Genomic DNA, 57,671 nt, shown 5'->3' with positions numbered 1-57,671 from the left:
TCCTTCTCTCCCCAAAGGCCTTCCGTTTTTCGGAAGGCCTTTTTTTTCGGATGTACAAAGTCGAGTTATAAATGCTTGTTTTTCGTATCAATCCGGCGTAATTTTATAGGGAAGTATGAATACCACCTTTTACGAAAAGGGATTACGATTTACCTGCACTCGTTGTTCTCGTTGTTGCAGGCATGAACCCGGCTTTGTTTTTCTGTCATACGAAGATCTTGATCGCTTGATTCTGCATTTCCGTATGCCGGTTTCATTGTTTCTTGATCGGTTTTGCAGAACTGTTGATCTCGGACTTGTCAAGCGACTTAGTTTACAGGAAAAAGATAATTACGACTGTATCCTCTGGGGAGAGGACGGCTGTATCGCCTACGAGGCAAGACCCTTGCAATGCCGCAGTTATCCCTTTTGGGCTCCCCATCTTGAGTCAATCGATACGTGGAGAGCTTTGACTGCCGACTGCCCTGGGATTGACAGGGGAGAACTTCACTCACGAGAAATAATCGAACAATGGCTTTTCCAGCGGCGGAAGGAACGTTTTATCGATATGGATAAAGACGATCTTTCCTGGCTCCGTGGGGTCGGCAGTGATGACGAAGAGGGACGCTGATTATGAAAATTCGCTTCTGGGGGGTCCGAGGTTCGCTTCCGCGGCCGCTGACGTCCGAACAAGTACGAACCAAAATTGCTGCGGTGCTCCAAAGGGCGCGGCCGGAAGATCTTAACTCTCAGCTAAGTAGAGAACGCTTTCTTGGAAGGCTTCCTGCATCGCTTTTTGGAACCGTTGGCGGGAACACGACCTGCGTTGAAGTCAGAACATCTGGGAATGATGTCATACTCTTCGATGCAGGCTCCGGTATGCAACAATTTTCTTCCATGCTGCTGAAAGAACAGGAGCATATCGATACATTTCATATCTTTTTTTCTCATTTTCACTGGGATCACCTTCAAGGGCTTCCTTTTTTTTCCAAGCTCTATGACAGGCGTGCTGTTCTCCATTTTTACAGCCCTCGGGAGGACCTTCGCGAGATTATTGAAGGACAGATGCGTGATCCCTATTTTCCCATAGGCTTGGATGCGGCTGCAGCAGAGCTCCATTTCCATACAATCGATAATACCCCCTTGCGTATCGGTGATGCGTCTGTACGCTGGAAAAAGATGCGTCATCCCGGTGAATCAGTCAGTTATCGCGTCGAAGAGAGGGGGAAAAAAGCAATTTTCTCGACCGATACCGAGCTCTCCGAGGCCGATTTTCAGAAAAACGATGCAAATCGTGCCTATTTTGAAGGTGCCGATCTTGTGATCATGGATAGCCAATACACTTTGGGTGAGGCTATCGAAAAATATAATTGGGGACACTCTTCTTATAGCCTTGCCGTCGACTTCGCTTCGGCTTGGAAGATCCGACACTTGGTGTTATTTCATCACGAACCTGAATATGACGACCGAAAGCTCTATGCCATGCAGCAGTCGGCGGATTGGTATCGCTCTCATCTGAAGAACAAAAAGATCAAAATTGATCTTGCAACGGAAGATTTGGTGGTTGAGCTATGATTGCCTTGCATGGAAATGAGCTTATTGGGGTCTATTTGCTTCTGAAACATCACGAACCGGAGGGAGACGAGCCTCTGGCGGATTTGATGCAGCGGATCGAGACATACCTGTATCAGCGCTTATCGATCGAAGAAATGGAGCAGATAGAGTATCTTTATGAGAAAAATATTGATGTTCTTTCGTCAAAGGGGTAATTTTTCCGTATGAAAAGGATAGGTATCGTGAAAAAAAAGATAATATTACTCTTCTTATTTGTCGCAGTTTCCGTCAGTCTCTGGGCAGAGAGCCCGGACAAAAGTGAAGAATTGTATTCACCAGAATATGCGGCCTTGGGGAGTTTTGTAACCTCGTATACTTCTCCTCAAGCCGATGCGGTCAATCCCGCGGCTTCGGCGTTGACACAACGAGTAACCCTTGACCTTAGTTACCTTGCAATTGCCGGCTCCGACGATGGAGTTTCCGGCCTTCAGGGAAATGCTGTCAATCTCGGGGCCACCCTGCCGACGAAGTTGGGTGTCTTCTCATTTTCATCACACTTCCTTGATAGTGATTTTCCCGGCTATAAAGCCGACACCGATCTTACGTTGAAGGGCTCCTTCGCCAAGGAGTTGTATCCCGGGATTTCCACTGGAATCGGCCTCGGATTCGGCTTGAGCGGATCGGGAGGCTTTTCCACGGTTATGGATCTCGGATTGATCCAGGAACTTGGCAGCCGCGGTTTTATCAAAGACCTTCGCTGGGGAGGGGCACTGAAAAACATCGGATACACCAGTATCGACGATGATAGTTACCCCGATCCCTTTACTCCTCTCGTCGGAGCAAGGGCGCTGTTATATCAGGGCGACTCTTTCGGATTTGCACTTAATACGGAACTGGGCTTTCCCGGTTTTTCCAATACGAGGTTGGCCCTCGGCGGTGAATTCAACATTGGCCAGGTGCTTACCATACATGCAGGGACCCGGATGGATTTCAATCAGCTATCCGACGGTGATACCGCCCAGATGATCCCCTCTGTCGGCATTGTGTTCAATTTTACCACCGACTTTTCCGACAAAACTGATTTTCTTGGTTTGTCCGAACGAGGTTGGGATCAAAGTGAGGTTAGGCCCTCCTTTACCGTCGCTCCGGTTATAGAAGATGTCTGGGCCATCGGCGGCGGCGTCAATATCCCCCTTGGAGTGATCGATAAAAAACCTCCCGAGATTGATATCGATATCGACGGTATTGTCCAGGACGGAAGCAGTAATGAGGGTCAGGCGACAGACTCCAATCCGGATGAAGATAAAATCATTCCGAAGGATGGTGGTAAATCCCCGAAGGAAAGCGGTAATGTTGCTACGCCCCTTGTTAAGGGCAAGGTAAAAGCCAGCGGAAAATATCAGTCCGTTCCTCGGTCGGTTCAACAAGATGATGCTTCTAAGCAGTCTCCCAAAGAGAGTGAAAAACATCTTGATGCGATAGAAGATGTTGTTGCCTATCTAAGTCCCAATAACGATGGTGTAAAAGATGACATTTCGGTTCCTGTGAAGATCACGGATAGTCGTTATGTCATGCGCTATCAATTTGTAATTGAGGACGAAGCCGGTTCTGTGGTACGCATGATCGAAAACAAAGAAAAGCGTATTGAGAACCAGGGATTTCGTGGTTTTTTTGATCGGCTTCTTTCCGTAAAGTCTGGAATCAATATTCCGGACAGGATTCGCTGGGACGGAACCGACAAAAACGGGGCCGTTGTTTCCGACGGCCTTTACTCCTTTTATATACAGGCCTACGATGATAATGGAAACATGAGCAGAACCGATGCCTATCGAATCGTAGTCGATAATACCCCGCCTGAGATACATCTTGACCAGCCGAGCGGAGACAATCTCATCTTCAGTCCAAATGACGACGGCAACAAAGATACCATTATGTTTGAACAGACAGGCTCCTATGAAGAGGTGTGGAACGCAGAAATCCTGGACGCCTCCTCAACGGTAAGACGCCAGGTACACTGGCCATGGAGCAGCCCTGAAAGCTTTGTTTGGGACGGTACCGATGACGAGGGAATTCTCCTTCCCGACGGAGTCTACAGCTATCGGATATCCGCAACGGATCGTGCCGGTAACAGTAGTGAAGCCAGAATATCCAATATTATCATAAATACGGAGCCGACACCCATATCACTTTCGATTGAACGTTCCCATTTTTCTCCGAATGGCGATGGCGTCTATGACACCCTTCTCCTTACTCCGGAGATCCCCGTGGTACGGGGCATTGAGCATTGGAGTTTGACCGTAGCGGAGCAAAACGGGGCCGCCGTTCGCACGTACAAGGGGGTGGAGTCTGCTCCAGGAGTAATCGCCTTCGACGGAAAAGACGATACCGGCTTTATTCTCGAGGAAGGATCCTATAAAGCGGAACTTCAAGTGCTCTATAGAAATGGAAATTTTCCATCCGCCATCTCTCCCGTCTTTACTATTGATGTGGCACCCCCCAGTGCCATGGTCCGTACTTCCGATTCTGTCTTAAGTCCTGACGGCGACGGAAACAAGGATACGATTACCCTGTATCAGGAGACATCCCTTGAACAGCGGTGGGAAGGAGTTATATCTCGGGTGGATGGAGACGGAGACCAAACCGTTAGAAATTTCACCTGGATTGAAAGCGCTCCGGCCGAACTTGTCTGGGACGGGACGGATAACGATGGAAGGCTCGTTCCCGACGGTCTTTATCGCTATATTCTTTCGGCAACGGATCGTGCCGGTAATACCGGACATTCCCGCGAGCGCACATTCTCCATTGACACCAGCAAAACCGAGGTCATTTTCACTGCCGAAGCAGAAGCCTTTAGCCCGAATGGCGACGGGGTAAAGGAGCGTATGGGGCTTATCCCCAAACTACAACGTAGTGAAGGAATCGATCATTATGTAGTCACGATAAAGGATACGGATGATAAGGCTATCCGAACCATAGAGGGATCAGGTTCTCTTCCCGAAAGTTTATTCTGGGATGGACGTGATAATGATCGGCGTGTTGCTAAAGACGGCATGTACCGTGCCGAACTCCTGGTTGTTTATGACAGCGGCTACAGTCCTCAGACTACAACCCGATCTTTCGAGCTTGACACCATCTATCCTGCGGCAACGATCGGTACCGATTGGAAGCTTTTCAGTCCCGACGGCGATGGAAGAAAAGATACCGTAGTGATACGCCAGGAAGGAAACAAAGAAACGTTATGGAGCGGAGAAATCCTCAATGCTGCCGGCGAATCGATAAAGCGAGCCTTCTGGAAGGGTAATCTCAGCGATTTTAGCTGGGACGGCACGGGAGAAGCAGGAAATAAGGTTCCCGATGGTAGCTACCGCTATCGTCTATCCAGCACGGATAGGGCCGGTAACCATTTTGAGACGACGATCGATGGGCTCATTGCCGATACAACACCCACTTCCGTTTTCGTCACCGCCGATGCCGGGGCCTTGAGCCCTAATGGCGACGGAAAGTTCGAAGATATAGGCCTGACTACCATCGTAAACAATAAGAATGGAATATCAGGCTGGAGCGTAGAACTTGTTCGTGAGAACGGAACTGTTGAACGCCGCTTCTCGGGCGAAAGACAGATTCCGACAAAGATTGTCTGGGATGGAAAAAACGAAAGCGGAAACTATATCGAGGGAAGTTACCGGGCAAGATTTACCGTTAGCTATGAAAAGGGAAATCGGCCCATTGCCGAGAGTTCTCCCTTCCTTCTTGACAGAAGTGCTCCTGAGATTGCAGTCGATATAAATCCCGTTCCCTTTTCGCCGGATAACGATGGGGTGGATGACGAATTGACCATGCATCTCGATGTAAAGGATAGAAGCGAGATAGATTCCTGGACCCTGACCATCTATGATCCCGAGGGCAAGGTGTTCAAAGAGTACGGTGGAAGCGGCGACCCTGCAGATCAGATCATCTGGGACGGTAAGTCGGACGCTGGCGAGTTGGTGTATGCTGCAATGGATTATCCCTATCGTTTTTCGGCTACCGACGTGCTCGGAAACAGAAGCAGCACCGACGGCAGGATTCCCGTAGATGTTCTGGTTGTACGGGAGGGAAATTTATTGAAGATTAAAATCGCAAGTATCATCTTTCAGCCGAACAAGGCGGAATTTGTCGAAGATGATCAGGAAGTCGCGGAACGTAACCGATACGTTCTCGACCGCCTTGCGGAAATCTTACAGAAGTATCGCAGCTACCAGATTATGGTTGAAGGACATGCCGCTCTCATCAACTGGGCCGACCCGGTGAAGGCCGAGAGGGAGGAACAGACGGAACTCATGCCCCTTTCCCAGGCCCGTGCCGAAAAGGTTGTCGAGGCCCTTGTTGAGCGTGGCATCGATCGTAACAGGCTGGATGCCGTGGGAGTAGGCGGAACAAAGCCGCTTGTCCCGCATAGCGATATCGAGAATCGCTGGAAGAATAGGCGGGTCGAGTTTATTCTGGAGAAGAAGCGATAACGATGAGGCGTGCTGCGAAAATCATTCTTATCATCTTTGTCTGTCTTGCGGCCGCCGTCCTTGTGGTGGCGGCCGCTCTCTCGTGGTTGAACAGCGCTCCTGCATATAGCGAACATAGCGAAACCCCTTCCGATTCGGACCGATTGCTTGCCATTGAGGCAGGAGATACCCTTTCGTCGGTTGCCGGTCGCTTAAAGGAGATGGGAGCAATACGCAGCCGTTATTTCTTCCTTGCTTTGGCAAAATGGCAGGGAACCGAATCGAAGATCAAGCGCGGGCTCTATACTATAGCTCCGGGACTTACCGCTCTTGAGGTACACGACCTTTTGGTGGAGGGAAAACAGCGGCTTTTTAAGGTAACGATTCCCGAGGGGTTTGGAGCCAGGGAGATCGGCGATATTCTTGCAGAGGCTGGAGTTGTCGATAAAGAAGCCTTTCTTGATGCCGTCTCGCACTACAAGCCTGCCGAGGATGCATTTCCTGTCGAATGGGGGAATAAAGGAGCCGAAGGGTTTTTGTTTCCCGACACCTATCTTTTTCAGAAGGATTATCCCGCTAAGCAGGTTGTCGAGCATCTGGTTGATTCGTTTTTTGCCGAATTGGAACGGTTTGAGCCGGATTATAAAAGCCTTAAGCCCGAAGAACTCTATCAACGGGTTATTCTCGCATCGGTCGTGGAACGGGAATACCGTCGAGCCGAAGAGGCGCCTCTTATCGCTTCTGTTTTCTGGAATCGGCTTGCAACCAATATGCCGCTTCAAAGTTGTGCAACTGTCGTGTATGTATTGACCGAGGAGCAGGGTAGGCCTCATCCCGAACGAATCACCTTCAGGGATCTTGAGGTAGACTCTCCCTACAATACGTATCTTCATAAGGGGCTTCCGCCCGGACCTATTTGCAATCCAGGGTTGACGGCCTTGAAAGCCGCCTTTCAGCCGGAAAAGAGCGATTATCTCTTCTTTGTTTTAAAGAACCCACAGACCGGTGAGCACGTATTTTCCAAAAACTACGGTGATCATGACCGAGCCTATCAATTGTATATAAAGGGACGGTAAACATTGCGGATTCCTGAAACGATCCTCCAAGAAATCAACCGGAATCTCAGTATCGTTGATGTTGTCTCCGATTACCTAACCCTTGAGAAAAAGGGCTCGCGTTATTGGGGGCTTTGCCCCTTCCATGGTGAAAAGACCCCCTCGTTTTCCGTAACTGAAGATGAGAATCTTTTCTATTGTTTTGGTTGCCATAAAGGTGGTTCCATATTTACCTTTGTTATGGAGATGGAAGGAATCAGCTTTGTCGAGGCCGTACGGCGGCTTGCTGAGAAAGCGGGGGTTTCCCTGCCGGATACTGATCAGGGATTTGTTCCCGATAAAAAATCAGATGCTCTTGAGCAACTCTATGCAAGGCTGGTGAAGACCTTTCACTATTTTCTTATGGAATCAGAGAAAGGGCGGAACGCACGAACGTATCTCCAAGAGCGCGGCATTGAACGTCAAACGATTGAGGCCTTTGAGCTTGGATATATCCCTGCGGATAGACGCTGGCTTTATCGCTTTTTGTCGGCAAAAAACTATTCAAAGAATTTCCTTGCCGAGTCGGGACTTTTTTCTTCGAAATACCCCGATGTATCCCTCTTTAGCGATCGTCTCATGTTTCCGATATACAACCATAGAGGCAAGGCTGTTGCATTTGGAGGACGGAAACTGGGCTCAGGAGAACCCAAATACATTAATAGCCCTGAAACGGCATTGTATAAAAAGCGGGAGATTCTCTTCGGTCTTTCAAAGGTCCTGCCGGTAATACGGCAGAAAAAGCGCGCCTATGTTGTTGAGGGGTATTTTGATGTGCTTGCCATGTATCAATCCGGTGCAGGAGGTGCTGTTGCCCCCCTGGGAACAGCTTTTACCGCCGAACAGGGGAGGCTTCTGAAGCGTTATGTAAATGAGGTGGTATTGCTTTTTGACGGTGATTCGGCGGGGATAGCGGCGGCACGGAAAAGCATACCGGTCATTGAAACTGCGGGACTCGAAGGTTCGGTTGTCGAGTTGCCGGGAGGGCTTGATCCTGCCGATATGCTGAAAAAAGAGGGGCAGGACTCATTGATAAAATCAATGAAATATTCTATAAATAGCTTTGAGTATTTAGTGAAAAGTGCGCTTAAGGAAAAATCGGCCCGCCGACCCGGCGGGGAAAGGGAGGTCGTTGCTGCGGTAGCGCCGTATATTACTACAATTGATTCTACGGTCAAACGGGAAGGCTGTGTACGATATCTGTCTGATACTCTTCGAATTGATGCCTCTTCCATTCTTGCCGATTTGGAAAAGATCGGTAGCCGAAAGGAGATGGAGCGAGGAAATGATAAAAGAGAGGAGCATGTCGCTGCTGAGAGCGGCATCATAAAGATTGGCTCCGAGCTCTTTTTAATGCTGGCAGTTATTGTAAACAGGGCTTCCTTTGCTTACGTAAGAAGCACGATTGGAGTTGATGACCTGGAAGATTCCTTTGCACGGGAAATCTATATTGCGCTTGAAGAAGCGTACAGAAACGGCGAGGAAAGTTTGGAGTCGTTGATTCAGCGACTCGATCGGCAGGAGCTGAAGAACCTCGTCTACGAGAAGATTTCCGGCAATGAGTTTTCCGTCAATGGAGAATCCATCATCCATGACGGGGTCAGGGCCATACGGTTACAAAGGCTTGAGGAGCGAAGACGAAGGGTGGAAGCGGAAATCCGCGAATCGGAACGAAAAGGTATACCGATCGGAGAAATTCGGGAACTGGTTGGAGAAAAAATCTATCTTGATCAGGAACTGAAAAAAGGCAAGGGTGAGAAGGAATGACAGAATTGCAAGCTGACAAATCAGTAGCAAAGTTGTTGGAATATGCCAAAGAAAAAAAGCGAATTACATATGATGAAGTAAATGATTTTCTTCCGGATTCGATTGTGAATTCCGAAAAAATCGAAGAGGTCATTGCGTTGTTGGAGGAGCATAACATTAGCCTTGATGATGAGCAGGATAAAAATGATGATATGCCTGATGACGAGGGAGATCTTGATGATGATTTTGTCGATCTTGATGATGACGATGACGATGACAGTGACGGAGATATGGAGGAGAAGGGTGATACGTCCCTTGAAGATATCCCCTTGAAACGGTCACCTGATCGTACCAGACGGGTAGTCTATAACGATAAGGATGCTTCTGCTGTCGACGATCCCATTAGGCTTTATCTTCGGGAAATTGGGAAGGAGAGTCTGCTTACTGCCGAACAGGAGGTTGAACTTTCCAAACAAATGGAGCATGGGGAAGCGATCATCAAACGGGTCGTAAAAGAATCCGGTATGATTATTCCTCAGCTCTTTGACTTAATGGAAAAGACCTTTTCGAAGACCGATCCTCGGGAGCTTGATCTCTCGAAGAAAGAAATTTCGGAAATTCTCACCGAACGTCGACGTCTCAATCAGTTTTATCGGGATGGCTTCAAAAAAATTGGGCCTCAGCTGAGGAACTATATGGAATTGAAGCGAAAGGTTATTGCCACAGGAGGCGATGTCCTCACCGATCAAAGACTCGACAAAAAGCGGCACGAACTCTTTTCCCTTATTGAGGAGCTTGACATCCATCAGGAAGAAATTGTCGGTTTCTCCGAAAAGTTCAGTGATACGGCAAAAAGAATCCTGCACTATCAACGGGAGCAGGATCGGATAGAACGGCGTCTTGGTGTTACCTCTTCGAAAGAGCTAAGAAACATGGGACGTGGCCTTGCGATCCCTGAGCGACGCAGGAAGATTGAAGAGGAGCTTCAACTTTCCTCCGATCAGATCAAAGAAAAGATTCGCCAGATCCAGGTGAATGAGAAGCATCTTCAATCCATCGAACTAGAGTTCGAGGATGCCATCGATTCCATTCTTGAGCGATCTAAGGAAATCAGCCACGGCCAGGTTATGATGAAAAATGCCAAAGACCGCCTGATTCAGGCAAACCTGCGCCTTGTTGTAAGTATCGCAAAGAAATATACCAATCGTGGACTTCATTTCTTTGACCTTGTTCAGGAAGGAAATATCGGCCTGATAAAGGCCGTTGAGAAATTTGAATATAGTAAGGGTTTTAAGTTTTCTACCTATGCAACCTGGTGGATCAGGCAAGCAATTACCCGATCTATTTCCGACCAAGCACGGACTATTCGAGTCCCCGTTCACATGATTGAACAAATTAATAAGGTGGTTCGGGAATCGAGACAGCTTATGCAGATTCTGGGACGCGATCCTACCGACGAGGAGGTTGCCGAGCGTTTGGGCTGGACGGTCCTCCGGGTAAAGTCTGTCAAGAACGTTGCCCGAGAACCGATCTCTTTGGAAACCCCGATTGGGGAAGAAGAGGATTCCCTCCTCGGTGATTTTATCGAGGATAAGGATATAGAAAACCCGGCAAACCAAACCGCGTTCACCCTGCTTCAGGAACAGTTGCAGGAGGTGATGAAAACATTGCCCCCCAGAGAGCAGGAAGTTTTGAAAATGCGATTTGGACTTGACGACGGCTACTCTCTTACGCTGGAAGAGGTCGGCCTCTACTTCAACGTAACCAGAGAACGTATACGGCAGATTGAGGCAAAAGCACTGAGACGGCTGCGTCATCCGAAGCGAAGCCGACGTTTGAAAGATTATATTGATAACTAAGGAGTTTATCCGATGATGCAGGATGTTTTTTCGAAGCTCAAATCCCTTCAAGAGGTGCTCTCTAAGAAATTTGAGATCGAACAGGAAATTCGCGATATACCGAAGGTCCTTAATACCAAGACCGAGCTACTCAACAGGCTGAAAAAAAGTTATGTAGAAAAAAACGGTCAGGTTGAAGAAACAAAAGAACAGATACGACGCCTGAGGATTCGTCTCGACGATGCAGAACACCAGCGGGAAGGATACGAGAAACAGATGGATCAGATCTCTACTCAGCGTGAATACGAGGCTTTGGACAAAGAGATCAAGGATGCTACAGAAAAGGAACAGCATCTGAGAAAGGAAATCCTGAGGCAGGAAAAGGAGCTTGAAGAACTTTCCTATTCCTTAGAGCAGGAAGAGTCGATGATCCGTCAGCAGGAAGAGGAACTTCATGCCGAACAGGAGCGAATAGAGCTGGAGAGTGAAGATAAACGAATTCTGCTTCGTGAACTGGAGAAAGAGGAACAGGAAATTTCTCCAGGACTCGACGAGGAGATCCTTTTTAAGTTTGAACGAATCATCCGAAGCAAAGCCGGCCTTGGTATTGTGCCGGTAAAAGATTCGGTGTGTACCGGTTGCCATATGATGCTTCCCGCTCAATTCGAGAACGATGTACGTTCGGGCGAAAATATTCTTTTCTGCCCCTATTGTAGTAGAATTCTTTTTTATGAAGAAGAAGAGATCGCTACCGGTGATTTTGTAACCGAAGAGGATAGTGGTAGCCTTACTGATCTTGTTAATTTGGAGGATTTCGGGTTAGACGAGTAACTCGAAGATAAAAACAGCATTTATATGAAAGCAGGCCGGGCGGCCGCCGTTTCTTTATGGAAATGGAGGAAAGTCCGGGCTCCGCAGGACAGAGTGCCGGGTAACCCCCGGGGGCGATCTTTGCGTCGTCACAGATAGTGCAACAGAAAGTATACCGCCAATCCGATTTGGTTCGGATGGGTAAGGGTGAAACGGCGGGGTAAGAGCCCACCGCCTTTCCGGCAACGGGAAGGGCACTGAAAACCTCACTCGGAGCAAAGCCAAGCAGCGGTAGGGTTGTCCGCTCGATTCCGCGGGTAGGCTGCATGAGAGGATCGGTAACGGTCTTCCCAGATAGATGGCCGTCTATAACAGAACCCGGCTTACAGGCCTGCTTTTTTTTATGGAGCGAAACATGATCCTGCCCCAAAGCAGATATCAAACCGGATATCGGCCGGAAACAAGGCGACGGGGACCAATAATTATCATCACTATTGTCTCGGTTCTCCTTGTTAGCGCCGGTCTTATCTTTTTCCTGATCCCCAAAAAGCTTCCGCTTGATATTTCGGTTGATGAGACAACTCTTTCGCCTGGAGATAATAGTGAAGAGGGGGATGTTTTTCCCGAAGAGTTATGGAAGCAGGGTGACTATTCAGGGGTCCTATCCTGGTCTAATCGCGTTCTGGATCAAGACCCGCTCTCATTGGAGGCTTTGATCTATCATGGCTTTGCTTCCTTTTATTATGGAATCGGTCAATATACTCCGGAAGAGCAACTTCCGGTATTTGACGATGCCATTGCTGATTTACGAAGGGCCTTACTTTTTGATGATGTTCCCATGAAGGCCCAGATCCAATATGTTTTGGGAAAGACCTATTATCACAAAGGGCGCTATTATGCAGATCTCGCGCTTCGGAATTTATTGGCATCCGAGGAAGAAGGCTATGAGGGTGATGATACTCTGGAGTATGTCGGGTTAGCCTATGGCGAGCTTGGACAGTACCAAAAGAGTCTTGATTATTTTCTCAAGGCGGTGGAAAAAGAACCAAGTGATATACTTTACCTGACGATTGGACAAACTTATGATAAGATGGAGTTATATAAAGAAGCAGAAGCGTTTCTTCTGAAGGCAATAGGAGCTACCGAAGATGAGGGAATCGAACAAAAAAGTAGATTTTTGCTCGGTTCGTTATATATGGATCGCGGCGAATTGGAGAAAGCAAAAAGCCAATATGAGAAAATTCTTGAGACAAATAAGCGATCTGCCGATGCATATTATTATCTTGGCGAAGTATTTGAGAAACAGAACAATAGGGTAAAGGCTCGGGCTGAATGGCGAAGGGCCCTTGAAATTGACCCTTCACATTACGGAGCCCTGACAAAGCTTTACTAAAACAACATGGAGGACTACTTCAGATGGCCATGAAAAAACTAGCCGGAGCTTTTTCTACGGATATAGGAATTGATCTTGGAACATGTAACACCTTGGTATATGTACGTGGGAAGGGTATTGTGATCAGTGAGCCCTCCGTAGTTGCGGTTGAACGGGGGACAAAAAAGGTCGTTGCAGTGGGAGCAGAAGCAAAGAGAATGCTTTGGAAGACCCCCGGCGATATTATTGCAATTCGTCCATTGCGGGACGGTGTTATCGCCGATTTAGAAACAACCGAAAAGATGATACGTTATTTCATTTCGAAAATCCTGCCGCGTCGTTGGTTTGTAAAACCCCGTATGGTAATTGGTGTTCCCACCTGCATAACGGAGGTTGAACGACGGGCCGTGGAAGAAAGTGCCTATAAGGCTGGAGCACGTGAAGTGAAAGTCATCGAGGAGTCCCTTGCTGCAGCTATTGGTGCCGATATTCCTATTTTTGAACCTGCCGGCCATATGGTTTGTGACATCGGAGGGGGGACGACCGAAATCTCTGTAATCAGCCTCGGTGGTATGGTTGTTACCAATGCCATTCGTCTCGGTGGAGACGAGTTTGACGAGTCGATCATCAAGCATGTTAGAAATGTCCATAATCTGATTATCGGAGAACAGACTGCTGAGAATCTCAAGATATCGATTGGCAATGCCACCGCCGATAAGAAGATTGAAAAAATGGAGATTAAGGGAACCGATGCCATCACCGGCCTTCCCAGAAGACTAGAAATCGATAGCGTGGAAGTCAGAGAAGCGCTTCAGGAGCCGATCAATGCCGTTGTTGAAGAGATTAAACGTACACTGGGGCAGACCCCTCCGGAACTTGCGGCAGATATCGTCGAACGCGGCATTGTTATGACAGGAGGAGGTTCTCTTCTAAAGGGCTTCCCCAGACTGATTGCAAAGGAAACCGGGGTTCCCGTTATCCTTGCCGAGGAGCCTCTTCTTTGCGTAGCTCAAGGTGCAGGCATGTATTTTGAGCATACGCGTGATGCCTTCGGAAGCAAAACGATCTACAACACACTCAACAGTTGATGTGGTAAAAGGCTTTCATGATGAAAAAGCCAAAAGAGTTTATCTCATCGCATGCGGCAGGGTGTCTGCTGGCCGTTTCTATTTTTATCTGTCTCGTCGGAATGGGATTTGAAACGAAGAATCGCTTTACAAATCCGGTGGGTCTCGTTAGGGGCTCTGCAGCCGCGATCCAATATCTATTTGCCTCTGTAGGCAACTTTTTTTCCGGCACCGTCAACTCCATTGGTGAATTACGCGATTTGCGAAAAGATTACCGTGCCTTGCAAAATCAGGTTGAACACTATCAGATTATCCAACGGGACCTCGACTCTCTTCGAGCGGAAAATGACCGTCTACGGGATCAATTAAGCTTTTCGGGAGAACTATCCTATCGGCACGTACCGGCTAGGGTTATTGCAATGGATCCCGGAACCCTTTTTCATGGAATGACCGTCGATAAGGGCATGAGCAGTGGTGTCGCCGTTGATATGCCAGTGATTGCCTATCAGGATGGCCGCCAGGGGCTGGTCGGGAAGGTTATTTCGGCCACGTCAAGGACAGCGATGATCCTTCCCGTTTTCGATCACGAATGCTTTGTTGCTGCCCGTTTCTCAGCCGGACGTTATGAGGGTTTGGTCGGTGGTGATGGCAAAAAGGGTGGGGCACTTTTTATGCGTTATGTTAAGAAGCGCGCGAAAGAGGAAATTCGTTATGGCGATCTGGTGGTGACCAGCGGTTTGCGTTCTATCTATCCTGCCTCAATACCCATCGGAAGAGTAGTGGGCATAGAGGCTCCCGAATGGCAGCCCTCCTTGATTATTGAGATTGAGCCGGCTATTGATTTCTCACGACTTGAATATGTTTTTATTCTGAAGCAGGAGCCCAATCAGTGAGAACGGGAAAATCTTTTTTATATGCAATTATCCTTCTTGTAATCATCTTCATCGATACCACTTTCTTTAAAAATATAGGCTGGGCTGGTGTCCGTCCCGATTTCGTTCTTGTCCTGTTGGTCTTTATGGCCCATTCGACAGGCTCTTTCAAGGCCGTCCTTTTAGGATTTATCGCCGGGATTTTTCTCGATGCGCTTACCCTTGCTCCCTTTGGATATTTTGGATTGATATATTCTGTTACCGGCTATCTTTTTGGTAAGACTAAAGGAAAGGTATTTCTTGATCCATTGTTCTTTCCGTTATTATTACTATTTTTTGCATCGCTTTTGAAAATGGTGCTATCGGCACTCCTCGATGTCGTCTTTCTTGCGTCGAGTGAGGTGTCTTCTTTTTCTGCAGTATCCTGGCTTGAGCTTGCCATGAACATGATCCTGTCCCCCTTCGTTTTTGGGATTCTGAAAGTGACCGGCTTGATGAACGATAAGCAGCGGGAAGGGTTCTGATGACGGGTTTTTCCGGGCCCCAAGACTCAACAGTCCGCAAGTCGAGAGTTCTTGTACTGGGATTCATCGTCGGCCTACTCGTGTTAATCTATCTTCTGTATCTTTTCAACATGCAGGTAGTTCATACGATTTTTTATCAAGATCGCGCAAAGGCCGTTGCCATGCGTTCATTTACGGTACCGGCCCAACGTGGTGAGATTTTTGATCGTAATGTCGATTATCCGCTTGCGACAAACATAGACTCCTTTGCCGTATATATCATTCCTGCTCAGCTTCCGGCGGATAATCGAAATGCCGTGTTCGAACGGCTTGGAAGGGTACTGAACATGCCGGAATCTGCTATTGAAAAAAAGATTCCGGCTCGAGCATCTCAGTACTTTCAGCCTGTTGAGGTGAAAAGTGGAGTTGATCTCGCAACGGTCACCAGAATTGCCGAACGTGTTGAGGACTTTCCCGGTGTCACCTGGAACAGCAAATCGATTCGAAACTATAATGACATCGGCTCTCTTTCACACATCCTCGGTTATGTGGGCAACATCACCGTTGAGGAACTACAGGTCCTCTACAATCAGGGATACAATATCAATTCTGTCATCGGTAAAAGCGGGATAGAAAAAAGCTACGATACATTGCTTCGGGGAAAGGATGGGCGTTCCTTTTCTACGGTTGATGTCAGGGGACGTCAAATCGGCGGTATTGAAGATCGCTTTGAAGCCCCCGAAAATGGCAAAAACCTCGTACTTACCGTTGATAAGCGCATTCAGAAGCTGTGTGAAGAGGCCCTCGGCGACAGGATGGGATCGGCCATTGTTCTCAAGCCTGCCACCGGTGAAATTATTGCTATGGTTTCCTATCCTTGGTTCGATCCGAATCTTTTTTACACCGATACATCTGACGAGGCTTTTCGAACATTGAGCCTTGACCCTCATAACCCCTTTCTCAATCGGGCAATACAATCTGCAAACCCTCCGGGCTCAACCTTCAAGATTATTATGACTACCGCTGCACTGGAGGAGCATGCCATCGATCCTCAGAAAACGATAACCTGCGAAGGACGTTTTCGCCTTGGCGATCGCTATTTCAACTGTCACCTGCTCCATGGTCATGGGCCTCTTAATCTGAAAGAGGCCCTGGAGGAAAGTTGTGATGTCTATTTTTATACTTTAGGCTTACGACATTTGGGGATCGATATCATTTCCGAATATGCCAAGCTGTTCGGTTTTGGTACAGTTTCCGGAATTGATATTCCGGGAGAGATAGCTGGCCTCGTTCCCACTCCCCAGTGGAAACAGCAGCGTTTTAACAGTCCCTGGGTCGGCGGTGATACGGTCAACCTTTCGATTGGGCAGGGTTATCTTTTGGTAACGCCGATTCAGTTGGCAAATGCTGTGGCAATGACCGTCAATCAAGGCGTTATTTATCGTCCTCATTTTCTCAAAGAGGTAAGAGATCCCACCAGCGGCGAGACTGTTAGGATCGTTGAACCCGAAATTTACAAAACGGCACCGATCAGCGAAGAGACCTTCAAAACGGTTCAGGAAAATATGCGGGGGGTTATCACGGACGGGACGGCAGCCGTTGTAATCACTACGAAGGCTGTTGATGTAGCTGGTAAGACAGGAACAGCCGAGGTAGGCTACGACGACCGATGGCATGCTTGGTTTGCAGCAAACGGTCCCTACGGTGCTCCGCCTGAAGACCAGCTGGTAGTAGTGACCATGGTCGAAGCATCCAATGATTGGGAATGGTGGGCCGTCAGGGCGGCCAACATCATCTTCCAAGGAATCTTCGCACATCAGACCTATGATGAGGCTCTGAAGGCCCTTCACTGGGGATGGCTTCATAATGATCGCAGGAAGGAGAATTAGAGTGGCAAGATCGGGGAATATCTTTAATTTTGATCTGATACTCTTTATCTCTATGCTTGTTTTAATGGTTTTGGGGGTTCTCTTCATCTATTCCAGCGGCATAAATTCGAGTGGCGAACTTGTTTCCAATGAATATCTCTATCAGATTATATGGGCCGTTCTTGGTATTGTACTTTTTTTTGTACTGCTCATGGTCGACTATTCAATAATTCGTATATGGGCCGTCGTTATATACTTTTTTTCAATTTTTTTGCTGATTTCTACACTTGTTTTGGGAAAGTCGGTTAACGGAGCCCGCTCCTGGCTCGGTTTTTTTGGTTTCGGTATTCAGCCTTCTGAGTTTGCCAAGATATCGACGATTGTCTTGCTTGCCCGCTATTTCGAAAACAATAAGAAGGGCGTGAAAAGGCTCTCTGTTTTCCTTAAGGGAATGTTTTTGGCTGTCGTACCGATGGGGTTTATCCTTGTACAGCCTGATCTTGGTACTGCTTCGGTCTATGTGCCCATTTTCCTTGTCATTGCCTTTATCGCCGGAGTACAAAAGCGTTATATTTTTTTTCTCATTGCCTTTGGCTCGTTGACCATTCTGATTGGGGTCTTGCCGGTGTGGCAGCTCTATTTCATTCAACGCCAGATTGCCTTCGTCCAGGTACTTACGAATCCATTTCTTTTTCGCGTCCTCGGAGGAGCCTTACTCCTGGCTACTGTTTCCGCCTGGATCGGTTTTCTCATTACAAAGCAGCGCTATTTCTACTGGATCGGATATGGTTTGGTGATAATAACCTCGGCCCTGTTTGCGTCCCGGCTGGTTGGAAAGGTTCTGAAAGATTATCAGATCATGCGTCTAATCGTTTTTATTGATCCATCGGTTGATCCTCAAGGAAACGGATGGAACATTATACAATCGGTAACCGCAGTCGGGTCCGGAGGAGTATGGGGAAAGGGCTATTTGCAGGGAACTCAAAGCCATTACCGCTTTCTTCCTCAGCAGAGCACCGATTTTATTTTTTCGATTCTTGCCGAAGAACTGGGATTCTTCGGTTCTGTGATTGTTATAGCTCTCTTCGCCCTGATTATTTTTCGCGGGCTTACCATGATTTTTTCCAGCAAAGACACCTTTGGTTCATTGGTAATATCCGGAGTCGTCGGAATGTTCTTTTTCCACCTCGTGGTTAATATTGGCATGGCAATCGGTATTATGCCGATTACCGGTATACCGCTCTTCTTCCTTTCATACGGTGGCTCCTCTCTCTGGACGGCTTTAATTGGACTTTCTCTTATTCAAAATATTTATGTCAGACGATATCACTATTAGGGGCTGTGTACGTGAAACCTAGTGATTTGATTATTCCGGAAAAAGATCTTCGCGGTATCCTCCATCAAGTTCTGCAGCCCGGTAGATATGTTGGTGGTGAATACGGCATGATCCGTAAAGAACTCGCTGGATTATATCGTGTCGGAATCTGTTTCCCGGATCTTTATGAAATCGGGATGTCAAATAATGCCGTAAAGATATTGTACGGCAGTTTAAACGCTTTGGAACATGTCGCCTGTGAACGTGTTTTTGCCCCCGCTCCTGATTTCGAGGAAGAGCTTTTGGTTCACAGTATACCGCTTTTTACCCTCGAAAATGGAATTCCCCTCAACCGCCTCGATCTTCTCGGTATTTCCATCGGGTATGAATTATCCGCCACAACAATCTTACATGTCCTACATGCAGGGGGCGTAGCCCTTCACAGCAAAGAAAGAAGGGAAGGGGATCCCATCGTTATTGCCGGCGGACCAGCCGTAACAAACCCTGCTCCTTTCGGGGCTTTCTTCGACGGGGTTTTTATCGGAGAGGCAGAGAGCGTATTCTCCAGCCTTGTTTCACGACTTGCGGACGCTAAAAGTCAAGGCGCAGATAGGGATTCCCTGATCAGCCTACTACGTACAAGCAAGCATATATGGTACCCGGAAAAGAGTGAGATGACAATTCGTGCTTCCTGGCAGGGATTCGGTCCTGCTTCTCTTGGCCCTGTACCTGTTCCGAATATCAAGGTGGTACAAGACCATGGTGTCGTTGAGATTATGCGCGGCTGTCCCAACGGGTGCCGCTTCTGTCATGCCGGCTACTTTTATCGCCAGAAACGTGAAAAACCCCTTGATCATATCCTTGAAGAGGTGGAATTCTTGGTTCGGTGTGCCGGTTATCGAGAGATCACACTCTCTTCTCTTTCTTCAGGGGATTATAGCCATATCCATCAGCTTATCACGCTACTCAATCAACGATACGCCTCCGATGGTGTATCGTTTTCCTTGCCTTCCCTGAAAGTCAACAGCTTCACCCTGCCGCTTCTCCAGGAAATCTCAAAGGTTAGGAAAAGCGGTTTGACCTTTGCCATCGAGGTACCGGGGGATAGCGCCCAGAAAACGATCAATAAAAGTGTTCCTATCGAACAAGTCATCGATATCCTCAGGACAGCCAAACAGGCTGGATGGCGTTTGGCAAAGTTTTATTTTATGATAGGTCTGCCTGTAGGTAATACCGAGAATGAAGTCGATCACATTGGCGACTATATTGAAGAGATTCAGCAAAGTGTACGGATGCCTATCAATGTGAATGTCGGAACATTTATCCCCAAACCCCATACGCCATTCCAATGGTCGCGTCAGCTTCACGAAGAAGAAGCTTCCGAAAAACTGCAGCGACTTAAGGGGCGTTTCCGGAGAGGCCCAGTAAAGTTAAACTATCATGATCCTTTTATTTCGCCCCTTGAAGGTGTTCTGTCCAGGGGGGACGCCAGGGTTGGAGCCTTGATCGAGCAAGCCTTTAAGCGTGGAGCAGGTCTCGACGCATGGGAAGAGCATGTCAAACGGGATCTCTGGCGGGAACTCTTTGCAAATTCAGGCTGGAATATTGCGAAAGAGATTCTGGAAGAAAAGAGGCTTGACGAGAGTCTGCCTTGGGATACTATAGATCTTGGTGTCGGAAAGGGTTTTCTTAAGCGAGAAAAGAAGCGAGCGGAGGAGGCTGTTTTAACCTCCATCTGCTCTGTTCCCTGTGATCATAACTGTGGAATCTGCGTCTCAGATGTTTCAATCGTTGAAACGGAAGCCCCTGTAAGAGGGCCCGAGCCTCAAAATTCGTCGATGAAAGATCGGCCCATTGAGAATGAATCCCAGCTGACACTTCTCTGCCGTTTCAGTAAAACGGGAAAGGCTTCCTTTTTAAGCCATATCAATACAATGACGATCTTTGAGCGATCATTTCAGCGTGCGCAGATCAGACTTGCTTTTTCACAAGGCTTTAATCCGAAACCAAAGTTGACCTTCGCGAATCCGTTGATGCTCGGTGTTGAATCGAATGCGGAATATCTAATGGTTAATATTCTTCTTGAAAATGATGATAAAAAGCAGGAGCGTGAGAAAGGCTTTCAGGGACTCGTGAAAAAATTGAACAATGTACTTCCCGATGATTTTGCTATTTCAATGTGTTCAGAGGTTTGCGCTCCGCCTGCCGGAGAGAAAAAGGTTTCGCTCATGGCAGCCTATGGTGGATCTGTATATACGATAACAGCAGAACAGAAAGATCGTTTAAATCTATTATATGCTTATCTAAAAAAGAGTCTTCCTGCCGACTCTTCGGTTAATCATGAAAAAGATGGCCTTAGACTCTATCTTGCCGATACGGGACGGAAGGACGGAAATCTGCGCTATTATATGGAGGGGTTTTCGCAGGAAACCAAAAACTTTTTCCCAGAGTTCACCGTTACTCGTACTGCGACACTTGCCCGGAAACGAAATGACAAAGGCAGGGGAGGCGGATCTCCAGAGCCCGAACTGATCAGCTATGAGCAGTTTTTTTCAGCTTTTACTCCATAGCTTTCTTATGCGGATTTTATAGGCCTTCGGTTTTTGCATCGTTCCAAAACCGATCCATAGCAGCCATATACTCCTTCGAGAGTTGGTATCCGGCCTCCTTCATTTTATCCTCAACATAGGTGAAGCGAGAACAGAACTTCTGATTAGCACGGTGAAGAGCAAGAGCCGGATCTATATCAAGGAAACGGCATATGTTGATAACCGAAAAAAGGAAATCACCAAGTTCTTCCTCGGCATGATCCTTATCATGTTCTTCATAGGCCTCTACCAATTCATCGAACTCTTCCTGTATCTTTTTCCATACATCATGAGAATTAGTCCAATCAAAACCGACCTTGGAAGCCTTTTTCTGAAGCTTATAAGCCCGTTCAAGTGGGGGCAGCGACCGTTTCACAGAAGAAAGAATCGAAGTAGGTTTCTTTTTCCCTTCAACATTTTCTTTTACATCATTCCAGAGTTTAAGAACCTCTTCAGGATTCTCAGCAGTCGCCCCGGAAAAAACATGTGGGTGACGACGAATCAATTTATTGCACACCTCATTCAGAATTTCGGTGTGAGAGCTTAGGCCATCCTCAGATAAGATTTGGGCCATCATGGTCGTTACAAGATAAACATCACCAAGCTCTTCCCGTGTATTGGCAAGGTCCTCTTCCTTGACTCCATCGATAACCTCATACGTCTCTTCCAATAGTTGAGGAGCCATTGATGAGATGGTCTGCTTTTTATCCCAGGGACATCCTTCCGGGCCTCGGAGAAGCTTAATGATTGCCGCAAGTCGGGAAAATGCCTGATCAGGGCTTTTTGCATCTGTATACAATGTTTCGTCTTCCAATATTGTTGGTGTCGTCATGCCAAAAAGTGTAACGATTTTTCCATCTTCTGACAACGGGACGAGGAGGCCTAACTTACTTTTGCTTTTGCAACATTAGTAGACAGAATATACATTATGGGAAGTAAAGTATTAAGGCAATTTTAGTCATTTCAAGTGGATAAAGCATGATTGATATTATGAGGTAAAGGCTTACCCATTCAGATCAAGAGCCGGAACAAGCCTTTACCTTCAAAAGGATTCTCTCGTTTTTAGTTTTTGGCCATTTGGTCGACAGCCTTTTTATCCAATAAGGTGTGGCCGACGATTATCTCGGCTGGCACCTTCTCCCCATTGACTATTTTGACGATGGTTTCCATGGCGACCATACCTTGTTCCGTGGTGCTCTGTGAGATTGTTGCAGACAAACGACCTTCTTTAACCGCAGCAAGTGCATCAGGTGTAGCATCAAGACCATAGATCTTAATCTTATCAAGCATTTTTGCATCTTCAACAGCCTTAAGGGCGCCAAGGGCCATACCGTCGTTGTTGGCCACAATTGCTTTTAGTTCCACACCAGTCTGTAACCAATTCTCTACGAGCTTTAAGGCCTCGTCTGTCCGCCAATTTGCGCTCTGTTCGTATGCGACTTCGATTCCTGGATACTCTTTCAGAACATTATAGTATCCTTGAGTTCTGCCTATCTGTGCATCCGAACCAAGAGGACCGAGAAGGAAAGCAACTTTCCCCTTTCCCCCAATTGCTTCTGCAGCGGTACGCATTTCAAGTTCGCCACCTTCAACCGGATTCGCACCGACATAGGCACTGGCAAGTTCCTGATCGGTGATCCGCTGATTAACGGTAATTAGAGGGATTCCTGCCTTCTTTGCCGCTTCTGCCGCAGGTTTGATTCCATCTACCGAAGCAGGCTCAATGAGAATGCCGGCATAGCCTTGGTTTATTGCCGATTCTACTTGGCTAATTTGTTTTGAAACATCCTGGCCGCCGTCAAAGACGGTAAGATCGACACCCAACTCCTTTGCCTTTGATTTTACGGCATCCGACAATTCCATGGTAAAGGCATTTGTCATGTGGCTCATCATAAGCGCATATCTCTTTGGCTTAGCAGCCCCATCTTCTGCCGATCCTGCGGCAAACAAAAGACTTGATGTCATCAACATGATGCCCATTGTCATTAGTAAGACTTTTCTCATAAAGAATCCTCCTCGTCGTGAAAGTTATTTTAAACGGCGTTATGCCGCTTTTTCCTTTCCTTTTACATCAAGAAGGACGGCGGAAATGATAATTGCCCCCTTGATGACTAATTGGTAATGAGATGACACATTCAGAATATCAAGCCCATTTCCTATCACAGCAATTAAGAGAGCACCGATAACCGTGCCGTACCATTTTCCGGAGCCTCCGGACATGCTTACACCACCGATAACGGCTGCTGCTATTGCATCAAGTTCGTAAGACTGTCCAGCAGTTGGATTTCCTGATACGGTTCTCGATGCAAGAAGCAAGCCGGCAAATCCTGCCAAAAGTCCTGAAATCATGTACACTGAGATGCGAATTTTCTTTACGTTGATTCCGGAAAAAGCCGCTGAAATATCATTACCACCGACGGCATAGACCCTTCTGCCAAAAACCGTCTTTGTAAGTATATATGCGCTTATTAAGGTAATGATGGTAAAATAGACTACAAGAAGCGGAATGCGATCAAAAAGAAAACCGCCTGCAATAAATTCATAGGCTTTGGTAACGCCGAAGACAGGAGCGCCTCTGCTTACAATTAAGGCAACCCCTCGAATCATGGTCATCATTCCTAATGTAACGATGAAGGCCGGGATATTTCCAACGGCAACTCCTACTCCATTAAGCCATCCGACAAAAAGTCCGATGCTAAGGGCGAGAATAATTGGAACGATAAGTGGATACTCGCCAGGATGTGCGAAACTTGCAGAAACGACCCCTGTCAGTGCAACAATGGATCCCACGGAAAGGTCTATACCGTCGCTAATGATGACAAACATCATGCCCATGGCAAGAATGCCGTTTATCGAAGCCTGCTTGATGATATTAATTAAATTGGCAGGCCTCGCAAAAGCATTTGGCGAAAGGATTATGAGAATCAGGAGGATTGCAGCAAAAACAAAAACAATTCCCAACTCCCGCATTGAGTGTAGCGACATAAAATTCCTAATTTTCTTCATTCTCATTTCCTTTGTCGAATTGTGAAGCAAAATACATAATCTTCTCTTGAGAAAAATCTTTACGATCAAGTTCTCCGGTAATTCTTCCTTCGGCCATAACAAGAATACGATCTGCAACACCCATAATTTCGGGGATCTCAGACGAGATCATCAATACAGCCTTACCGGCTTGAACAAGTTCTCCCAAAAGCAGATAGATATCTCGTTTGGCACCGACATCGATACCTCTGGTCGGTTCGTCCATGATAATTATCTCCGGTTCTGTAAGTAACCACTTTGCTATGACCACCTTTTGTTGATTTCCTCCACTTAACGAAACGGTTTTTACACTTCTTGAACCGGCCTTTACTCCAAGCCGTTGCATACTTTTTTCCGTAACCAATGCTTCTTTTTTTTTGTTGATAATGCCATGCGGGAAAAGCTGTTCTAACGACACAAGCGTAATATTTTGTTCGATGGAAGCCGAAAGATTCAAACCTGTCTGTTTTCTATCTTCTGTGATCAAAGCAATCTTATGAACAATGGCGTCGCCGGTTTTTCTGATGTCGACAGGCTTCCCTTCGATATACAACTCGCCATCATAATTGGGATGAACCCCAAAAAGCGTTTCAACCAACTCGCTTCTACCCGCACCGACTAGACCTGCTATCCCTAATATTTCGCCACGACGCAGTGAGAAGCTGACATTTTTCACCTTGTTCTCCCAACTATAATGACGAGCTTCAAGAACAACCTCACCGATACGTGCCTCTGCTTTCGGAAAGATTTCAGTTAGTTCTCTTCCTACCATCATCTTAATAAGATTGTTCTTATCTAAATTTTCTGCTTTATCACTACCAATAAACTGGCCATCCCTGAGGACCGTTATGGAGTCGGCGACACGAAATATCTCATCCATCTTGTGAGAGATATAAATCACCGAAACTCCGCCCGATCTAAGTTTGTCTATCTGCTTGAAAAGAAGGTCGACTTCCTTTTCGGTTAAAGCCGAAGTCGGTTCATCCATAATGACTATTTTTGCAGAGATGGAAATTGCCTTGACAATCTCCACAAGTTGGCACTGGGCTACGCTGAGATTACGCATGAGGATCGAGGGGTTGATCGCTATTCCTATCATATCAAAAAGGTTTTGGGCCTCTTCCTTCATTTTTCTTTTATTAACAATGCTGCAAATCCCATCGGTACCCCGCTTTATTTCTCTACCGAGGAAGATGTTTTCGGCAACATTCATATCCAAAATGGGATGAAGTTCCTGATGAATCATTGAGATTCTATGTTCCGTGGCTTCTTTCGGATTATGATTAACAATCTTTTTCCCATCTAAAAAGATATCACCACCATCAGGTTGATATATCCCCCTGAGAATATTCATGAGCGTTGATTTTCCTGCCCCGTTCTCCCCCATAAGTGCATGTACCTCAGCAGGCATGACGGTCAATTCCACATTGTCCAAGACCTTGACACCTGAGAAACTTTTCGTGATGTTTTTCATTTCGAGAATAGGATCGGACACAATAAACCCCTTTCCGGATTTTCTTCAGTTACGATGATACCATCGCAAAATTTGCCCCGCAATGTGACAGATTATAGATTGATGTTGATGAAATTCAGAAAAAGATGGAAATTAGGTGATATTTCTGTCGTTCCGGAGGGCTCCATCTGCAAAGAGTGCAATGAGAAGTACGATTCCCTTAAAAATACTCCGGTAATATTCCCCAACGTTAAAAACGATAAGGGTGTCGCCAAAAATTTCCATGACAAATACTCCGAGTATAATGTTAAGCAGGTGGCCCTTCCCCCCTTTAAAGCCGATGCCGCCGATGGCGGCTGCAACCAGAACATCCAGTTCAATTCCGTTCATGGCTGTTGGTTGTGCGGAACCTATCCTTGTTAGAAGCAAAATACTACCGATGCCGTAGAAAAAGCCGGAGATGCAATACACGATGATCTTTATTTGTCTGGAATTTATGCCGGCGTATTCGGCGCTTTTTTCGTCGAGTCCAATAGCATATATATACTTTCCGAGATAGGTTTTTTTTAGTAGATAGTTTCCCATTAGAAGACACATAAGGAGTATCAATACCGACACTGGTATGCCGAAAAGATGATATTTGTCGATCTGCAGGAAATTCACAGGAAGGCCGTATATGGGCATTCCGTTGCTTAGAATATTTGCAGCACCTCGGTAGATAACGGCCGATGCGGTCGTAAGAATAAACGGATGGATCCTTATTTTGGCACAGATAAAACCATTTACGGCTCCAAGAAGGCATCCCAGAAGAATACAGGAAAGTAGGACGATGAAAATGGGTAGATTGAGGCGAACCATGAAGGTTGCCGCTACCATTCCTATCATAGAAACAATCGCCCCCAGGGAAAGATCGATACCGCCGCTGATAAGTACAATTCCCATACCAATGGCAAGGATAGCGGTAATAGCGGTTTGCCTTCCAAAACTTAAAAGTGTTCCCAAGGAAAAAAATCGAGGCAGCGATAGCCTTAGAAATATCAACTCAACGGCAAGGATCAGGAAGATAAGAAGAATATTATGGTGTAATACTCGTGAGATTTTTTTCATGGCGTCTTATCGCCTCCTATCATCCCTTGACTGTCGCATTGAATAATCCTATCGCAAAAACCGTCGAGCTCAGAATAGTCCGCAGAAATGAAAATAACTCCCATCTTTTTTTTCCTGAGTGAATCTATCTTTTGATATACCATATTCCTGGTTAACAGGTCGGCACTACGTACCGGGTTTTCCAAGAGAAATACCTTTGCACCGCTAAGGATCCTCATATGCAATGCAAGAATGAATTGCAAATCCTGTTCGAGAAATTTTACCGGCCTTTCCGCAAGTTGCCCCGGAATACCTATTTCCGCGGGATATCTTCTTCTGAAATACTGCTCCACCAAGGAAGGAATGTAGCCCAAAAAGCGAGAAGCTCGTTTTGCGACAGAAAGTATGAGGTTATCACCTGTGGATAGATCACGAAAGAAAAGGTTGTCGAAGAATTTTTCGGAAACAATACCGATGCCATAGCGAAGTGCATGATGTTCACTTCCGAACACAAGAGGCTTGCCATGCACGTATATTTCTCCTTTTTCCGGTGTTTTGCTTCCATTCAAGACACGTAAGAGCGCTGTGGTTTTTTCCTGTACCGGGTCAGAAATCCCCAGGATCTCCTCTTTATAAAGAGTAAAGCTGAAATTTTGCAATTCAACACCTGCACATAGATTACGAATTTCCATAAGGGGTTTTTCCCCCGTCTTGTCGTCCACCTTTCTGACAGCCTCGCGGCCGATATAATCCTGACCGATAAGCAAATGAAGTGCCACCAGTTTTGGATCGTAATCGTTCTTATGGATGATCGCGGACAGTGTACCGTCGCGAACCACGGCAACCCTGTCACAGGTTTCAAGAATAGGAGCGACTTTATTATAGGTAATCAGAAAGCTTGTACCCTTCTGATTCAGTCTATGTATCAAGGTGAAAAGTTCGTCTTGTTCGCTCTTGCTGCAAAATTCAAATATTCTGTCGAGTATGATAAGTTTTGCACCGTTCATATAGGCTTTTAGAATTCCGAGTTCCCAATGAACGGCAAGAGAAAGCGTACCTCCCTTCTCGTAAGGGTTAAGTGACGGTGTAAACTCATGGAGGACAGCGGTGACTACTTTTTCCTGTTTACCAGGATTTTTCCATATATCTCGCAGATGCGGTTTGAAAGAAATGGACATGTTTTCGGCAATATTAAGATTACCTATGAGGCGTGTTTCATTTCGAACAACATAAAACCCCACACGCTCAAAAAACGTTCGAGAAATCTTCTGTACAGTCCAATCGTACCTGTTCCCATCAAAAAAAAGCACACCCTGCTTTACGGGAATTTCTCCTGCGAAAATCCCGGCAAGAGTGCTCTTACCCGAGCCGTTTAGCCCGACAAGGCCCAAAAGCTCCTGTTCGAAAATTTGTAATCGGAATTCATGTAAAGCCGAGCCGTGAAAACGGCCTGTCGTGAGTTCTCTAATTCGTAATAATTCACCCACCGCTCTCTGTCCTTTCTTTTTCCTCCTGTCCGCTGATTGGAAGCAAAATTTCTATCATTGATCCTATATTCTGGGTGCTGTACATATAGAGTCCATACTCTTCTCCATACATCATCTTTATACGACTATTTACATTTGTAAGGGCGATCCCGCTGCCGCCTGTTTCTTTGCCTTTCATTTTGATGGTATTCCACGCTTTAAAGGAATTATTTATCTTCTCAAGCAAGCCTGGTTCGACACCTACCCCATCATCGCTAATCTCGATTAAGAGTAGCTTTTCCGCCAATTTGGTTCGTATCGTTACCAATCCCCTGTCCATTTTCATTTCAAGCCCATGATAGATTGCATTCTCAATAATAGGTTGGAGTGTTAGTTTTGGAATATAGCAAGAGAGGGTATCCTCTTCGTTATCTTCTATCAGTATGCGTAAATCGAATTTGTTGTTGAACCGGTATTGCTGAATTTTAAAATAGTTCTGCACATTCACCAGTTCACGGTCAAGGGTAACCTCGCTTTCCCAATGGCTGACGCTATAGCGAAATAATTTTGAAAGGGCTTCAGTCATATCGGCAATTTCCGTAACGCCCTCGGTTAAGGCGTGTCCGCGGATGGCATCCAAGACATTATACAGAAAATGCGGATTTATCTGGCTTTGTAAGGCGTTAAGTTCAGCCTCTTTTTTAAGGATATCGGCCGTATATTCTCGATTAAGAGACTCTTTAAGAAGTTGTATAAGCTCGGCAAAATGGGTTGAAAGTGCACCCCCTGAATCATTTGAATCGATCTCAAAGACTCGAAAAATGTCGGTGTCCTCCTCTCTTGATAATTGTTCCATTGCTTCTTCGACTTTTTTCAACGGCGAATACACATGTTTAATAAAAGAGGCAAGACAGTAGAGGTATAATACGATAAACAGGGCTCTGAAGGTTAGACCAAGTATACAATGAAAAAAATCGAAAACAAAGGAGACAATCAAGACGAGCGTAAGAAACAAAATACACGAAAGATGACACAATAAAGCGGCAGCGATGGTTCGGTTAACGGCCCTACGTGCTTTAGCCATAGATTTTTCGGTACATATGAGGTTTGATACCGACTATCTTTGTAAATATCTTACTGAAATACCGAACATCCTTATACCCAACTTTCTCGCTGATTGCCATTATGGTCTGGTTGCTTGATAAAAGCAGCTCCTTAGCCGTTTCGATTCTCTTTTGCTGGATATAGTCTTTGAAATTTATACCAGTCTCTTTTTTGAATAATGAACTGAAATAGATGGGATTGAATCCTGCTTCTTTTGCAACTAAATTCAAATCTATGCTTTCGGCATGGTGTTTTTCAATATATTCAATTGCGATTCTGATCGGCTTATAGGCCTGGATCCGCTTTGAGGTAAGGATATTTTCAAGTACCTGGACATAAAGATTGATCAACCGAGTGAACAAAAGCTCGATGCTACATGATACGTCAAGTATGAGCCCTGCTTTTTTTCTAATGGATAAAACGACCTCTTCATCACTACCCATGGCTTGGAGCTTTTTGACAACGGAGTCAGTTACGTAGATACACAGGTATTGAAGCGTATCGGGGTTGAATATACGGTGAAAAATCGGTGTCGAAGAGAACAATTCTTCAAAACCGTTTCTTATCTGAGAGAGATCTTCATTACTCAATATGGTGGTAACTCTTTTTTCAAAACCAGGAAGATCGAACTTGAGAAGTTCTTTTTCAACGTCGGACACATAGTTCGAGTGATAAATTTTTCTTGCAACATGAAAAATACGTTGTCGTAATGCAAGGAGAGCATCGGCATAACTATCGGAAAGCCTCTCAAATGCGTGAACGGGTCTACCGATACAGATGGAAACCTTCCATTTGCCATATTCCGTAAGTTTCTGGGATGCTGCTTCAAAGAGCTCTTCTTCATCTCTATAGGATAGGCCGTTATTCTCTTTGATATTCAGGATGTAGATAATGCTAAAACCGGTGAAGGTACAAAATACTTCATGAACCATCTCCCCTAAACATGCTGAGGCGGCAATCTCAACTTTTTCTCGTATTGTATCGATGACCCTATCGGGTTCATAATCTTGCAACGGCTCAAGATTGTCCAGCCGAACGATAAGCACTTGGAAGTAGGGACTTTGGAATCGAATGAGGTAGTGATCCTGAACATCGGATAAAGCGTTTTTATCAACACGACATTCCCTATCGATAAGGTCCTTTGCAAACTGTTTTCGTAAGGTCTCTCTGCTCTTGAGAAGTTCATTCTGGAGCCTGTTTTCATGTTGATATTTTTCTTCTTGTTCCAGTTTCTTGGCGATTACCTTCATGATGATTCGTTTTATTTCTTCACCAGATATCGGCTTGAGAAGATAATCATCCGCCCCGAACTTAAGAGCACTTTGTGCATATTCGAAATCTCTGTAACCGCTCACGATAATGAAACTGATATCGGGATAGAGCGCTTTACTTTTACCGATGAGGGTTATCCCATCATATCCGGGCATACGGATGTCTGTTATCACAATATCAGGTTGAACTTCCTGAATCAGCCGAAATGCATCGATCCCGTTATACGCCGTACCGGAAACTTGGACTTGGTAATCATTCCAGGGAATTATATTTTGGATGAGCTGACAAACCCTATGTTCATCATCTGCTATGACTAATCTAAACAAGCCCCCTCCAGGGATTATCTATCTTCTTTATCACGATTCTTCTTCCCTGCACCCACACTGGAGAAGATCTGAAGGAAGATGATAGACACGATGATCGGCGGAAAAATATTCACTACTCCGGCAAAATTGGTAAGCGAATGTATAAGATCGGAAAAAAGATACTCAACAACCCCGCCGAAAAAAGATCCGACCAACGCCACAATAAGTGCACCTACGAAACGTCCGAAGATCGGCTTTTTGAAGACAAAATAATAGAGAAGCGCAAAGAAGAATCCTATAATCGTATAGATAAGGCCGATAAGAAGATAATAATCAAACATGATAGTACCGAAACCCCCTGGTAAGAAAAATTGACATTTAGAAAAGCTAACTACTACTCGTCGAAATAGAAGAATATGTCCCGATAAAGGTAATATCACTTACAATTCTGCTGGTTGAAGAACTATCGAACCCCGTAGCTACGGCAAAAAATGCTACACTAACACTACCACTTGAAACCGGACAGTCATCATCGTTCGCACTTACAGTAAAAAAATCCTTAATTTCAAGGGTATCTTTATCGCTGTCAGTATACACTTTCCGATAAAGTGACAGACTGCTGATAAATGACGAGACTCCAATTACGTTTGCCGCTGATTCTCCTGTCGTCCCAGTATATGCATACAGTGAATAAGTACTGCCAGAGTCTAATAAAATAAACCGAATTGTATCTCCGCCGGAGGAAGAAACCGTAGTGGGATCGACAGGAATTGATACCGAAATATACTCCCCCTCTGTTGTATCGTTATCTGTGAAATCTTTATTGTAGGCGCGGCGAATATTATGAGAAAGACCGGAGTCATAGCTATACGCCATAAGCTTGTTGTCGGGATTGATCAACACCGAATTGGTAAGATACTTTTCGGCGTAGGACTCCCATGCGCTGCTTGAGCTCGTCGAGGAAACCGGCGGATTGCTCGGATCGTAAAAGCAGTAAAAAATCTCGTAGCCCTGAAAGATATCAGGGTTGTTTGTATCGGCATGATAAAACCCTACGGTTCCGCTACCGATTTTGTCCGGCGCTTCCAGATAGACAACCGTAGGGATTCCGCAGTTGGTAAAAAGCAGAGTAAGAAGTGCAATGAAAAGACCATATAGAGCAGTGGCCCGTTTTCTTGAGGCCTTACTCCAGATAATCAATGAGTTCATAAATAAGTACCGGCTTGTTTTTACCCTTAACCCTGATATTGTCAAGTTCACGGGCAATAACGTGGTCCTTAACGAGGCCGTAGGTGTATTCGCTGATGATAATGTTTGTGTGGTAGGCTTTGTTCGTACCCTCAAGCCGTGCGCCCAGATTGACGTTATCCCCGATAAGGGTATAGTCCATACGCTGAGTACTTCCCATATTACCGACAGTCATGATTCCCGAGTTGATACCTATCCCGATATCGATCCGCTGCGATTCCGGCAGCTGTGCATTCAGCTTTTTAAGGGCCTCAAGCTGCTGAACCGCACATTTGCAGGCCCGTAGGGCATGGTCGCTCTGAGATACCGGAGCACCCCAGAAACACATGATGGCATCACCTTCGTACTTATCCAAGGTCCCCTCGTGTTCCAAAACAATATCGGTCATGGCCGTAAGGTAGCGGTTGAGAATTTTTACCAGCTCCTGCGGTGTCATGCTTTCACTGATGGTGGTGAAGCCTCGTATATCGGAAAAAAAGACGGTCAGCTCTTTGTCCACCCCACCGAGCTCGGGGGGATTGGTAAGAATTTGATCGACGACCTTGGGACTGACATAGGTTCCGAACATCGATCTGATGCGTCGTTTATCCTTCTCTTCCGTCATTGCCCTGTAGGCAATAATGGAAAGGAAGGCGAAAAGCGAGGCAAGGGCCGGTGTGGTGAATTCAAGAAGAAGGGCACTGCGATCGAAAAGGATCGAAGCGGTAATAAAGAGGGATGCGACCAGCAGAAGCAAGGCTATAAAGGCCCAGATTGTCGAAAATCTGGAGCTGAGCAGACTCACCAGAAATACCATTGCGACCAAGACCAGAAGGTTGACCCAAAACGGCACGCTATGGATGAATTTATTCATGAGAATGGTATTGAGGGCGTTTGCATGGATCTCTACACCATACATCAGGCCGAAGGGGGTCGGTTTTTCGTCGTCCGCAATCCCGCGGGCAAAGGCTCCAACCATGACGATCTTATTGGTAAGGGCTCTTGTTCTCGGCCATTTTACCGGATCAAGCCCCGGAGGATTTGAGGCATAGGCGGAATAAGAACGCACAGGGAAGGTTTGACGTGATCCGGTAGTGGCAAAACTGGGAAAGCCCATAAAGTTGATCAGCATGTTCCCGTCTCTATCTATCGGAATGTTTATATCACGAAGAACCTTTGTTTCTGCAGCTTCGACCTCATTCCCATCCGCATCGTAGAGAGCCGGTTTAAGAAGCATTTGATAAGGAACCCAGATATTTTTTTCCGCATCGAAGTACTGAGGCTGGGGAATATGAATCTGTTTCCCGAGGACAATATCGATGTCGTCAATCCGCTTATTGAAATAGTTGAGCGCCAGGGAAAGGGTTATAGAAGGCAGAAAACGATCCTGATAAAGCTTTACGATGGAATAGCTCTCGTCCGGTTCTCCGTCCCCATCGTTGTCCACTACTCGTTTGGGTGATTTTGCATCGATCTCGGCAGAAATCTTTTCAAGTACTTTTTCGGTGATGGGGTACGGTATATTATGCTGCCCACCAGTTTCATCGGTCCACGCCAGTCGCTGGAAGTGGTCCTCATCCACAGAAAATCCCGGTGTTATATTCTGAAGTGGAATTTCCTCAAGCAGCTGGGATGATTTTACGATTAAAGGCTGCCGTCTGAATACCTCATCGGCATCTTTAAGGTAGTTTGCATGGCCGAATCCTGCGGCCTTCCTTCCATAAGGGCGCAACGGAGGCTGGAGGCCCGGAAAGCTGATCATCGACTTCCAATCACCTTGGATATTATTAATTGACCCGTGGGTTTGAATGAGGGTGTTTTGTCGTTCGAAAAGCTCTGTCGCATCTTCCTTCGGAGGCGGGACCTCGTCCATCAAGGTCTCGAGAAAGACCCTGCCGTTTTCTCCCATGCTTTCAAGGAGAATAACGTCGTCTATGGCATTGTCCGCAGGTTCGTTGAAAAAGATATCCAGAAAGACCGACCTCTCCCTCTGACTTTGGTCCTGAATACGCGAAAAGGTGTTTAAAAGCGCTGCATGGGTATAACGGGGAAAGGGCCAACGGCCCAACCTGTTAAGGGTACGAAAATCGATACCGACAATAAGAATGTCTTTATTGATATTCGGATTCTCGGCTACTTCATACACCCCTTCCTGTCTGCTTTTGTTTTCGTAGACATCTTTGTAACGAAAATGCAGATCAAGGACCTTATCTTCGATATTACTGAAAAACGAGGTGTAATTATTAATAAGTGCGAAAAAAACAACGACAAGCAGCGCAATGAAAAAACCGAAGAAACGGGTTTCGAAAAATGGTAAACGCTTTCTTGCGGTTTTCATTTTGCGCTGCCTCCCACCACTAATGTGTTTCCAGGTAGATTATACGATCCCTGGATAGTTTTGTCCAATCACTGTCAGGGAAGCTGTCGGCGACTTCCCTGTAGGCATCAAGGGCAGCCTCGTTCTGTCCGGTGGTTTCATAGAGTCTTGCAATGGAAAAAAGAGCCCGCGGTGCATCGGGACTAGTTTCTTTATATGTGTCAAAGACTTTCTGGTAAATTTCGACCGCCTCTTTATTCTTGCCGGCCTCTTCAAGTGCAGCCGCCTGGTTCATAAGAGCAACAGGGGCAAGGTAACTTTTGGGATATTCCTTAGCAAGTTGGGCGAAATCCTTTTGCGCATCATCCCACTGGCTCTTTTCAAAGGCAAGGTTTCCCAATACCAGGAGCGCCCGCTGATGGGGAAAGGTCCCGCGGTATTTTGCCTTGATAGCGTCTGCCTTGTCGAGAACCTCTTTCTCGAGAGAAGCCTTTTCATCGTCGGAAGCCTGAAGCCACTTTGCATAGCTTTCCTGAAGCTCTTCGGCGACTATGGTTCCCGCATCGGTTTTTCGCTGCTTAAGTATCGAAGCAATCGCCAAGACTGCAAGAATTGCCACAACGGCGATAAGCGTGTAGAGAATTACCTTGCGGTATTTGTGTAACCCGGATGCAATCTTCGCGGATGTACTTGTTGCTGTTTTTTCATCGTAGCTCTTTGCCATGATCCTACTATCTGCTCCTTTGATCTATCGAGAGATTTCCAGTTCCTTTATCAGTTTGGATAAATATGTTCTTTGTATTCCCACCGCTTTTGCGGTATCGGTCTGGTTCCAGTTATGTTCTTCCAATGCTTTGGTAATGAAATGTCGCTTAAACTGAAGGACAGCCTCCTTTAAGCTGCTTCCTGCATAGGCATCGGGGGTAAGAGATGATGAGCCCGGCAACATAAGATCCTCCGGGCGTATCAACTCGTGGGTAGAGATAACAATGGCGCGTTCAACGACATTTTCCAATTCCCGGACGTTCCCCGGCCACCGGTAGGAAAGCAGGGCATCCATCGCTTCTGCCGAAAATCCCGAGACGGTACGCCCGAGTTCCCGCTTTGTCTTTCTAAAAAAATAATCGGCCAGTACGGGGATATCCTCTGGTCGATCCCTTAAGGGAGGAACGACGAAAGGAAGCACATTAAGACGGTAATAAAGATCCTGCCGAAATAAGCCCTTATCCATTGCCTCTTCGAGATTTCTATTGGTAGCCGCAATGATCCGTGTATCAACCCTGCATGGTTCACTGCTGCCGACCTTTTCGAAAACCTGATGCTGAATCACCCTCAGGAGCTTAGCCTGAACCGAAAGAGGCAGTTCCCCTACTTCGTCCAGAAAAATGGTTCCGCCGTCGGCAAGTTCAAATCTCCCTATGCGTTCTTTCGATGCATCGGTAAAGGCACCCTTTACATGACCGAATAATTCACTTTCGAGAAGATGTTCAGGAAGAGCTGCACAATTGACTCGTATGAAGGGTTTTTCTCTACGCATGCTTTCAAGATGTATCCGTTCTGCAAACAGCTCTTTTCCGCTTCCGCTTTCTCCTATAAGAAGGACAGAGGATTCTGTTGCACCGATTCTTCGTGCAAGCTCAAGTTTTTCCCGAATGAGATTACTGGTACCGATGAAATGATGGAATTCGGTGCTATCATCAACCTTATGGCGCAGTTGCTGTACCTCTTCAAGAAGCTTTTGGTACTCTTTTGCATTTTGGATGGCTAAGGCAGCCTGATTAGCAAAGACCTCGAGCCACTGCAAATCATCTTGGGAAAAGGCATTTCCTTCTTTTCTGTTGACAATTTCGATGACACCGATACACTGTTCCCGAAGTCGCATCGGAACGGCAAGAATTGAATCGGTTTTAAATCCAATCGTTTTACTTATCTGCGCAAAAAAACGTTTGTCATTTTCAACGTCATTTACCATGAGCGATCGGTTATGCTGTGCAACCCAACCGGCAATCCCTTCTCCCAGATCGAGACTAAACCGTTTCATTTCGGGGCCCTTCGCTCCCAAGGCTATTTCAAAATAGAGTTTACGATTTGCCGGATGTAAAAGAAGAAGTGAAGAAGCCTCCCCTCCAGTCAGCCGTGTGGCTGACTCGAGTATTCTCGTCAGGAGGGAACGACTATCCTGAAAATCCGTATTAATAAGCTCATTGATCTCAATGAGGGTCTCAAGCCGTTGCGCATCGACGTTAAGCATACCTTCTATGAGTCGAGCGAATCACCCTTCTCCTTCAAGATGTCAGCGAAGGTGACGGTTGTTTCCTCATCTTCATCGTGGATATACTTAGAAATTTCCTTTCGCTGAAGATTTCTCTGGTATTCACGAATGGAGAGGCTCAACCGTTGACTGTGCGGGTTAATGTCCGTTACAAGGCAGGTGATTTTTTCGCCGGGGCTAAAGCGTGACAGTACTTCATCGCTTACTTCTTCGCCGGGTTGAGTAAGATTGAATTTATTGATCAACCCTTCGATGCCGCCGGGAACACGCACAAACACCCCAAAATCGGTAACGCTGGTGATTTCTCCCTCAATAACGCTCCCCTTGGGATAGGTTTTTCTGAGGCTCTGCCAGGGATCCTCTTCAAGCTGCTTTACACCGAGCCGAATCCGATGACTTTCCTCATCGACACTAATAACAAGTACATCAATCTCTTCACCGGCCTTCAAAACGGAACCGGGATTCTTGATCTTTCTGGTCCATGAGAGATCGTCGGAATGGAGAAACCCGTCGATTCCCTCTTCGAGCTCCACAAAGGCTCCCGCATTGGTAATCTTGACTACCTTCCTAGTAAGTCTGGTACCTACGGGATAGGAGTCGGCAATGGTATCCCACGGATTTGGACGAACCTGTTTTAGGCCGAGGCTCACCCTACCCTGCTGGATGTCGTAGGAGAGTATCATCACATCGACTTCATCACCGATATTCAACACCTCTTTGGGATGGTTGATCCGCTTAACCCATGAAAGCTCGGAAATATGTGCAAGCCCCTCGATTCCTTCTTCAAGCTCGATAAAAGCACCGAAATCGGTGAGCTTGGTTACGGTTCCTTTAACAATATCGTTAACCTGGTACTTCGCTTCGAAAGCAAGCCATGGATCCGGGGTAAAGTGTTTGAGCGAAAGATTGATCTTCTGCTCCTCCGGATCAAGCTTGATCACCTTCAGCTCAACTTCCTGTCCCTTCTTGACGTAATCCTTCGGGCGAGTGACATGCCCCCAACTCATATCATTGATATGGAGCAAACCGTCGAATCCGCCGAGATCGATAAAGGCACCGAAACTGGTAAAGCTTTTTACCGTTCCTGTGACCTCATCGCCTATGGAGGTTTCGCTGAAAAACTTCTCTTTCCGTTCGGCGATATCGCGCTCCATAAAGCCGCGGCGAGACAGGACAATCTTCAATTTGTTGTCGCTGTAAAGCCTGTCGATCAGAAACTTGCCCTTCAGGCCGATATACTCATCGGGATTCTCCACCCGCTGTACATCGGTTTTCGACATAGGACAGAAACCTCTAACGCCATGTCCCAGATCGACTTCAAACCCGCCCTTGATCACCTTATCAAAGGTGCCTTCAACGGGCTGTTCATTGTCGAAAGCCTCTCGTAGCTCTTTCCAAAAGAGTTTGACGTCGGCCTTATTTTTCGAAACGACAACCTGTCCGCCTTTTCCTTCCTTGCGAACAAGAACAACATTAACGATATCACCAATCTCGGGTGTAGTTTCGAATTCAGAAAGAGGGATCTTACCCTCGGATTTATAACCCACGTCGACAAAAACATTTTCCGGTCCGACCTGGATTACGGACCCCTCGACGAGTTGACCTTCTTCCAACTCTTCGAGAGATTTCAGGTACTCTTCCTGCAGAGAAGCCTGAATGTCTGTGCTTTTCTCGGAATCCTTCTCAGTCATCACTACCATCTTTCTCCTGGTTTACCTTTTGTTCAGCTCTGAATATTTCTTGTACCACTTTCTCACAAACTTGATCTATGGTCAAGTCCGAGCTATCTATATAGAGAGCATCGTCGGCGACTTTGAGTCCGCCCACCGGTTTCTCCCTGTCGATGGTATCCCGACTTCTGATTGAGTCGGCGAGTTCGTCATAAGAGAGTTCACTGGTTCCCTGCCTGAACCTACGCATTGCTCTGGTCTCTACACTGGCATCCAGAAATATCTTTACCTCTGCATCAGGAAAAACAACAGTCGTGATATCCCTTCCCTCCATGACAACATTCATCTCCGCAGTAGTTTTTCTGAGCGCCTTATTGATTGCCTCTCGTAAAGGGGGATAAGCACTAACAGTCGCTACCAATGCGTCGATACGGTCTGTATGGAGAAAGGGCTCCACATTACGGTTTTCGACATACAATTCACCTTCTCGTATTGAAAAAGAGAGGGATGCTGCGAGATCAACCAAGCGCTTTTTCTTTTCAATGTCGATTCCCTGTTCGAGGGCATAAAAGGTGACCGCCCGGTAGAATTTTCCTGAACTTATATAAAAAAAAGCGCTTCTCTGCGCAATTGCTTGTGCAATGGTACTCTTCCCGACCCCCGCCGGCCCGTCGATTGCTACGATCACCTTTTTTCTCCCTTTTGCTGTTTCATGAACCAGGCAATCTCTTTGGGTTTGAGATTTCTGAACTCACCAGGATGCATGCCTGCTATCTGAACAGGGCCGATGCGCACCCTGTGCAGGCGTTTTACCTTTATGTTTTTACTGGTAAAGAGTTTTCTGATTTCCCTGTTTTTACCTTCCCTCAGAACGATCCTGACCTTCACCGGAGAGATAATGTTGTATGCATGAATACGGTAGAGCTCGCCTTCTACAACGACCCCCTTGCGGAACTCTTCCAATAGCTCGGAACTAAGCCGTTTCGCCGTCTCCACTACATATTCCTTTTCGATCTCGTGCGAGGGATGGGTGATGATTTTGGCGAATTCGCCGTCGTTGGTAAAGAAAATCAAACCGGAAGAAAGGAAATCAAGTCGTCCCACATTAAAAAGACGGACCGGAAACTTCCCCTTTATAAGGTCTTCGGCTAAGGGACGCCCCTCCGAATCATAATGGGTACAAAGATAACGAACAGGTTTGTTGAGAGCGATGTAGTAGTGTTTGCCAGTGGGAAAAACAGGCTTGCCTCGATAGGTAACGCTATCCATTCCAGGAACTACCTTTATTCCCTGAGAACTGGCTACTTGTCCATTTACTCTGACGCATCCCTCGCTGATAAGTTTCTCGCAGGCTCTGCGTGAGCCTACTCCGCTTCTTGCCAAATAGAGCTGAAGCCTTACGGCCTCATCCGGCCCCTTTTTTTTATCGCCCTTATCCATTCAGTTCGAACCGGTCCCTATTTATATCATCAAGTTTCGGAAGGTCGGATATGCTTTTAAGTCGGAACAGCTTGAGGAACTCCTTTGTTGTGCCGTACTGGGTCGGCTTTCCGGGCACGTCCTTTTTCCCAATACCCTTGACCAAACCTCGGTTCTGAAGAAGCTTGATCATGCTATCGGCGGAAACACCTCTGATATTTTCGATTTCTCCCCTGGTTATCGGCTGACTATAGGCTATGATCGAGAGGGTTTCAAGGGCCGCTCGGGAGAGCTTATTATCGTTGTGCTTGCCGTAGCGATCCTTGAGATAATCCCATAGCTCGGCCTTCGGAACCAACTGCCATCCGCCTCCAACTTCCACCAGTTCGATGCCGGAATCCTCCGAAGCATAGCGTTCGCGAAGCTGTTTGAGAGCATGCTCCACCACCTCAGGGGAAAGATTTGAGAATTTCACCAGCTGCTTCGTATTGATCGGGTCCCCCTCGAGAAATAAAATGGCTTCTATCAATGCTGTTTCCCGGTCCAGTTTCATCACCTCTTATTCCTGTGTATCCTCGTCTGAAAAATCATAGGCCTCAAAATGTTCTCCCGGCAAGGGCACACGTTTTCTAATCTGTATATCACCGAAAAGACGGTTCTGAAAGATGGAAATCAATTTGATTTTAACGCTTTCCAGGATTGCAAGAAAGGCACACACGACCTCCATCGTCGAAGTTTCCTTTTTTATCAGATCGGTAAACAAAAAATGATCCTTTCCCTCCAGTAATTCATGAATCAGGCTGATTTTTTCGTTTATGGTGACCTCTTCATAGAGATCGATGATTCGCTCGTGGGAAAGGGTCCCGATCATAGTGGAAAAACTTTTCAATAGGTCCCAAACCTCAATCTGCTCCCAGATGTCGTCTTCTTCGGAAAACGGAAGCGTGCGCTGTTTCTTTTTTCGTTCGATGGTCCATTCGGATGCGCGCTCTTTTTCTTCCATTAACTTACTGATTTCTTTAAATTTTTGATACTCGATAAGCCGTTCGACAAGTTCCTGTCTGGGATCTTCGTACTCCTCACCAAAATCGACTTCTACCGGAAGCAGCATCTGACTTTTGATGTAGAGCAAGGTTGAGGCAAGAAGATAAAATTCAGTCAGATCATCAAGATCGATACTTGTAGCATATTCCAAATAACTGATGTACTGATCGGTTATTTCGGCAATTGGGATATCGTAGATATTGACTTCGTTTTTTCGGATCAGAAAAAGCAACAGATCGAGAGGACCTTCGAACTCACCAAGCTTGAATCGCTGCTTGCTTTCCGAACTCGATACGACGGCATCGGTTTCGGTCAATTCCGCCATTTAAAAAAGCTCCGTCTCTTCGGCCGGCTCGCTCTTCTTGGATTTCGGTAATTTTCGTTCGGCGGATTTGTCGACGGATTTATCTTCCTCCTTGGGCACTTCCTCCTGCTTGGTTTCCGGCGTAGGTTCGGGGAAAAGGAGTACACGAACCTTTTTATCGATTTCCTCTGCCACATCGGCATTCGACTCAAGGAAGAGTTTTGCATTTTCCCGTCCCTGACCGATTCTTTCTTCACCGTAGGAGTACCAGGAACCGCTTTTCTGAATGACTTCGAATTTCAATGCCGCATCAAGCAAACTTGCGCTGGCCGAGATTCCCTTGCCAAAGATAATTTCAAGTTCGGCCTTTTTGAAGGGAGGAGCAACCTTGTTTTTTGCAATTTTTATTCGTACTCGGTTACCGATCGCCTCATCAGCCCCCTTGGAGATGGTCTCGATTCTCCGTACCTCAATTCTAACAGAGGAGTAGAATTTGAGAGCCTTACCTCCGGTGGTCGTCTCAGGGTTTCCGAACATTACCCCGATCTTCATTCGGATCTGGTTAATGAAGATAAGACAAGCTCCGCTCTTGGAGATAATGCCCGTAAGCTTACGGAGGGCCTGACTCATAAGACGAGCCTGCAATCCCATGTGGGAATCACCCATATCGCCCTCGATTTCCGCTTGGGGAGTAAGGGCGGCCACAGAGTCCACGACGATGATATCCACGGCTCCGGACCTGACAAGGCTTTCGGCAATCTCCAGGGCTTGCTCACCGGTATCCGGCTGGCTGACCCACATCTCATCGATATTGACGCCGAGGTTTCGGGCGTAGACAGGGTCGAGGGCATGTTCGGCATCAATGAAAGCGGCAATGCCTCCCTGCTTCTGGCATTCTGCAATGGCATGAAGAGCCAGCGTTGTTTTTCCCGACGATTCCGGGCCGTATATTTCGACGACACGTCCCTTGGGATAGCCTCCGACCCCCAGGGCGGCATCAAGGAGAATCGATCCGGAGGGAATCGTTTCAATATTACCCTGATGATTCTTACCTCCGAGCTTCATGAGAGAACCCTTCCCAAATTGCTTTTCAATCTGCAGACGGGCTGCTTCCAGCGCCTTCTCCTTCTCTTCCCGATTTTCGTAAGAAGCTGAAGCCGTCATTGTTTTCTTTGCCATACTTCTCCCCCTTCGACTGTATACGCACAATAGCGCCCGTCTGATTTATCCTATCAGAAACGCTTTCGTGAGTCGAGAAGGATTGTGACCGGACCTTGATTGATATAATCAACATCCATGGAAGCGCCGAATTTTCCCGTCTCTGTGTGGATACCTCGGCGGGAAAAGCGCTCCGCCATTTCACGGTAGAGGTTTCTCGCAATTTCGGGATCGGCTGCAAAGTTATAGCTTGGACGCTTTCCTTTTCTGGTATCCGCGCAAAGGGTAAACTGAGAAACTACGAGGATGGAACCTGCGACATCAACCACAGAAAGGTTCATTTTTCCTGCCTCGTCCTGAAATATACGCAGACCGCTGATTTTTTCTTCAAGATAGGAAAGGTCTTTTTCCCCGTCTTCATGCTCGACGCCCAGATAGACCAAAAGACCATGGCCTATGTTACCCACGGTCTGCCCCTCTACGGTGACGGTACATCGTTTTACCCGTTGTACTACTGCTCTCATTGCTGCTCCTTGAGAAACTGATGTACGGAAAGGGCCGTGAGAGAAAAAGGAATGTCTTGATTTCCGGTGAGTACAACACTTCCAAGAACCTCAATAGGTAGTTCGGGGTCGATACGGACAGAAAAAGGAAGCGTTACCGGGACCTGCCCTTCAAGAACACGGCCGGTTTCGTAACCGACGAGAAGATCGAATCTGATGGCATGTTCTCCGATCTGAAGATTACTGACAGCACCCTTCCAGGCCACATGGCATCCTGCGTAAAGGGCCGGTTCCTTTATCACTTCTCGATATGCAAAGTTGTCTTTGAAATTGGAGAAGCTAGGTGCCTTCAGCGAGGCGATGAGAAAGCGGGCCTTTTCGCGAACCGGCTCTGATGCATTGGAGAGAAGGATTCGATTAATTTCGCGTCGTACCATGTTATCCCTACCGGCACGAAAATAACGCCCCATGGACTCGAATATTTCCTGGATCTCCATTTCGCTGAAGGAGAAGGGATGATTACTCTTTTCGACTTCTATCAACTTGGGGATATCGTCGATATCCAGGGCCGGCAGGTATGTCTCACTTACGTGATTTGTGATACGTAGGGGAGAGAATGGAGCAAAGAGTAACAGTACGATAATACCTCCGGCAAGCAGGATGGGAAGAAGGATACGGAATATCGGAATGGCTCTCGCCGGCTGAGGAATGAGGCGTTCGAGCTTACCGGATTCCGTATAATCGATGATAAACTCAGGATCACTGTTTTTTTTCAGTAATCGCAGTCCCCGAAGGGCATACTGATTTTTTCGATCAGAATCAAGGACCTCGAGCCACAGCTCAATTGCTTTCGCCGTCTCCTGCCGTTTTAAATGGACCGAGGCAAGACCAAGAAGGGTTTCGATGTCGGTAGGTTTAATATCGTGACCGCGTTTCAGATAGGTGTAAGCACTCCCGAAGTCGCCCATATGAAGGCAGGAGAAACCTAAAAGATAGTAAAAATTGAAACTTTCTCGAAAACGGAAGACTTGCGGCTCAAGCAGTCTGATTACTTGTTCGTAATGTCGCTGCCTGAAAAATTTCGCCGCTTTCGAGAAAGGTTTCGTTGCCATGATACCAAATAACTACCTTCGTTCGTAGGTCGCTTTGCGCTGGTCGAGGGTCGAGAAAATTTGATGTAAGACTTCAATATCCTCTTCGTTTACACTCTCTGGGTATGTAAGCAATTCATCTATTTTATCGATGAGGTCGTCCACCGTCGCCAGATCCTCGGTCACCTGGCCTCTGGTATCATCGGGCGCAATTCCTCCCATATCCACCGTTTTATTGTACAGCTCTTCAATATCCGATGATTTCTCCCCTGCGGAAGCCGAGAACCGGCTACCGCTGTAGAGACCGAAGGCAAGGGTGATGTCTCGCTTTTCACCGGGAGCCACTTTTTTCGGAAGATAATAGTAGCATACGGCCGAGTCGTTTACCGAATAGGGTAACATATTGAAGTTCCTTGAGGACTGAACCGAAAAATTCCAAGTATTCTCCTGAAGCCGTTTCCAGTTTGCAAAAACTATCCTATCCGGAACCGACAAACCTCGTCCCTGCACCATTCCCTGCAATCCACCAAAGCCGGATATTTCGGAGGGAGAAACCCAGTAGCCGGGCTGCATCGCCGTATATTCGGTTTCATTCTGTATAGCCAGCCCCCCGTCGGTGACAAAGTGGCGCGAGTTTTCCTCTCCCAGATAGGTATCGAAAAGATAATGTACTCCTATTGTCTGCGGCCTGTCGGTAATGTTGGTTATGCTAATGGTTATTGCGAAACCATCGCTTAAGGGTGAGTTTTCCGATTCGACAAAGCGAAAGGCTTCTTTTACCGTAAAGGCGTTGGACTTCCACAAGAAATAGCCGCCGCCCGCCTCCTTCCCCACACTTAGCGAAAACCCTGAAGATTCGCCCATGGAGTAAATTCTGTTTCCGACAAGAAAACCGAAACCCGTGGTCCTGGGATCCCGGGCAAAAAAGAAGGGGATATAATCGCCGGAGGCAGCCGTCTTTTCATAGTAAGCAGCGAACTTTCCGTTGTTTTCGTTGAGAACGAGCTTTATTCGTCCATCTTTCAACTCAAGAGCCGAAAGCAAAGACAAGGATGTAAAGAAAAAAAGTATGATGGATATTGCCATCAAAAGCCTTCGATTCCTCATGATCTTCATTTTCCCTCCTCCTGGTCGAGGAGCCACTCAATATAGAGCTCTTTCAGGGTCAATGCCTTCATTTTTAATGATAGGAGCTCTTCCCTCGAATCGGCCGTTTCAGGGACAGGAGATGACATAGATCCGACTCCTTCATTGATCCTTTGACTAAGCTGGCTAATTTGGCGTTTAAGATCGGCAATTTCCTGCTCTTTTGCATCGAGATCGGAAGAAAGCTCCTGCACCAGAGCCTCTTTGTCGTTGGCAGTAAGGGCCGTGAGCTTTCGTTGGTATCCGGAAATGGCCTGGTCGTACATCTTCTCCCGCCGCTGAAACTCCTCAAGGGCTGAAAGATACTCTTCATGACTCATCTTCAAAAGCCGCATCAGCTCTTCTTCCCGCTCTTTCATCTCTATCAGCGAAAGCCGGTATCTCGATGCTTCGACCTTGAAGCTGGCGGGGTAATCGGTGATGATCAGATTGAAAATTCGCTGGGCCTTTTCCAAATGACCGAGGGCAAAAAGCGATTCGCCGATCCAGTAGTAGGCGTTTGCAACAAATTCATGGTCCGGGTAGGCTTCGATAAAATCGTAAAGGGCACGTATTGCATTATCGAAATCATTTTGCAGAAACAGAAGTCTGCCCTTCCAGTAGCTACCCTCCCGGTAAAAACTACTTTTTGGGAAATTCTCGAGAAAATACTCAAGATCCCGGGCCGCATCATCGTAATTCTTCAGAGCCATTTCGGAACGGGCCAACCAATAATAGGCAGCCCCATGAAGCTTTTGCGCATCATTGTCGAGAATAACTTCGCGGAAACCAAGAAGCGCATCCTGATAGGCTCCCGAACCGAAGGCCTCCAGGGCACTTTTCATGCGTCCTGCTCCAGCTTCCTGTGCAAAAAGAGGAAGCGAACCGGCGATAAACAACAGGAGCAGGAACGGCACTATTCGTTTGCTTTCTGACATCATCTACTCTCCCGTTCCTATATATCGGCCTGTACGGCCGCTTCTTTACGAAGAAAGAGCGGCTTTGAGAAATCGAACCTCTTCTGCAGGATCTTTAGCTGTAAAAAAGGCACTTCCGCTTACCAGGAGATTGGCTCCGGCCGATACTGCGGCCCTCACCGTATCCCGGTTGATGCCTCCGTCCACGGAAAGAAGAATCGGCGAGGCCCCCTCGAACATGGTTTTTATCTGTGTGACCTTCCTGAGGCAACCGGGAATGAGCTTCTGCCCTCCAAAGCCCGGGTTTACGGTCATGACCAGAACCAGATCAAGATCTTCAACCAGCTCGCTCATGGCAGAGGCCGGAGTGGAAGGGACAAGGGATATGCCGGCTTTCACCTTTGCATCCCTGATCCTTTGGATAAGGCGATGTGCATGGGTAACGGCTTCAAGGTGAAAGGTGATATAGTCCGCCCCTGCGTCGATAAAGGCATCGACGTGGGATTCGGGATTATCGATCATGAGGTGAACATCCAATGGCAGTTTCGTCCTTTTGCGTATATCGGCCACCATTTTAGGGCCAAAGGTAATATTGGGGACAAAGTGTCCGTCCATCACATCGAGATGGACCATATCGGCCTGTGATACCTCAATTCGGTCGATGGCAGCTGAAATATCGCCGAAATCGGCGGAAAGGACCGATGGTGCGACTAAAGGTTGATTGTTCATACCCTAGGTTTTACCAGATTCGATCTCAAAAGGCAATCTGCCCGTTCCCCGGAAGGGAGAACAGGCAGAAAAGAGAGGGTTTATTACTTCCTTTGGACAGATGTTCAGCTTTGTGCAGCTTCCCTGATTGCAGCAAGAACCTTAGGCGGAGTAAGGGGAAGTTCCCGAATTCTCGCACCTGTTGCGTTATAAATGGCATTGGCTATTGCGGCAAGCGGGGTGTCGATTCCAATCTCCCCCACCGATTTTGCGCCGAAGGGGCCGCTGGGTTCGTAACTTTCGGCAAACTCGACGGTCAGCTTCTTCACATCTTCCCGGGAAGGGATTTTGTAGTGCATCAGGTTATTGGTACGCAGATGCCCATTCTCTGTGTACTGGACATCTTCGTATAGAGCCATGCCGATTCCCTGCAAGAGCCCCCCTTCAACCTGAATTCTGGCCAACTGCGGGTTGATGGGTGTACCACAGTCAACCACGGCAACGTAATCCAGAACATCAACCTTCCCGGTTTCCACATCGATCTCCACCTCAACAAAGCCCGCCATATAAGGGGGCGGGGATTTTTCTCCTGAAAAGGAACCTGAGGCGTTTATGGTCTTCATGTTGAGCCCATCATGATACAGTACATCGAAGCTGAGCTCTTTGAGCGTGATTGTCCTGGAGCCGTCTTTTGTTCTCAGCTCCTTTCCGTCGAATTCCACCTGGTCGGTATCTACGGAAAATTTCGCCGCCGCAGCTGCGCACAGCTCTTTTTTCATGTTTTGTGCAGCCCTGATAACCGCATTGCCGGAAACATAGGTGGTACTCGATGCATAGGCGCCAACATCATAAGGAGTATGATCGGTGTCTGATGCGTAGACGATGATATCGTCACTGTCCACTCCAAGCTCTTCGGCGGCAATCTGGGCTAAAATCGTATCACTGCCGGTCCCCAGATCGGTGGCCCCCATGTGCAGCTTGAAAAAACCATCGTCCTGGAGTTCGAGATTGGCGGAACCCATATCGATCAGAGGAATACCGGATCCCTGCATGGCGATAGCCATTCCCTTTGCCCGTATCCTACCCGGAGCCACCTCGTAGGCAAGTCGTGAAGGAAGCCAGTCGATAAGCCGACAGCCTCGCTTGACGCAGTAATCAAGCTTGCAGCTTTCGACGATCATCTCAACCCCTTCACCGCCTTCGCCCATGATCTTGAAAACCTCACTGGTTTGACCTTCGGCGATCATATTCTTTTTTCGCAGCTCGACGGGGTCCATACCAAGCTTTGCAGCCAGTTCATCGATGGCAGATTCCAGGGCAAAGTTGCCTTGAATGGCTCCGTATCCACGATAGGCCCCTGCCGGAACCTTGTTGGTATAGACGATCTGTCCACCGAAACGTACAGCCTCAACCTTATTATAAAGCGGAAGTGTTTTGGACCCTCCGACCATGAAAACGGTCAGTGCGTGTTCGCCGTAGGCCCCGGTGTTGGAAAGAACATGCATGTCGATGGCCCTTATATGCCCATCTCGAGTAGCACCTATGCCTACATCTATTCGCATCTGATGGCGGGAAAAGGTGGCCTCAAACACCTCTTTGCGGCTTAGCACCACCTTTGCCGGTTTTCCCGTTTTAAGGGTCACCAAAGCGGCATAGGGTTCGACATGCAGGTGTTGCTTTGCACCAAAGCCCCCACCTATCCGCGGCTTTTGGATACGGATATTACGCAGAGGCATATCCAGGGCTTGGCCCAAAAGTCGTCGCGTATGAAAGGGGTTCTGTGTGGATGTGATCACATTCAGCCTTCCGTGGAGGTCGAGGTATGTGTATGCAGTATGGGGTTCAAGGGCCACATGGGCCTGGGCCTGAGTATGGTAGGAAGCCTTTATACGTACCTCGCTTGCTTCGAGCACCTTCTCCACATCACCAATCTCCATTGCATAGGCGGCGGCAATATTGCGTTTTGGTTCGAAGCCTATGGGAAACATGTCGTGGATCTCCGGTTCGGGATGAATGACGGTAGGATTATCCATTGCTTCTTCAAAATCCAGAACTGCATCGAGGACCTCATATTCGACCTTTACCAAGCGTGCGGCTTCGGCAGCACTCTCTTCGTCGATTGCCGCGACTATTGCCACTTCATCCCCCACATAACGGACATATTCATCCAAAATAAATTTGTCATGGGGACTCGGCTCGGGATGGCCCTGGCCGGCACGGGTAAACGGAATGCGTTTGACATCCTTAGAGCTCAGCGCCAAAACAAATCCTGAAACCTTTTGAGCATCACTCATATCCACCGAGACAATACGCGCATGGGCATGGGGACTGCGGATAATCTTTACCACCAAGGCATCCCCGCATGCCAAGTCGTCGGTATAGGCGGGACGCCCTGTGACCAAGCCCTTTCCGTCTATTTTGGGGCGTGCTTTTCCAACTTCATTGAAGTGCTTATCCACGGCAGGCCTCCAGATATTTTTTGATAGCGCGCAGCTGACCTTCGTAACCGCTGCACCTGCAGAGGTTACCGGCCAGGTAGTGTTTGATCTCTTCATCACTGGGGGCTTTTAGTTCCTTTTTCATGGCCATGACCGTAAGTGCAAGCCCCGGTGAGCAAAAGCCACACTGATCGGCTCCTTCGCCGACCAGAAATTCAGAAAACTCTGCGGCTTCTTTTTCCAAACCACGAATGGTGGTAATCTCGTGGCCATCGGCCTTTGCTGCCAAATAGGAGCATGAAAGGATGGGCAGACCATCGAGGAGGACGGTACATACGCCGCAGCTTCCGGTATCACAGCCCTTTTTGACTTCGGTGTACCCTGCGGAGCGAAGTACATCGACGAGCATGGCGCCCGGGGTGATCATGTGGACCTTTTCCTGTCCGTTTACAGTTAGGGTGATGGTCATTTGGCAACCTCCATAACGGCGCGCCTGACAAGGGGGAGGCAGACGCTTTGTCGGTACGCAGCATCTGCCCGAAGATCCTTTCCGAAGCTAAGTTCCAGTGCCGCTTTCCGGGCGGCCTCTTCCGCCAGCTCCAGGCTTATCTTATCGCGGTTTTCAAGCAGCTTTGCCCCATTTTTTGCAAGTCTGGCTGCTCCTGGCCTGGCCCCGACAGCAATACGCCAGCTTCCTCCCGCCTTGGCAGCCGCAACATTCAGAATGGAAAAATCCCCCTGCGTGTTGCGTATCGACTGAAATGCGCCTTTTGTGTCGACTGTGTCGATCACTATCTTCTCAATCAAAAACGCTTCTTTATGTGGTTCGAGGAGGAACTGTTCAAAGTCGACAGCCTCCCCGTTGTAGGGAAGGATACGTGCGTTCAAGGCCAGGAGGGTGGTATTCAGATCGGAAAACCCATATTTACCGGCTACGGTCCCCCCGATCGTGACGATATTCCGCATCTGCACACCGACAATGTGGGCGACCGTATCCTTAAAAAGAGAACCGAAGGTCTTTTCCAGTTCTGATGATGTCTCAAGTTCCCGTGCCGTTGTCATTGCGCCGATCTCGATATACGTATCCGTTTCTTTAATAAACCTGAGGTTAAGTAACGAGAGATCGATGGCTGTTTCAACGCGTCGTAAACTCATCCTGGACCATGCGCCTCCGCCTATGACAAAAGCATTTTTTTGGGTAAGAAGCGTATAGGCTTCATCAAGGGACCGAGGTCGCACATATGAAGACACCTCCATAGCCTTTCCTCCTCTTTAATATTTTTGTATCATTTTCATTATTGTACCATGGGGAAAGGCATACCGCAACAAAATGCAACATCCTGTTTCATGGTTCCACTTCATTGACTAAACCCTTGATCGTGTTATAATAAACGGATATACGGACCGGTTATGGGGAGCCTTTCCACGAAACAGCAACAACAGGAAATTCTTGGACGACGAATGACGGAAATACTCGAACAGATGAAAAGCGGCCGTTTTGAGGAAGCCGAGCAACAGCTTGAAGCCTGCCTTGAGATCGATTTCGAGCACGCCGATGTAATCTCTGCATTGAAATATGTAAAATTTTGGGGTCCCCGAGCCGCACGCCTTGAAACAATTACCGATGTCATGGAACGGGGGGAATATCTGTTTCGTGAATGGGTGAACTTTCTGAATTATCTTCGAAGCTGTGACTATCGTTTTGAAGGAGGAACTTATGCCTGCCGGCTCTGGCTTTTTTCCTCCGCTCTTGCATCTTACCAGAAGGCCTTACGAAATTCGGCTGTTCCCGATCCCGATGTACTGTTTCGCATGGGACGCTGCCTAAAGTCAACCGGAGATTATGAGCGGGCTGCGGAATTCCTCGAAAGTGCCCGCCAAAGCCGAAGAGAGGATGCCGAAATCATTGCCGAACTTGCCGATTGCTATGCTTTCTTGAATGAGACGAAAGCGGCAAAGGCCTTCTTTCGTGAGGCTTTTTTCATAAATCCGCTTGATGTGGACATCAATTTTATCGAATCAGAGTTAATCGTCCGGCTTATTGAAAGAATCCGCATTCTAGGCTATTCTGGTAATGAGTTAAAGGTGTGGCTGCCCGTATATGCTGTCCTTTATGGGGTGTTTAACATAAAGCGGGAGTTGCGCCCCCTTGAATATGGTCGCCTGAAACAGGCAATCTATTCCCTCGAGACAGAACTTCGGGAGCAGCGTGACGAACAACGAAGGGCGTTGCTTGTACCGGAACTGCTGAATCGGTACTTCTGGCTTATCGATCATTATATCGGATCGAAAGATTCCCGTGAGAATGTCGAGGAAGTGTTGCGGAAGATCAAGCTTCTTGATGAATCCGTGTATGAACAGTTTACCACATAAATCGGAGAAGAACAGATTATGTCTGAATTGCAGATGCAGAAAATTGGCGAACTTCTGAATGAGGAAAAATGGACCAGGGCCACCCTGAATAATTATTCTATTGGAAATTTTGAGGAGCTTGATGCCCTTATCGATGCTCTTGAAGATGAGGATGCCCAGGATGAGGCAAAAGAGCTTTGTGATGAGCATCTGACCCATACAAAAAATAGTATCATTGCACTTTATATTGCCGGTATTGTTGCACTGAGTAGGCAGCAGATTGATGATTCCAACCTTGTTAAGTTGATTAGCATCTTCTCGGACAACCATAAATGGACGGTTGTCGAATATCTGTGTAACCGTATCCTTGATTTCGGTGAAAACAAATTTGCTCTTCGCACATTGTCGGAATGTTACGACCATGAAAATGAAACGGAAAAAAAGTATGCCGTTTGGGAACGTCTGATAAAGGTTGACTACGAAGAAGCAGATATCGTCCGCCATCTCGCAGAGAAAAAGGAAGAGGAAGGCGAAATTGATGCTGCCGTCGACTTCTATAAAAAGGCAATTCATCGTTACATCAACAAGCGTCTTTTTACTCAAGTTAAGGATATTTGGCAAAAGTTGATCGAATATATCCCCCAGGAAGGGGATTTCTTTTTCCATATCGAACGGAAAGTTGCAAAGACCATTAGCGAGGAGCGTGCCGGCCAGTTGCTGGAGGCTCTCTACGCCGAATACCGTGCGGCCGAGGATTGGGATAAGTCCATAACGATTCTAAAGAGAATCCTCGGTTACGATTCCAAGAATCTCTGGGCCAGAAAAGAGATCGTCGAGTGTTTTAAACAGCAGTATAAAGATCATAGTCATCTTGATGAGTATATTCGTCTCTCCAATCTTAACCAAAATTGGAGAAACGTCCATGACGCCATCAACGATTTTGAGAAGCATATCTCCTTTGATGCTGGTAATTTCGTTTGTCACCGGACCTGGGGGGTCGGACGTATTCGGGAGATCAAGGGCGATTCGGTCATGATCGACTTCGCTCGAAAGCGCGGGCACGAGATGAGCCTGAAAATGGCGGTTAGTGCCCTGGGCAGCCTTTCTAAGGACCACATCTGGGTGCTTAAGGTTGTCTGGCCCAAGGATAAATTGCACGACAAGATCAAGAAGGATATCCCATGGGCCCTGAAGACGGTTATCAAAAGCTTTGATAATGCCGCCAATATGAAACAGATAAAAGCGGAACTGGTCGACAGTGTTCTGAGTCAGGGCGAATGGTCGACCTGGTCCACCCAGGCACGACAGGTCTTGAAAACCGATCCCTCCTTTGGAAATCTTCCCGATAAGGTCGATTATTTTGTGGTGCGGGATACGCCCATCAGTTTCGAAGAGAAAACCTTCAACCGATTTCGAGCTGAAAAGCACTTTTTTGGCCGTCTTAAAATCATGCGTGAATTCCTGAAAGACTCCGATCCCGAATCGGATTATTTCGGAGAGATGTTCGGCTATTTCGCAGGTTTCCTCAAGGCGTACAATCAGGTCAATGAACAGGTCGTTGCAAGTTATCTGATCATCAGCCGTTTGATTCGGGAATACCCTTTTCTCAACCCCGGGTTCTCCATAAAGTTCAAGGAGCTGATTCAGGAAATCGGCGATATCGAAGGAATGTTTCAGGCCATCGACGACTCCGATCTCAAAAAGGACTTCCTTGATCGTCTGAAAAAGAGCGTTTCGAACTGGCCCGACTATTTTGTGCGTCTTTTCCCTCATTATCTTACGCGCTATATTCCCGACGAACTTGAAAGCAGGGGTCACGATGAAAAGCTGAAAGAACTTTTCTCCAATCTGGTTGATCAATACCGCGACAAACGGGAAGCCTTTATTTGGGTCGCCCGCAATATCGACGAGAAAAGCTGGAATGAGGATTACGATATTTCATACGAAAAGGTATTGATCGGCATGGTCCACCTCTTGGACATCACCTTTCGGGAAATATCCAATAAGCGGGAAGTGGCGGAAAACAGAAAACTGAACCGCCAAATTCAAACCTTTCTCTTGAAAGAGAAAAAGCTTGAAGAATATATTGCAAAGTCAGACGAAGATTCCATTAATCGCCTTTTCACCCTTATCAATGATGTGAAAGAGCTTGATCCCTCGGTGAAGATTGAACTGAAGCATACGATTCTCGAACGCTTCCCCTCCTTCAAGTTTTACGGAGAAAAGGTAACGGAAGTCGTTTCCAGGGGTCTTATTGTCACCCGGAAGACCTTTGAGGCGAAGAAACAGCAATTACAGCACATCAATGATGTCGAGATGAAAGAAACCTCAAAAGAGATTGGGGCGGCCATCGAGCTTGGAGACCTAAAGGAAAATGCCGAATACAAGGCTGGAAAAGAGAAGCAGGAACTGCTGAATATCCAGATGCAGAAGCTTAAGGATGAGATAGATCGTGCCGTTATCTTCGATCCGGCCGATCGCGATACTTCTAAGATATCGTTTGCCACAAAAGTCACCTTGGAAAACCTCGATACAAAGAAGAAAGAGACATACAGTTTCTTTGGTCCATGGGAATCGAACCCGAACGAGAATATTATCAGTTATCTGAGTCCCTTCGGAGGTAAGCTGTGGAACCACAAAGAGGGTGAGGATCTTGAGTTCGAGATCAATGAAAGAGTCTATCATTATTCTGTATTGAAAATAGAAGCTGCGGAAATGCCATAAGGACCCAAAACGTTCCATATGGGGGAAAATGAATGAAAAAAAGGTCTGACGGAAGGCGGCGGGTATTGTTACCTGTCGCCATCTTTCTTTTGTTTAGCTTTTCGGGAAGTGGCGCTCTCACGGCCCAGTCTGTCGACGCGGTGGTTCTCATCGATACGTCGGAAAGCATGTTTTCATATTTCGATGCTACGCGTGACTACCTGATCCACCGAATCCTAACCGAAGAATTGAAGATTGGCGACAGTTTTCATCTTTTGAGTTTTTCCGATCGCCCCGAATATGAGATATCCCGAAAGCTAAAAGGGGTGGATGAGATCAAGGATGTTATAGCCCGGCTGATGCTGCTTCAGCCGCTTGGTCATTATACCGATCTCGTTGCCGCATGTAAGGAGTTATACGACTATACCTCGGATCTTCCTCTTGAGACCCAGAAAGAAATTTTTATCTTGACCGATGGTATTCATGATCCCCCTCCTGGTTCTCCCTATCCCGTTTCTTCAAGAAACGGGGAAGATGTTTCAGATATCGCCGCATCCATGCGGCGAAACGGATGGAAGGTCCATATCATTCAATTTCCAATTGTAGCTTCCGATGCTTCCATGCAATCGGACCTATCAGGTGATATTGCTCTTGCTTCCGATGATGATAATATCGCTTTATCTCCCGAGAACACTTCTTCCGATGAGCGTCTATCTATCCGTCCTGAAGCGACGCAGGAGGAAGCGGTGGCGACGGGCTCGGACTCTGGAACCGATCGAACCGATCAGGGACAGGAACCGGAGCCGGGAAATAACCTTTTACCTACCATCAGCGATAAGCTCGGGATTGAAGCCGTTCCATATAGTCCCGAAGACGAGGGTTTTGCCTACCGGGCAACGGGACAGCTCGAAATCGTTTTCCCCCGCACCCTGGGGAAAATAGGTGAAGAGTTTGTCCTTCCCCTGGATATACGAAATCATCTTGAAGGACCTGCGGCGGTGAAGATCAACGACCTGTTGATTAACGGCACCCGGTCTCTCGAAAAGCCCGTCTCCTTAGGACTGAATCCAGGTGATAAGCGACGAGTAAAATTAAATCTTTCCCTTCCTTCTTCCGTTCCGGAAGGAGATGGAACTATCGATGTAGAACTTCGTCTGGGTGATGCCGGACGTGCCTTCCCCAGGTCTTCGACTATTTCGGTGCGTGTCGTGCGAGGAGAAGGAATCGTTGGAAGGGGAACTCCTTTTCGCATGATTCTCTTTTTTCTCGTCGTGATTGTCGTCCTTGTTCCTGTGATCCTTTTCATCAGAAGGACATCGGGCAATAAAGAAGATAACAAAGAGGGCAGAGTCGACAAGGAAATTCATAGCGAAACGGAAGAGAGGGAGCGCGTGAGCTCAGTGAGCCCCAATATCCCGAAAATTGAAAAGCATACCGCGGCCCTTCCCGCTTTTAGAAACACTCCTGTTTCCCTTGACCTGCCGCAATCCCGGCAGACGGAGGGGATGCAAGAGGCTGTCGATTCGTTGCAGGCCTATCAGCGGCAGGAACGTCCTCTTCCCGAATTCTATAGAACAACAACTACGGTAGAGACAAAGATCCCTCCGAAGCTTCGTAGTACGGGTACCGTAAGCCTTTCTGCTTCTGCCCGTCATGATAGTGGTCTGTATACGATGAAAGAAATCGTCTCCGCACGTGCGCAGGGCAAAATTGCAGTGGAAATGGTGGTTCGTGATCAGAACCGTCTCATCGGACGTCGAAACATCAAATGGATGAAAGAGGGGGAAACCCTGAAGGTCGGTGGTGCCGCCTCTTCTCCTTTTATTATCTTCCTCTACCCTGTTCCCTCGTCAATTGGAACGCTCATCCGACAAGGGGAACAGTTCTTTTTCACACCTGAATCCTCCGATAGGTTTCCCGGATTTGGTAGTGGCGATATGCTGAAATCCGAGTGTATCGATATGCCAATTACCTTTGCGGTAAACGATGAGATCAGCATCGAGTTCCGCTTCCATCGCTGGATTTCACCGCTTGAATCTCTCAATCGTATGTTGCACATGATCGATGAACCCGGGTTGCCAAAATGAACAGGGGGAAAGCAAAAGAAAATTTTGGGGGCTGTTTTGTTTAGTTTCGAAGAGCTTCAAGAGTCGAGAGAGCCTGTTTTCTAATTAGGGCATTATTCTCTTCACCGGTAAGCTTTTCGACCTCTCCTTCGAGGCTTGTTATTTTGTTGATTCTGATACCGGAAAGGGCGGAAAGAACCATCTCCTGTCGATCAGTGAGCGCGAGCATTTTTTTGTACATATCTTCTAGGCTATCAGATCTTGTCATTGATAGAATCTTGGCGGTCTCGGTGATAATTGCCTTTTGGCGTGCGTCTTCTGTCACCTCTTTTACTATCGAATCCACAGCAGAGAGGGCTTTCCCTTCGTCACTTTTCAGTAGAGCGGTCAGCGATTGAGATCTGATTTCCATCGGGACCTTGTTGTCGAGGTAGAGTTCTACAAGGACGGCGGAGGCTTTGCCGCTTCCTATTTCCCCCAGGGCGGCAACGGCAGCGGATCGAACATTTTTGATATCTGGGTCACTCTTTGCCTTATAGATCAGAATATCCACCGCATCTTCCGACTTGCGTTCACCAAGGGCCCTGGCCGCCGCCACCCTCACGCGCCAGAACGAATCACGTAAGGCCTGAATAAGTGCCTGTTCGGCCTCCTGGCCATCGAATTTTGTCAGCGCAGCGGTTGCCCTGCTTCGAAGAATAGGATCGCTGCTGCCGAAGACCTCCATCAATGCTTCGAAACTGGAATCGCCGCCTATTTCTCCCAAAGCCGAGGCGGCACGCCAGCGAATCGATTTATCCTCTCCCTCGTCAAGGAGAAGATCAACAAGTGTGGAAACCGCATGTGCATCACCAAGCTTTCCTATGGCGCTGATAAGTTCGGCGCGTTTGCTGTCGGAAAGGTCGGAAGAGTCAAGTTCTTCTTCAAGTAGTTTAGAAAAAGAGCTGTCTCCCGAATCCCCGATTGCTGAGACAGCGGCAGTGGATATTCGATCGTTTCTGTCAGGAAGAAGGGTTTCAGCAAAGAAGGTGGTAATTTCCTTTGTCTGGCGCTTTTTCAGATAGCTAATCGCTGCCGATACGAGATCAAAAGATGTATCCTGATCCCATTCTTCGCTGAGAGTTGAAAAGAAAAGATCGCGTCCGGAGTCGAGATCCAGGGCATCAAAGTATGAGATGATCTTTGCCTTGACAGCTTCATTGAGACTTGATCGATAGAGATCCAGCAGCTCCTTCTCAAAGCGATCATCCTTCTCCTTTATGATGGCATCAATAACGTCAGAAACTTCACTATCAATACCATATGCGATCGTCTCTTTTCGTTCTTCGTAGACGCTTTTCATATCGCCTTCCTCGGCATAAAGGAGGACAAAAGAAGATGTCACAAGAATAAAGAAACAAAAGCATGCCATTATTGTGAGCTGTTTTCTTTGAAAAAAGATCATCGCTTTTTCCTTATCCGCAAAAGTGCAAAAATGCGATCGACCATTTCGACCTGCATAAGCTTATACATCATCAGAATGAGAATCGATGAGATGCAAAATTCCACACCGAGACAGACGAC

47 protein-coding genes, 1 tRNA gene and 1 other RNA gene (2 of these 49 cut by a window edge) are annotated in these 57,671 nt (G+C 47.1%); 20 read left to right on the top strand and 29 right to left on the bottom strand.

The genetic code is table 11. The features are described from left to right. The 17 genes from F459_RS0115670 to F459_RS0115590 all read left to right on the top strand — a co-directional run. Nucleotides 1-14 (top strand) — tRNA-Tyr (locus tag F459_RS0115670) (it extends 68 nt beyond the left edge of the window). 101 nt (nt 15-115) lie between these two features. After that, on the top strand, nt 116-610 hold the full coding sequence (locus F459_RS0115665; RefSeq protein WP_020613663.1) for a YkgJ family cysteine cluster protein: 495 nt from the start codon (nt 116-118) through the stop codon (nt 608-610). Between the two features lie 2 nt (nt 611-612). Continuing rightward, entirely contained in the window at nt 613-1,554 is a 942-nt protein-coding gene (locus F459_RS0115660) for an MBL fold metallo-hydrolase (protein WP_020613662.1), read from the top strand. After that, nucleotides 1,551-1,748, top strand: a complete 198-nt coding sequence (locus F459_RS0115655; protein WP_020613661.1) for a hypothetical protein — start codon at nt 1,551-1,553, stop codon at nt 1,746-1,748. The genes F459_RS0115660 and F459_RS0115655 overlap by 4 nt, the downstream gene beginning before the upstream one ends. Nucleotides 1,749-1,775: 27 nt before the next feature. Continuing rightward, nucleotides 1,776-6,032: a FlgD immunoglobulin-like domain containing protein gene (locus F459_RS0115650; RefSeq protein WP_154651707.1), complete on the top strand. Its 4,257-nt coding sequence runs from the start codon at nt 1,776-1,778 to the stop codon at nt 6,030-6,032. A gap of 2 nt (nt 6,033-6,034) precedes the next feature. Next, complete coding sequence (gene mltG / locus F459_RS0115645) at nt 6,035-7,087, top strand: endolytic transglycosylase MltG (protein WP_020613659.1); 1,053 nt, start codon at nt 6,035-6,037, stop codon at nt 7,085-7,087. Nucleotides 7,088-7,090: 3 nt separating this feature from the next. Beyond that, complete coding sequence (dnaG, locus tag F459_RS0115640) at nt 7,091-8,872, top strand: DNA primase (protein ID WP_020613658.1); 1,782 nt, start codon at nt 7,091-7,093, stop codon at nt 8,870-8,872. Then, nucleotides 8,869-10,710 (top strand): RNA polymerase sigma factor RpoD, encoded by a 1,842-nt coding sequence (gene rpoD / locus F459_RS0115635; protein ID WP_020613657.1) that lies wholly within the window; start codon nt 8,869-8,871, stop codon nt 10,708-10,710. Before dnaG ends, rpoD begins: the two co-directional genes overlap by 4 nt. 12 nt (nt 10,711-10,722) lie before the next feature. Then, nucleotides 10,723-11,520, top strand: coding sequence for a zinc ribbon domain-containing protein (locus tag F459_RS0115630; RefSeq protein ID WP_020613656.1), 798 nt, complete (start codon nt 10,723-10,725; stop codon nt 11,518-11,520). Nucleotides 11,521-11,547: 27 nt separating this feature from the next. Further along, nucleotides 11,548-11,901, top strand: an RNA gene (gene rnpB, locus F459_RS23285) — RNase P RNA component class A. Nucleotide 11,902: 1 nt separating this feature from the next. Then, the gene (locus tag F459_RS0115620) at nt 11,903-12,892 is read left to right on the top strand and encodes a tetratricopeptide repeat protein (protein ID WP_033301893.1); all 990 of its coding nucleotides are present in this window, start codon (nt 11,903-11,905) and stop codon (nt 12,890-12,892) included. A gap of 23 nt (nt 12,893-12,915) precedes the next feature. Beyond that, nucleotides 12,916-13,959, top strand: a complete 1,044-nt coding sequence (locus F459_RS0115615) for a rod shape-determining protein (RefSeq protein WP_013254661.1) — start codon at nt 12,916-12,918, stop codon at nt 13,957-13,959. Nucleotides 13,960-13,979: 20 nt separating this feature from the next. Further along, nucleotides 13,980-14,831 (top strand): rod shape-determining protein MreC, encoded by an 852-nt coding sequence (gene mreC / locus F459_RS0115610; RefSeq protein WP_020613654.1) that lies wholly within the window; start codon nt 13,980-13,982, stop codon nt 14,829-14,831. Continuing rightward, nucleotides 14,828-15,334 (top strand): rod shape-determining protein MreD, encoded by a 507-nt coding sequence (gene mreD, locus F459_RS0115605; protein WP_020613653.1) that lies wholly within the window; start codon nt 14,828-14,830, stop codon nt 15,332-15,334. Before mreC ends, mreD begins: the two co-directional genes overlap by 4 nt. Then, nucleotides 15,334-17,202 carry a penicillin-binding protein 2 gene (gene mrdA / locus F459_RS0115600; protein ID WP_020613652.1) on the top strand — a complete coding sequence of 623 codons (1,869 nt, stop codon included), beginning with the start codon at nt 15,334-15,336 and terminating at the stop codon, nt 17,200-17,202. The genes mreD and mrdA overlap by 1 nt, the downstream gene beginning before the upstream one ends. Before the next feature lies 1 nt (nt 17,203). Next, complete coding sequence (gene rodA, locus F459_RS0115595) at nt 17,204-18,517, top strand: rod shape-determining protein RodA (RefSeq protein ID WP_020613651.1); 1,314 nt, start codon at nt 17,204-17,206, stop codon at nt 18,515-18,517. A gap of 11 nt (nt 18,518-18,528) precedes the next feature. Continuing rightward, nucleotides 18,529-21,066 (top strand): TIGR03936 family radical SAM-associated protein, encoded by a 2,538-nt coding sequence (locus tag F459_RS0115590; RefSeq protein WP_020613650.1) that lies wholly within the window; start codon nt 18,529-18,531, stop codon nt 21,064-21,066. A gap of 16 nt (nt 21,067-21,082) precedes the next feature. Here the strand turns inward: F459_RS0115590 and mazG are convergent, their stop codons facing one another. From mazG to F459_RS0115455, 27 genes are all read right to left on the bottom strand, one after another. Next, nucleotides 21,083-21,916 (bottom strand): nucleoside triphosphate pyrophosphohydrolase, encoded by an 834-nt coding sequence (mazG, locus tag F459_RS0115585; protein WP_020613649.1) that lies wholly within the window; start codon nt 21,914-21,916, stop codon nt 21,083-21,085. Between the two features lie 230 nt (nt 21,917-22,146). Further along, nucleotides 22,147-23,088 (bottom strand): sugar ABC transporter substrate-binding protein, encoded by a 942-nt coding sequence (locus F459_RS0115580; RefSeq protein ID WP_026295061.1) that lies wholly within the window; start codon nt 23,086-23,088, stop codon nt 22,147-22,149. 39 nt (nt 23,089-23,127) lie between these two features. Next, nucleotides 23,128-24,090: an ABC transporter permease gene (locus F459_RS0115575; RefSeq protein ID WP_013254653.1), complete on the bottom strand. Its 963-nt coding sequence runs from the start codon at nt 24,088-24,090 to the stop codon at nt 23,128-23,130. Then, nucleotides 24,077-25,603, bottom strand: coding sequence for a sugar ABC transporter ATP-binding protein (locus F459_RS0115570; RefSeq protein WP_020613647.1), 1,527 nt, complete (start codon nt 25,601-25,603; stop codon nt 24,077-24,079). Before F459_RS0115570 ends, F459_RS0115575 begins: the two co-directional genes overlap by 14 nt. Before the next feature lie 111 nt (nt 25,604-25,714). Beyond that, nucleotides 25,715-26,668, bottom strand: coding sequence for an ABC transporter permease (locus F459_RS0115565; RefSeq protein ID WP_020613646.1), 954 nt, complete (start codon nt 26,666-26,668; stop codon nt 25,715-25,717). Further along, nucleotides 26,665-28,134 carry an ATP-binding cassette domain-containing protein gene (locus tag F459_RS0115560; RefSeq protein ID WP_020613645.1) on the bottom strand — a complete coding sequence of 490 codons (1,470 nt, stop codon included), beginning with the start codon at nt 28,132-28,134 and terminating at the stop codon, nt 26,665-26,667. The genes F459_RS0115565 and F459_RS0115560 overlap by 4 nt, the downstream gene beginning before the upstream one ends. After that, complete coding sequence (locus tag F459_RS0115555; RefSeq protein ID WP_020613644.1) at nt 28,127-29,197, bottom strand: sensor histidine kinase; 1,071 nt, start codon at nt 29,195-29,197, stop codon at nt 28,127-28,129. The genes F459_RS0115560 and F459_RS0115555 overlap by 8 nt, the downstream gene beginning before the upstream one ends. Next, nucleotides 29,190-30,815: a response regulator gene (locus F459_RS0115550; RefSeq protein ID WP_020613643.1), complete on the bottom strand. Its 1,626-nt coding sequence runs from the start codon at nt 30,813-30,815 to the stop codon at nt 29,190-29,192. The genes F459_RS0115555 and F459_RS0115550 overlap by 8 nt, the downstream gene beginning before the upstream one ends. Before the next feature lie 14 nt (nt 30,816-30,829). Further along, on the bottom strand, nt 30,830-31,135 hold the full coding sequence (locus F459_RS0115545) for a hypothetical protein (RefSeq protein WP_013254647.1): 306 nt from the start codon (nt 31,133-31,135) through the stop codon (nt 30,830-30,832). A 46-nt stretch (nt 31,136-31,181) separates the two neighbouring features. Continuing rightward, nucleotides 31,182-32,003, bottom strand: coding sequence for a hypothetical protein (locus tag F459_RS0115540; RefSeq protein WP_020613642.1), 822 nt, complete (start codon nt 32,001-32,003; stop codon nt 31,182-31,184). Next, nucleotides 31,978-34,359 carry an adenylate/guanylate cyclase domain-containing protein gene (locus F459_RS0115535; RefSeq protein ID WP_020613641.1) on the bottom strand — a complete coding sequence of 794 codons (2,382 nt, stop codon included), beginning with the start codon at nt 34,357-34,359 and terminating at the stop codon, nt 31,978-31,980. The genes F459_RS0115540 and F459_RS0115535 overlap by 26 nt, the downstream gene beginning before the upstream one ends. 19 nt (nt 34,360-34,378) lie before the next feature. Then, complete coding sequence (locus F459_RS0115530) at nt 34,379-35,062, bottom strand: tetratricopeptide repeat protein (RefSeq protein ID WP_020613640.1); 684 nt, start codon at nt 35,060-35,062, stop codon at nt 34,379-34,381. Between the two features lie 24 nt (nt 35,063-35,086). After that, complete coding sequence (locus F459_RS0115525; RefSeq protein ID WP_020613639.1) at nt 35,087-36,589, bottom strand: sigma-54 interaction domain-containing protein; 1,503 nt, start codon at nt 36,587-36,589, stop codon at nt 35,087-35,089. A 5-nt stretch (nt 36,590-36,594) separates the two neighbouring features. Then, nucleotides 36,595-38,301, bottom strand: a complete 1,707-nt coding sequence (gene rpsA / locus F459_RS0115520; protein WP_020613638.1) for a 30S ribosomal protein S1 — start codon at nt 38,299-38,301, stop codon at nt 36,595-36,597. Next, nucleotides 38,294-38,968 (bottom strand): (d)CMP kinase, encoded by a 675-nt coding sequence (cmk, locus tag F459_RS0115515; RefSeq protein ID WP_020613637.1) that lies wholly within the window; start codon nt 38,966-38,968, stop codon nt 38,294-38,296. The genes rpsA and cmk overlap by 8 nt, the downstream gene beginning before the upstream one ends. After that, a complete protein-coding gene (locus F459_RS0115510; RefSeq protein ID WP_020613636.1) occupies nt 38,965-39,720 on the bottom strand; it encodes a pseudouridine synthase in 756 nt (251 codons plus the stop codon). The genes cmk and F459_RS0115510 overlap by 4 nt, the downstream gene beginning before the upstream one ends. Continuing rightward, on the bottom strand, nt 39,713-40,252 hold the full coding sequence (gene scpB, locus F459_RS0115505) for an SMC-Scp complex subunit ScpB (RefSeq protein ID WP_020613635.1): 540 nt from the start codon (nt 40,250-40,252) through the stop codon (nt 39,713-39,715). Before scpB ends, F459_RS0115510 begins: the two co-directional genes overlap by 8 nt. Nucleotides 40,253-40,258: 6 nt before the next feature. Further along, a complete protein-coding gene (locus F459_RS0115500; protein ID WP_020613634.1) occupies nt 40,259-41,068 on the bottom strand; it encodes a segregation and condensation protein A in 810 nt (269 codons plus the stop codon). Then, nucleotides 41,069-42,226 (bottom strand): recombinase RecA, encoded by a 1,158-nt coding sequence (gene recA, locus F459_RS22455; protein WP_020613633.1) that lies wholly within the window; start codon nt 42,224-42,226, stop codon nt 41,069-41,071. A gap of 53 nt (nt 42,227-42,279) precedes the next feature. Beyond that, complete coding sequence (gene dtd / locus F459_RS0115490) at nt 42,280-42,729, bottom strand: D-aminoacyl-tRNA deacylase (protein ID WP_020613632.1); 450 nt, start codon at nt 42,727-42,729, stop codon at nt 42,280-42,282. Then, nucleotides 42,726-43,820, bottom strand: coding sequence for a tetratricopeptide repeat protein (locus F459_RS0115485; RefSeq protein ID WP_020613631.1), 1,095 nt, complete (start codon nt 43,818-43,820; stop codon nt 42,726-42,728). Before F459_RS0115485 ends, dtd begins: the two co-directional genes overlap by 4 nt. A 12-nt stretch (nt 43,821-43,832) precedes the next feature. Then, the gene (locus tag F459_RS0115480; protein ID WP_020613630.1) at nt 43,833-44,915 is read right to left on the bottom strand and encodes a hypothetical protein; all 1,083 of its coding nucleotides are present in this window, start codon (nt 44,913-44,915) and stop codon (nt 43,833-43,835) included. Then, the gene (locus F459_RS0115475) at nt 44,912-45,865 is read right to left on the bottom strand and encodes a tetratricopeptide repeat protein (RefSeq protein ID WP_245540196.1); all 954 of its coding nucleotides are present in this window, start codon (nt 45,863-45,865) and stop codon (nt 44,912-44,914) included. Before F459_RS0115475 ends, F459_RS0115480 begins: the two co-directional genes overlap by 4 nt. 42 nt (nt 45,866-45,907) lie before the next feature. Beyond that, nucleotides 45,908-46,570, bottom strand: a complete 663-nt coding sequence (gene rpe / locus F459_RS0115470) for a ribulose-phosphate 3-epimerase (RefSeq protein WP_020613628.1) — start codon at nt 46,568-46,570, stop codon at nt 45,908-45,910. Nucleotides 46,571-46,674: 104 nt separating this feature from the next. Further along, nucleotides 46,675-49,008: a xanthine dehydrogenase family protein molybdopterin-binding subunit gene (locus F459_RS0115465; RefSeq protein WP_020613627.1), complete on the bottom strand. Its 2,334-nt coding sequence runs from the start codon at nt 49,006-49,008 to the stop codon at nt 46,675-46,677. Further along, complete coding sequence (locus F459_RS0115460) at nt 49,001-49,456, bottom strand: (2Fe-2S)-binding protein (protein WP_020613626.1); 456 nt, start codon at nt 49,454-49,456, stop codon at nt 49,001-49,003. Before F459_RS0115460 ends, F459_RS0115465 begins: the two co-directional genes overlap by 8 nt. Next, nucleotides 49,453-50,244 (bottom strand): FAD binding domain-containing protein, encoded by a 792-nt coding sequence (locus tag F459_RS0115455; protein WP_020613625.1) that lies wholly within the window; start codon nt 50,242-50,244, stop codon nt 49,453-49,455. Before F459_RS0115455 ends, F459_RS0115460 begins: the two co-directional genes overlap by 4 nt. Nucleotides 50,245-50,397: 153 nt before the next feature. Between F459_RS0115455 and F459_RS0115450 the strand changes: the two genes are divergently transcribed. Genes F459_RS0115450 through F459_RS0115440 form a run of 3 tightly spaced genes read left to right on the top strand, consistent with a single transcriptional unit; the run spans nt 50,398 to nt 56,129 of the window. After that, nucleotides 50,398-51,360, top strand: coding sequence for a tetratricopeptide repeat protein (locus F459_RS0115450; RefSeq protein ID WP_020613624.1), 963 nt, complete (start codon nt 50,398-50,400; stop codon nt 51,358-51,360). An 18-nt stretch (nt 51,361-51,378) separates the two neighbouring features. After that, entirely contained in the window at nt 51,379-54,063 is a 2,685-nt protein-coding gene (gene greA / locus F459_RS0115445; protein WP_020613623.1) for a transcription elongation factor GreA, read from the top strand. A 32-nt stretch (nt 54,064-54,095) separates the two neighbouring features. After that, complete coding sequence (locus tag F459_RS0115440) at nt 54,096-56,129, top strand: vWA domain-containing protein (RefSeq protein WP_020613622.1); 2,034 nt, start codon at nt 54,096-54,098, stop codon at nt 56,127-56,129. 40 nt (nt 56,130-56,169) lie between these two features. Here F459_RS0115440 and F459_RS0115435 read toward each other — a convergent pair whose 3' ends face one another. Then, nucleotides 56,170-57,450, bottom strand: coding sequence for a HEAT repeat domain-containing protein (locus tag F459_RS0115435; RefSeq protein WP_245540195.1), 1,281 nt, complete (start codon nt 57,448-57,450; stop codon nt 56,170-56,172). A gap of 98 nt (nt 57,451-57,548) precedes the next feature. Continuing rightward, on the bottom strand, nt 57,549-57,671 hold the final stretch of the coding sequence (gene murJ / locus F459_RS0115430; RefSeq protein WP_020613620.1) for a murein biosynthesis integral membrane protein MurJ. It continues 1,464 nt past the right edge of the window; 123 of the gene's 1,587 nt are visible here — the last part of the coding sequence; its start codon lies beyond the right edge, outside the window; the stop codon is at nt 57,549-57,551.

Source organism: Sediminispirochaeta bajacaliforniensis DSM 16054, assembly GCF_000378205.1.
In the GTDB taxonomy this organism is placed as follows: Bacteria; Spirochaetota; Spirochaetia; order DSM-16054; family Sediminispirochaetaceae; genus Sediminispirochaeta; species Sediminispirochaeta bajacaliforniensis.
This window is presented reverse-complemented; position numbering and strand designations above follow the sequence as displayed.

Bases quoted from the DNA above. Each gene is read 5' to 3' on its own strand.
- F459_RS0115475 (WP_245540196.1), bottom strand. From the start codon at position 45,865: ATGATGTCAGAAAGCAAACGAATAGTGCCGTTCCTGCTCCTGTTGTTT.
- F459_RS0115565 (WP_020613646.1), bottom strand. From the start codon at position 26,668: ATGAAAAAAATCTCACGAGTATTACACCATAATATTCTTCTTATCTTC.
- F459_RS0115665 (WP_020613663.1), top strand. From the start codon at position 116: ATGAATACCACCTTTTACGAAAAGGGATTACGATTTACCTGCACTCGT.
- F459_RS0115480 (WP_020613630.1), bottom strand. From the start codon at position 44,915: ATGAAGATCATGAGGAATCGAAGGCTTTTGATGGCAATATCCATCATA.
- mltG (WP_020613659.1), top strand. From the start codon at position 6,035: ATGAGGCGTGCTGCGAAAATCATTCTTATCATCTTTGTCTGTCTTGCG.
- F459_RS0115655 (WP_020613661.1), top strand. From the start codon at position 1,551: ATGATTGCCTTGCATGGAAATGAGCTTATTGGGGTCTATTTGCTTCTG.
- F459_RS0115530 (WP_020613640.1), bottom strand. From the start codon at position 35,062: ATGGCAAAGAGCTACGATGAAAAAACAGCAACAAGTACATCCGCGAAG.
- dtd (WP_020613632.1), bottom strand. From the start codon at position 42,729: ATGAGAGCAGTAGTACAACGGGTAAAACGATGTACCGTCACCGTAGAG.
- rpe (WP_020613628.1), bottom strand. From the start codon at position 46,570: ATGAACAATCAACCTTTAGTCGCACCATCGGTCCTTTCCGCCGATTTC.
- F459_RS0115615 (WP_013254661.1), top strand. From the start codon at position 12,916: ATGGCCATGAAAAAACTAGCCGGAGCTTTTTCTACGGATATAGGAATT.
- F459_RS0115485 (WP_020613631.1), bottom strand. From the start codon at position 43,820: ATGGCAACGAAACCTTTCTCGAAAGCGGCGAAATTTTTCAGGCAGCGA.
- F459_RS0115535 (WP_020613641.1), bottom strand. From the start codon at position 34,359: ATGAAAACCGCAAGAAAGCGTTTACCATTTTTCGAAACCCGTTTCTTC.
- F459_RS0115545 (WP_013254647.1), bottom strand. From the start codon at position 31,135: ATGTTTGATTATTATCTTCTTATCGGCCTTATCTATACGATTATAGGA.
- F459_RS0115525 (WP_020613639.1), bottom strand. From the start codon at position 36,589: ATGCTTAACGTCGATGCGCAACGGCTTGAGACCCTCATTGAGATCAAT.
- scpB (WP_020613635.1), bottom strand. From the start codon at position 40,252: ATGAAACTGGACCGGGAAACAGCATTGATAGAAGCCATTTTATTTCTC.
- F459_RS0115540 (WP_020613642.1), bottom strand. From the start codon at position 32,003: ATGAACTCATTGATTATCTGGAGTAAGGCCTCAAGAAAACGGGCCACT.
- mrdA (WP_020613652.1), top strand. From the start codon at position 15,334: ATGACGGGTTTTTCCGGGCCCCAAGACTCAACAGTCCGCAAGTCGAGA.
- F459_RS0115630 (WP_020613656.1), top strand. From the start codon at position 10,723: ATGATGCAGGATGTTTTTTCGAAGCTCAAATCCCTTCAAGAGGTGCTC.
- F459_RS0115510 (WP_020613636.1), bottom strand. From the start codon at position 39,720: ATGGATAAGGGCGATAAAAAAAAGGGGCCGGATGAGGCCGTAAGGCTT.
- recA (WP_020613633.1), bottom strand. From the start codon at position 42,226: ATGGCAAAGAAAACAATGACGGCTTCAGCTTCTTACGAAAATCGGGAA.
- mazG (WP_020613649.1), bottom strand. From the start codon at position 21,916: ATGACGACACCAACAATATTGGAAGACGAAACATTGTATACAGATGCA.
- F459_RS0115580 (WP_026295061.1), bottom strand. From the start codon at position 23,088: ATGAGAAAAGTCTTACTAATGACAATGGGCATCATGTTGATGACATCA.
- F459_RS0115620 (WP_033301893.1), top strand. From the start codon at position 11,903: ATGGAGCGAAACATGATCCTGCCCCAAAGCAGATATCAAACCGGATAT.
- F459_RS0115440 (WP_020613622.1), top strand. From the start codon at position 54,096: ATGAAAAAAAGGTCTGACGGAAGGCGGCGGGTATTGTTACCTGTCGCC.
- F459_RS0115575 (WP_013254653.1), bottom strand. From the start codon at position 24,090: ATGAAGAAAATTAGGAATTTTATGTCGCTACACTCAATGCGGGAGTTG.
- F459_RS0115555 (WP_020613644.1), bottom strand. From the start codon at position 29,197: ATGGCTAAAGCACGTAGGGCCGTTAACCGAACCATCGCTGCCGCTTTA.
- greA (WP_020613623.1), top strand. From the start codon at position 51,379: ATGTCTGAATTGCAGATGCAGAAAATTGGCGAACTTCTGAATGAGGAA.
- F459_RS0115460 (WP_020613626.1), bottom strand. From the start codon at position 49,456: ATGACCATCACCCTAACTGTAAACGGACAGGAAAAGGTCCACATGATC.
- rpsA (WP_020613638.1), bottom strand. From the start codon at position 38,301: ATGACTGAGAAGGATTCCGAGAAAAGCACAGACATTCAGGCTTCTCTG.
- F459_RS0115455 (WP_020613625.1), bottom strand. From the start codon at position 50,244: ATGGAGGTGTCTTCATATGTGCGACCTCGGTCCCTTGATGAAGCCTAT.
- F459_RS0115450 (WP_020613624.1), top strand. From the start codon at position 50,398: ATGGGGAGCCTTTCCACGAAACAGCAACAACAGGAAATTCTTGGACGA.
- F459_RS0115435 (WP_245540195.1), bottom strand. From the start codon at position 57,450: ATGAAAAGCGTCTACGAAGAACGAAAAGAGACGATCGCATATGGTATT.
- F459_RS0115500 (WP_020613634.1), bottom strand. From the start codon at position 41,068: ATGGCGGAATTGACCGAAACCGATGCCGTCGTATCGAGTTCGGAAAGC.
- F459_RS0115660 (WP_020613662.1), top strand. From the start codon at position 613: ATGAAAATTCGCTTCTGGGGGGTCCGAGGTTCGCTTCCGCGGCCGCTG.
- rpoD (WP_020613657.1), top strand. From the start codon at position 8,869: ATGACAGAATTGCAAGCTGACAAATCAGTAGCAAAGTTGTTGGAATAT.
- mreC (WP_020613654.1), top strand. From the start codon at position 13,980: ATGAAAAAGCCAAAAGAGTTTATCTCATCGCATGCGGCAGGGTGTCTG.